Annotated in this window: 57 protein-coding genes (1 of these 57 running past the window's edge); 30 read left to right on the forward strand and 27 right to left on the reverse strand. The window is 68.2% G+C overall.

Translation table 11 applies throughout. The features are described from left to right. Together VNF92_07965 and VNF92_07970 are read left to right on the forward strand one after the other, a co-directional pair. A partial coding sequence (locus tag VNF92_07965) for an ATP-binding protein (GenBank protein ID HVA57810.1) occupies positions 1-1,158 on the forward strand: 1,158 nt, incomplete at its 5' end. A gap of 35 nt (positions 1,159-1,193) precedes the next feature. Continuing rightward, positions 1,194-1,808, forward strand: coding sequence for a plasmid pRiA4b ORF-3 family protein (locus VNF92_07970; GenBank protein HVA57811.1), 615 nt, complete (start codon positions 1,194-1,196; stop codon positions 1,806-1,808). Between the two features lie 119 nt (positions 1,809-1,927). On the opposite strand, the gene VNF92_07975 is transcribed toward VNF92_07970, so the two are convergent. The 7 genes from VNF92_07975 to VNF92_08005 form a co-directional block, all read right to left on the reverse strand. Next, entirely contained in the window at positions 1,928-2,134 is a 207-nt protein-coding gene (locus VNF92_07975; GenBank protein ID HVA57812.1) for a hypothetical protein, read from the reverse strand. 201 nt (positions 2,135-2,335) lie between these two features. After that, entirely contained in the window at positions 2,336-4,768 is a 2,433-nt protein-coding gene (locus tag VNF92_07980; GenBank protein HVA57813.1) for an ABC transporter permease, read from the reverse strand. A 310-nt stretch (positions 4,769-5,078) separates the two neighbouring features. Further along, positions 5,079-7,718, reverse strand: a complete 2,640-nt coding sequence (locus VNF92_07985) for an ABC transporter permease (GenBank protein HVA57814.1) — start codon at positions 7,716-7,718, stop codon at positions 5,079-5,081. Beyond that, positions 7,715-8,059: a PadR family transcriptional regulator gene (locus tag VNF92_07990; protein HVA57815.1), complete on the reverse strand. Its 345-nt coding sequence runs from the start codon at positions 8,057-8,059 to the stop codon at positions 7,715-7,717. The genes VNF92_07985 and VNF92_07990 overlap by 4 nt, the downstream gene beginning before the upstream one ends. Positions 8,060-8,134: 75 nt before the next feature. Next, positions 8,135-9,076 carry a tRNA epoxyqueuosine(34) reductase QueG gene (gene queG / locus VNF92_07995; protein ID HVA57816.1) on the reverse strand — a complete coding sequence of 314 codons (942 nt, stop codon included), beginning with the start codon at positions 9,074-9,076 and terminating at the stop codon, positions 8,135-8,137. Next, positions 9,073-9,321 (reverse strand): hypothetical protein, encoded by a 249-nt coding sequence (locus VNF92_08000; protein ID HVA57817.1) that lies wholly within the window; start codon positions 9,319-9,321, stop codon positions 9,073-9,075. The genes queG and VNF92_08000 overlap by 4 nt, the downstream gene beginning before the upstream one ends. Positions 9,322-9,331: 10 nt before the next feature. After that, positions 9,332-10,738, reverse strand: a complete 1,407-nt coding sequence (locus tag VNF92_08005) for an alkaline phosphatase family protein (GenBank protein HVA57818.1) — start codon at positions 10,736-10,738, stop codon at positions 9,332-9,334. 156 nt (positions 10,739-10,894) lie between these two features. Here VNF92_08005 and VNF92_08010 point away from each other — a divergent pair, with 156 nt between their 5' ends. Next, positions 10,895-11,857, forward strand: coding sequence for a TIGR00730 family Rossman fold protein (locus tag VNF92_08010; GenBank protein ID HVA57819.1), 963 nt, complete (start codon positions 10,895-10,897; stop codon positions 11,855-11,857). Positions 11,858-11,862: 5 nt separating this feature from the next. Beyond that, on the forward strand, positions 11,863-13,128 hold the full coding sequence (gene speY / locus VNF92_08015; GenBank protein ID HVA57820.1) for a deoxyhypusine synthase: 1,266 nt from the start codon (positions 11,863-11,865) through the stop codon (positions 13,126-13,128). Here the strand turns inward: speY and rmuC are convergent. Both rmuC and VNF92_08025 read right to left on the reverse strand, forming a co-directional pair. Next, positions 13,125-14,156: a DNA recombination protein RmuC gene (rmuC, locus tag VNF92_08020; GenBank protein ID HVA57821.1), complete on the reverse strand. Its 1,032-nt coding sequence runs from the start codon at positions 14,154-14,156 to the stop codon at positions 13,125-13,127. The genes speY and rmuC overlap by 4 nt on opposite strands. Positions 14,157-14,158: 2 nt before the next feature. Next, a complete protein-coding gene (locus tag VNF92_08025) occupies positions 14,159-14,971 on the reverse strand; it encodes an MBL fold metallo-hydrolase (protein ID HVA57822.1) in 813 nt (270 codons plus the stop codon). A 221-nt stretch (positions 14,972-15,192) separates the two neighbouring features. Between VNF92_08025 and VNF92_08030 the strand changes: the two genes are divergently transcribed. After that, entirely contained in the window at positions 15,193-15,675 is a 483-nt protein-coding gene (locus tag VNF92_08030) for a GreA/GreB family elongation factor (GenBank protein ID HVA57823.1), read from the forward strand. 28 nt (positions 15,676-15,703) lie between these two features. Here VNF92_08030 and VNF92_08035 read toward each other — a convergent pair whose 3' ends face one another. After that, entirely contained in the window at positions 15,704-17,230 is a 1,527-nt protein-coding gene (locus VNF92_08035; GenBank protein ID HVA57824.1) for a glycerol-3-phosphate dehydrogenase/oxidase, read from the reverse strand. Between the two features lie 87 nt (positions 17,231-17,317). On the opposite strand from VNF92_08035, the gene fadI reads away from it, so the two are divergent. The 9 genes from fadI (at position 17,318) to rsgA (ending at position 26,762) form a co-directional block, all read left to right on the forward strand. Next, a complete protein-coding gene (gene fadI / locus VNF92_08040) occupies positions 17,318-18,613 on the forward strand; it encodes an acetyl-CoA C-acyltransferase FadI (GenBank protein HVA57825.1) in 1,296 nt (431 codons plus the stop codon). Positions 18,614-18,630: 17 nt separating this feature from the next. Continuing rightward, positions 18,631-20,778: a fatty acid oxidation complex subunit alpha FadJ gene (fadJ, locus tag VNF92_08045; protein HVA57826.1), complete on the forward strand. Its 2,148-nt coding sequence runs from the start codon at positions 18,631-18,633 to the stop codon at positions 20,776-20,778. Positions 20,779-20,834: 56 nt separating this feature from the next. Further along, positions 20,835-21,380, forward strand: coding sequence for an RNA polymerase sigma factor (locus VNF92_08050; GenBank protein ID HVA57827.1), 546 nt, complete (start codon positions 20,835-20,837; stop codon positions 21,378-21,380). A gap of 1 nt (position 21,381) precedes the next feature. Then, on the forward strand, positions 21,382-21,882 hold the full coding sequence (locus tag VNF92_08055) for a hypothetical protein (protein ID HVA57828.1): 501 nt from the start codon (positions 21,382-21,384) through the stop codon (positions 21,880-21,882). Positions 21,883-21,899: 17 nt separating this feature from the next. After that, on the forward strand, positions 21,900-22,505 hold the full coding sequence (locus VNF92_08060; protein HVA57829.1) for a hypothetical protein: 606 nt from the start codon (positions 21,900-21,902) through the stop codon (positions 22,503-22,505). A gap of 81 nt (positions 22,506-22,586) precedes the next feature. Continuing rightward, on the forward strand, positions 22,587-24,356 hold the full coding sequence (locus tag VNF92_08065; GenBank protein ID HVA57830.1) for a M14 family metallopeptidase: 1,770 nt from the start codon (positions 22,587-22,589) through the stop codon (positions 24,354-24,356). Between the two features lie 74 nt (positions 24,357-24,430). Further along, positions 24,431-25,366, forward strand: a complete 936-nt coding sequence (locus VNF92_08070; protein ID HVA57831.1) for a proline dehydrogenase family protein — start codon at positions 24,431-24,433, stop codon at positions 25,364-25,366. 2 nt (positions 25,367-25,368) lie between these two features. Further along, positions 25,369-25,773 (forward strand): hypothetical protein, encoded by a 405-nt coding sequence (locus VNF92_08075; GenBank protein ID HVA57832.1) that lies wholly within the window; start codon positions 25,369-25,371, stop codon positions 25,771-25,773. After that, positions 25,770-26,762 (forward strand): ribosome small subunit-dependent GTPase A, encoded by a 993-nt coding sequence (rsgA, locus tag VNF92_08080; protein ID HVA57833.1) that lies wholly within the window; start codon positions 25,770-25,772, stop codon positions 26,760-26,762. Before VNF92_08075 ends, rsgA begins: the two co-directional genes overlap by 4 nt. A 99-nt stretch (positions 26,763-26,861) precedes the next feature. On the opposite strand, the gene VNF92_08085 is transcribed toward rsgA, so the two are convergent. After that, the gene (locus VNF92_08085; protein ID HVA57834.1) at positions 26,862-27,770 is read right to left on the reverse strand and encodes a hypothetical protein; all 909 of its coding nucleotides are present in this window, start codon (positions 27,768-27,770) and stop codon (positions 26,862-26,864) included. A gap of 31 nt (positions 27,771-27,801) precedes the next feature. After that, entirely contained in the window at positions 27,802-28,548 is a 747-nt protein-coding gene (locus VNF92_08090; protein HVA57835.1) for a GntR family transcriptional regulator, read from the reverse strand. Between the two features lie 293 nt (positions 28,549-28,841). Here VNF92_08090 and VNF92_08095 point away from each other — a divergent pair, with 293 nt between their 5' ends. From VNF92_08095 to VNF92_08105, 3 genes are read left to right on the forward strand one after another with little or no spacing between them, the layout of a single operon-like run. Beyond that, positions 28,842-29,192: a hypothetical protein gene (locus tag VNF92_08095; GenBank protein HVA57836.1), complete on the forward strand. Its 351-nt coding sequence runs from the start codon at positions 28,842-28,844 to the stop codon at positions 29,190-29,192. Continuing rightward, positions 29,189-29,860, forward strand: coding sequence for a hypothetical protein (locus VNF92_08100; GenBank protein HVA57837.1), 672 nt, complete (start codon positions 29,189-29,191; stop codon positions 29,858-29,860). Before VNF92_08095 ends, VNF92_08100 begins: the two co-directional genes overlap by 4 nt. Then, positions 29,857-31,074 carry a DNA polymerase IV gene (locus VNF92_08105; GenBank protein ID HVA57838.1) on the forward strand — a complete coding sequence of 406 codons (1,218 nt, stop codon included), beginning with the start codon at positions 29,857-29,859 and terminating at the stop codon, positions 31,072-31,074. Before VNF92_08100 ends, VNF92_08105 begins: the two co-directional genes overlap by 4 nt. Positions 31,075-31,095: 21 nt before the next feature. Here the strand turns inward: VNF92_08105 and VNF92_08110 are convergent, their stop codons facing one another. From VNF92_08110 to VNF92_08120, 3 genes are all read right to left on the reverse strand, one after another. Next, positions 31,096-31,371 carry a twin-arginine translocase TatA/TatE family subunit gene (locus tag VNF92_08110; protein ID HVA57839.1) on the reverse strand — a complete coding sequence of 92 codons (276 nt, stop codon included), beginning with the start codon at positions 31,369-31,371 and terminating at the stop codon, positions 31,096-31,098. Between the two features lie 238 nt (positions 31,372-31,609). After that, entirely contained in the window at positions 31,610-32,428 is an 819-nt protein-coding gene (locus VNF92_08115) for a M23 family metallopeptidase (GenBank protein HVA57840.1), read from the reverse strand. Positions 32,429-32,438: 10 nt separating this feature from the next. After that, entirely contained in the window at positions 32,439-32,885 is a 447-nt protein-coding gene (locus VNF92_08120; GenBank protein HVA57841.1) for a polymer-forming cytoskeletal protein, read from the reverse strand. 149 nt (positions 32,886-33,034) lie between these two features. On the opposite strand from VNF92_08120, the gene VNF92_08125 reads away from it, so the two are divergent. The 3 genes from VNF92_08125 to VNF92_08135 all read left to right on the forward strand — a co-directional run bounded on the left by VNF92_08125 (position 33,035) and on the right by VNF92_08135 (position 36,417). Continuing rightward, positions 33,035-33,898: a sensor domain-containing diguanylate cyclase gene (locus VNF92_08125; protein HVA57842.1), complete on the forward strand. Its 864-nt coding sequence runs from the start codon at positions 33,035-33,037 to the stop codon at positions 33,896-33,898. Positions 33,899-33,961: 63 nt separating this feature from the next. Further along, positions 33,962-35,566 carry a hypothetical protein gene (locus VNF92_08130; GenBank protein ID HVA57843.1) on the forward strand — a complete coding sequence of 535 codons (1,605 nt, stop codon included), beginning with the start codon at positions 33,962-33,964 and terminating at the stop codon, positions 35,564-35,566. 11 nt (positions 35,567-35,577) lie between these two features. Next, positions 35,578-36,417, forward strand: a complete 840-nt coding sequence (locus VNF92_08135; protein ID HVA57844.1) for a sugar phosphate isomerase/epimerase — start codon at positions 35,578-35,580, stop codon at positions 36,415-36,417. Positions 36,418-36,434: 17 nt separating this feature from the next. On the opposite strand, the gene VNF92_08140 is transcribed toward VNF92_08135, so the two are convergent. Then, a complete protein-coding gene (locus VNF92_08140) occupies positions 36,435-37,256 on the reverse strand; it encodes a copper homeostasis protein CutC (GenBank protein ID HVA57845.1) in 822 nt (273 codons plus the stop codon). A gap of 146 nt (positions 37,257-37,402) precedes the next feature. Here VNF92_08140 and VNF92_08145 point away from each other — a divergent pair, with 146 nt between their 5' ends. Next, positions 37,403-38,656, forward strand: a complete 1,254-nt coding sequence (locus VNF92_08145) for a nucleoside permease (protein HVA57846.1) — start codon at positions 37,403-37,405, stop codon at positions 38,654-38,656. Between the two features lie 52 nt (positions 38,657-38,708). Continuing rightward, positions 38,709-39,689, forward strand: a complete 981-nt coding sequence (locus VNF92_08150) for an amidohydrolase family protein (protein HVA57847.1) — start codon at positions 38,709-38,711, stop codon at positions 39,687-39,689. Here the strand turns inward: VNF92_08150 and VNF92_08155 are convergent. From VNF92_08155 to VNF92_08180, 6 genes are all read right to left on the reverse strand, one after another. Beyond that, entirely contained in the window at positions 39,686-40,933 is a 1,248-nt protein-coding gene (locus VNF92_08155) for a Gfo/Idh/MocA family oxidoreductase (protein ID HVA57848.1), read from the reverse strand. The two genes, VNF92_08150 and VNF92_08155, sit on opposite strands and share 4 nt — an antisense overlap. A 163-nt stretch (positions 40,934-41,096) precedes the next feature. Next, on the reverse strand, positions 41,097-41,798 hold the full coding sequence (locus VNF92_08160) for a gluconate 2-dehydrogenase subunit 3 family protein (protein ID HVA57849.1): 702 nt from the start codon (positions 41,796-41,798) through the stop codon (positions 41,097-41,099). After that, positions 41,795-43,489: a GMC family oxidoreductase gene (locus VNF92_08165; protein ID HVA57850.1), complete on the reverse strand. Its 1,695-nt coding sequence runs from the start codon at positions 43,487-43,489 to the stop codon at positions 41,795-41,797. Before VNF92_08165 ends, VNF92_08160 begins: the two co-directional genes overlap by 4 nt. Beyond that, positions 43,489-44,160 (reverse strand): DUF1080 domain-containing protein, encoded by a 672-nt coding sequence (locus VNF92_08170; protein ID HVA57851.1) that lies wholly within the window; start codon positions 44,158-44,160, stop codon positions 43,489-43,491. Before VNF92_08170 ends, VNF92_08165 begins: the two co-directional genes overlap by 1 nt. A 214-nt stretch (positions 44,161-44,374) precedes the next feature. Further along, positions 44,375-45,331, reverse strand: coding sequence for an EamA family transporter (locus VNF92_08175; GenBank protein HVA57852.1), 957 nt, complete (start codon positions 45,329-45,331; stop codon positions 44,375-44,377). Positions 45,332-45,446: 115 nt separating this feature from the next. Continuing rightward, positions 45,447-47,558 carry a TonB-dependent receptor gene (locus tag VNF92_08180; protein ID HVA57853.1) on the reverse strand — a complete coding sequence of 704 codons (2,112 nt, stop codon included), beginning with the start codon at positions 47,556-47,558 and terminating at the stop codon, positions 45,447-45,449. A 131-nt stretch (positions 47,559-47,689) separates the two neighbouring features. Between VNF92_08180 and VNF92_08185 the strand changes: the two genes are divergently transcribed. After that, on the forward strand, positions 47,690-48,295 hold the full coding sequence (locus tag VNF92_08185; protein ID HVA57854.1) for a sigma-70 family RNA polymerase sigma factor: 606 nt from the start codon (positions 47,690-47,692) through the stop codon (positions 48,293-48,295). Next, positions 48,292-48,558 carry a zf-HC2 domain-containing protein gene (locus VNF92_08190; protein HVA57855.1) on the forward strand — a complete coding sequence of 89 codons (267 nt, stop codon included), beginning with the start codon at positions 48,292-48,294 and terminating at the stop codon, positions 48,556-48,558. The genes VNF92_08185 and VNF92_08190 overlap by 4 nt, the downstream gene beginning before the upstream one ends. Positions 48,559-48,581: 23 nt before the next feature. Here VNF92_08190 and VNF92_08195 read toward each other — a convergent pair whose 3' ends face one another. Beyond that, positions 48,582-49,040 carry an OsmC family protein gene (locus tag VNF92_08195; GenBank protein HVA57856.1) on the reverse strand — a complete coding sequence of 153 codons (459 nt, stop codon included), beginning with the start codon at positions 49,038-49,040 and terminating at the stop codon, positions 48,582-48,584. 8 nt (positions 49,041-49,048) lie between these two features. Next, positions 49,049-49,381 carry a tRNA-binding protein gene (locus VNF92_08200; GenBank protein HVA57857.1) on the reverse strand — a complete coding sequence of 111 codons (333 nt, stop codon included), beginning with the start codon at positions 49,379-49,381 and terminating at the stop codon, positions 49,049-49,051. Between the two features lie 74 nt (positions 49,382-49,455). On the opposite strand from VNF92_08200, the gene VNF92_08205 reads away from it, so the two are divergent. From VNF92_08205 to VNF92_08215, 3 genes are all read left to right on the forward strand, one after another. Then, on the forward strand, positions 49,456-49,803 hold the full coding sequence (locus VNF92_08205; protein ID HVA57858.1) for a (2Fe-2S) ferredoxin domain-containing protein: 348 nt from the start codon (positions 49,456-49,458) through the stop codon (positions 49,801-49,803). A 68-nt stretch (positions 49,804-49,871) separates the two neighbouring features. Next, a complete protein-coding gene (locus tag VNF92_08210) occupies positions 49,872-50,141 on the forward strand; it encodes a hypothetical protein (GenBank protein ID HVA57859.1) in 270 nt (89 codons plus the stop codon). A gap of 66 nt (positions 50,142-50,207) precedes the next feature. Then, positions 50,208-50,531 carry a hypothetical protein gene (locus tag VNF92_08215; GenBank protein ID HVA57860.1) on the forward strand — a complete coding sequence of 108 codons (324 nt, stop codon included), beginning with the start codon at positions 50,208-50,210 and terminating at the stop codon, positions 50,529-50,531. Positions 50,532-50,541: 10 nt separating this feature from the next. On the opposite strand, the gene VNF92_08220 is transcribed toward VNF92_08215, so the two are convergent. Further along, positions 50,542-51,477, reverse strand: a complete 936-nt coding sequence (locus VNF92_08220; GenBank protein HVA57861.1) for a TerC family protein — start codon at positions 51,475-51,477, stop codon at positions 50,542-50,544. A gap of 75 nt (positions 51,478-51,552) precedes the next feature. On the opposite strand from VNF92_08220, the gene VNF92_08225 reads away from it, so the two are divergent. Beyond that, positions 51,553-51,786, forward strand: coding sequence for a hypothetical protein (locus VNF92_08225; GenBank protein HVA57862.1), 234 nt, complete (start codon positions 51,553-51,555; stop codon positions 51,784-51,786). Between the two features lie 87 nt (positions 51,787-51,873). Here VNF92_08225 and VNF92_08230 read toward each other — a convergent pair whose 3' ends face one another. Continuing rightward, positions 51,874-53,985: a dehydrogenase E1 component subunit alpha/beta gene (locus VNF92_08230; GenBank protein HVA57863.1), complete on the reverse strand. Its 2,112-nt coding sequence runs from the start codon at positions 53,983-53,985 to the stop codon at positions 51,874-51,876. Positions 53,986-54,369: 384 nt separating this feature from the next. On the opposite strand from VNF92_08230, the gene VNF92_08235 reads away from it, so the two are divergent. Further along, positions 54,370-54,774, forward strand: coding sequence for an HNH endonuclease (locus VNF92_08235; protein ID HVA57864.1), 405 nt, complete (start codon positions 54,370-54,372; stop codon positions 54,772-54,774). A gap of 91 nt (positions 54,775-54,865) precedes the next feature. Here VNF92_08235 and VNF92_08240 read toward each other — a convergent pair whose 3' ends face one another. Beyond that, positions 54,866-56,692 (reverse strand): NAD+ synthase, encoded by a 1,827-nt coding sequence (locus VNF92_08240; protein ID HVA57865.1) that lies wholly within the window; start codon positions 56,690-56,692, stop codon positions 54,866-54,868. A 101-nt stretch (positions 56,693-56,793) separates the two neighbouring features. Between VNF92_08240 and VNF92_08245 the strand changes: the two genes are divergently transcribed. Next, a protein-coding gene (locus VNF92_08245) for a PBP1A family penicillin-binding protein (protein HVA57866.1) crosses the window boundary here: on the forward strand, positions 56,794-56,819 show its 5' portion. It continues 2,023 nt past the right edge of the window; only the first 26 of its 2,049 coding nucleotides appear in the window; its start codon is at positions 56,794-56,796; its stop codon lies beyond the right edge, outside the window.

Raw genomic sequence — 56,819 nt, forward strand, 5'->3', positions numbered from 1 at the left:
CGCCGCCTTCTCGGCCCGCTCTCCGCCGCCCTCGATGAATCTCCGGCCGCCGCCCTGCTGGGGCCGCGGCAGGTTGGGAAGACCACCCTCGCGCTCGAAGTGGCCGGCACGCGGCCGGCGGTCTACCTCGACCTGGAGTCCGAGGCCGACCGGGCCAAACTCACGGAGCCGGAACTCTACCTGGCACAGCACGAGAACACGCTCGTCATCCTCGACGAGATCCAGCGCACGCCACACCTCTTCCGCAGCCTGCGCGGGCTCATCGACGCCGGTCGGAGGCGCGGGCACGGCCAGGGGCGTTTCTTGGTCCTGGGGTCGGCGTCGATGGACCTGCTCAAACAATCCAGCGAGTCGCTCGCAGGTCGCATCCGCTATCTGGAACTCGCCCCGCTCGACGCCGGCGAGGTGGGGCGCGAGCGCGTCGACACCCTCTGGTTGCGCGGCGGATTTCCGGAGAGTCTGCTCGCCGCTTCCGACGCCGCGAGCCTGCGCTGGCGCACCGATTTCATCCGCACCTACCTCGAGCGCGACATCCCGCAACTCGGGCCGCGCATCCCGGCCGAAACGCTCCGCCGCCTCTGGACGATGCTCGCGCATCAGCAGGGCGGGCTGCTCAACGCCGCGGCGCTGGCTCGCGCCCTCGCCGTGGACGGCAAGACGGTCGCGGCCTACCTCGACCTGCTCGTGGACCTGTTCCTCATTCGCCGCCTTGCGCCGTGGCATGGCAACGTGCGCAAGCGCCTGGTCAAGTCGCCCAAGGTTTACGTTCGCGACAGTGGGCTGGTGCACGCGCTGCTCGGCGTTGGCGACCGCGAGGGCTTGCTGGCGCACCCGGTGGCCGGCGGGAGTTGGGAGGGACTGGCCATCGAGTCGCTGATCGCGGCGGCGCCCAGCGGCACCGAGGCGCACTTCTTCCGCACGGCGGCGGGCGCCGAGATCGACCTCTTGCTCAAGCTCCCCGGTCATCGCAAGCCGTGGGCTGTCGAGATCAAGCGCGGGCTCGCACCCAAGGTCGAGCGTGGGTTCCAGCTCGCGTGCGAGACGGTGCGGCCGGAGCGCCGGCTCGTGGTCTACGGTGGAGCCGAGCGATTCCCGCTGGCGAACGACGTGGAAGCCGTCTCGCTCGTCGAGTTGTGTGACGAGGTCGCCGCGGCCTGAGCGAGTTCGCCACCTGACACGAAGGAAGCGCCGCCATGGACACCACGCGCAGTACGCTCCAGTTCAAGGTCACTCTGCGGCACATCAAGCCGCGCATCTGGCGCCGAATCGAGGTGCCGGCCAGCTACTCGTTCTGGGATCTGCACGTAGCGATCCAGGACGCCATGGGCTGGCTGGACTACCATCTGCATGTGTTCCGCGTGCGGAACCCTGAAACGCGCCAGGCCGAAGAAATCGGCATTCCCGACGACGACCCGTTCGAGGGCGATCCGGTGTCCCTGCCTGGGTGGACCGTGCCCATCAGCAAGTACTTCTACGTCGGGGGCACGCGGGCCCAGTACGAATACGACTTCGGCGACGGGTGGGAGCACGACGTTGAGCTGGAAGCCGTCGGGCGCCGCCAGCCGGGCACCAAGTACCCCCGCTGTCTAGGCGGGGAGCGGGCGTGCCCGCCTGAGGACTGCGGTGGCCCGCCCGGCTACGAGCGCCTGCTCGAGATCTTGAGCAACCCAGCCGACGAGGAATACGACGAAACGTTGGAGTGGGTGGGCGGACTGTTCGACGCGAACACGTTCGCACCCGAGCGCGTCCGATTCCACAACCCGAAGGTGCGCTGGCGCAAGGCATTCGGTGGGCGGCGGAGCCGGTGACGTTCCACGTGTGACGGACAGGAGGTGCAAGGGCCGGGGTGGGGGAGCGATTCGACGACATCGCTCGGAGCGGCCTTCGGCCGGCTTGGACGCTGCCATAGCGCCGAGGCCTCAGCGACTCAGTCGTGATTGTCGGCGAGAACGACCTCGGCGTTTCGCCGGAGCCCGGCCGCCTTCGCCCGCTTCATCGCCGAGCCCTTGAACGCCGCGCGGAATTCGTCTTCGCTCATGGCGAGGATCTCACGCGCCAGCGTCCGCGCATCTTTCCCGGCAATCGCCGCCCGCGGCTCGAAGCTTGGCTCCTTCACCTCCCGCGCGAACTTCACGTTCCACGGGCACACGTCCTGGGAGATGTGCCGACAAAACTGTATTGCGGTTCCGTTGAAGACGGGTCGACGTACCCTCGCCAAGAGAGGGAGTTAGCGTCCCGGCAAATCATGGGCCCGGCCTGCGGCATGGAGATGCCGCGGTCAGTCCTCCGTCGCGAAGTGCGGCTAACTGGACACCTCCTCGGGGTCCCAGGCCCTTCATTCCTCGCGCATCGCGATCTGGGGATCCACCCGCGCCGCGCGGAGCGCGGGCACCAGCGCCGCCACCGCTCCGCTCGCCACCATGCACGCCACCGCCAGCCCCCACGCCCGTGGGTCGTCTCGGCTCACGCCGTACAGCAGCCCGCGCAACAGTCCGGTCGCGGCGGCGCCGCCCAGGGCGCCCGCCAGCACGCCGAGCAGCACCAGCCACGCTCCCTGCCGCGCCACCAGGCCCACGATGCGGCCCGTCGGGCTCCCCAGCGCGCTCCGAATCCCGATCTCGCGCGTGCGCTGCGCCACCGAATAGCTCATCACGCCGTATAGGCCGGTCACCGAGAGCAAGAGCGCCACGGCCGCGAACACCTCGAGCAGCGTGAGGTAGAACCGCGGCTGCCCCACGCTGCGCGCGATCACGTCCTGCATCGGCATCATGCGCGTAATCGCGGCGCCCGAATCCACGCCGTGCACGGCGGCCCGCACCGCCGATTCCACCGCCGCCGGATCGCCCGACTTCACGCGCACCATGATCGATGCCAAGGTCGTGCCGGGCTCGGCCACTTGGAAGGGATAGTACACCTCGGGGAACGCCGGGCTGAACGGCCCCACGTTCCGGATGTCGCTCACCACGCCGACGATGGTCGCGAACGTGGTGTCGCCGATGTAGAAGCGCTGGCCGATGGGATCGCGCCCCTTGAAGTCGCGCTTCACCAGCGCTTCGTTGGCCACCACGACCACGGGACTGTTGGGCGCGGCATAGTCGCCGGCCCCGAACAGGCGCCCGGCCAGCACCCGCTGGCCGGTGGCCGCGAAGAATCCCGGCGTGGCCTCGCGATACTCGGCCAGAGGCAGCCGGTTCATATTGTCGGCCGCCTGCCCCTCGTACCGAATGTTGAAGTTTTCGCCCCATACGGAATAAGGCATCGCGTCAATGGCCCCCGCCGCGGCCACGCCCGGCACGGCCCGAATCGCCGCCAGCGCCGGCGTGATGAATTGCCGCACCTCGGCGTCCTTGGCGTACGACGTGGGAGTGACTCTCACGTCGAGCGCGAGTATCCGGGAGGTGTCGAACCCGGGATCGGCGTGCAGGACGCTCGCGAATCCGCGCAGTACCAGCGACGCCCCAACCAGCAGCACCAGCGACAGCCCCACTTCGGCCACCACGAGCCCCGCCAGCACGCGATGGTGCGCGCGTCCCGTGCCGCCACCGCGCCCGGCGCGCAGTGCGTCCTGCGGGTCCACGGCCGCGCCGCGCCACGCGGGCCCCAGGCCGCACACCACGGCGGCCACGATCGCCAGCGCGACCGCGAACGCCACCACCCGCATGTCCATGCGCAGCCCGGCGAGCTGCGGGATCTGCTGCGCCGCCATCGCGCCGATGGTGCGCACGGCGCCCCACGCGAACGCCAATCCCAGGCCCAGTCCGAGCGCGGTGAGCAGCAGGCTCTCGGCGAGCACCGGGCGCACCACCGCCCAGCGGCTGCCGCCCAACGCGCTGCGCACGGCGATCTCGCGGCGGCGGTACACCCCGCGGGCCAGCAGCAGGCTGGCCACGTTCGACACCGCAATGAGCAGCACCATGCACACGGCGCCGAACACGAGCAGCATCGGCGTCCGCACGGCGCGCACCGCCTCGGCTTCGAGCGGCACCGCACGCATGGACTCGTCCTTGAGCGACGGGTACGTGCGGATCAGCCCGTCGAACAGCGACACCAGCTCGTGGCTCGCGCTCTCGACGGTGGCGCCCGGGGCCAGCCGGCCGAGCATCATCAGGTAGTTGGTGCCGCGCCTGGCGCGCTCGCCGGCGCTGAAGCGCATCGGTAGCCAGACGTCCTCGTCCACATTCTGCATGCCCTGCACGTACCGGAAGCCGCGCGGTAGGATGCCGATCACGGTATACGGCACCCCCTTGTATTGCACCGTTTGCCCCACGATGGACTGATCACCGCCCAGGTGTTGCCGCCAGAACGGCTCGCTCAGCACCAGCACGTCGGGCGCCCCAGTGCTGTCGTCGGCGGGGGTGATGAGGTGTCCGTGCAGGGCGGTGGCGCCCACCAGCGAGAAGAAATTCCCGGTCACGCGCAGGGCGCGAGGCTGGAGAGACTGACCGCCCACGAGGAGAATGGCGCTCGCGTCCGCTGATGTGGCGGCGGCGAGTCCCGAGAGCTGGCGGGTCTCGCGGGCCAGGTCGAGGTAGTTCGGCGCCGACTGCGGCCAGTTGGTGGCCTGGGGGGCCGTGCGATACACGGTTACGAGGCTCCCGGGATCGCGGTACGGCGGCGGCTGGAGCAGGGCGCGGTCGATCGCGCTCGACACGGCGGCCGTGACGCCGAGCCCCATGGCAAGGCAGAGCACGGCGGCGACGGTCACGGTGGGAGTACGGGCGAGGCCGCGGGCGGCGTCGCGAAAGTCGGAGCGGGCGAAGATGGCCATGGCGGGAGCGGTGAGATCGTCGGTTGGACATACGTGGGGGCCGCGAGGTTTGATTCGTTAGTCGAGCCGCTCGAAATCAGGGCGGGTCCCCCCGATCTTGGGACAGACTGAGCTATCGGAAGCTGGTGAGGGGCGGGCGATCTCTGTCGGCCAGTTGTCGTGACGACTCCAGGTGTGTCGCCACACCTCCTGGGAGATGTGCCGACAAAACTATATCGAAATCGAATTGACCACCGGACGCCGAACGACCTCCGTAACACCAACTTAGGCGACCAATTTACCGTGACACGGCAACGTTCCTGACCGCGCGTTACCCCGCGTCCCCCTGGATGGACCGTACCACGTCCTGGCGCAGCATGCGGCGGATCGGGAGCGCCATGCCGAGCGCCATCACGACCAGCAGCGTGACCGCGACCACCGCCACAGGCGCGAGTTGCATGGTCAGGGCCGGCTTGCCGGCAAGCGGGTTCCGCAGGTACGTGTCGGCGATGTACACAGCGCGCGAGCCGAGGAGCAGCCCACCCAGCGTCGCTAACAAGGCGACCGTGCCGAGGTCGGCGACCAGCGCGCGGACCAGGCGGCGCGGCGTGGCGCCGAGGGCGACGCGAATTCCGAACTCCCGCGCCCGGAGCGCTACCGAGTACGAGGTGAGCCCATACACGCCGGCCACGGCGAGCACGAACGAAAGCGCTGCCATGAACGCGAAGAAGTAAGTGCGGGCCCGCGCTTGAGCGCTCCACTGGTCCACGACGGCGGCGACGGGGTCCAGGTCGCTGACGACGATGCGGGGGTCGATGCGCCCCACGGCCTCTTTGACGGCGCGGAGCCCGGTTGCCGCGTCCCCGACCGTTCGAATGCGGACCTCCGTCGTCGTGTGGCCAAGCGGCAGACGCTGCACGGTGTAGATCGGCGGCGTCAGGGGGTCGAAGTTCGGCATGTCGCGCACGTCGGGTACGACACCGATCACGCTGAACCAGGTGAGGTGGGTGGAGCCGTCGAGCGCGAGTCCGACTCGCCGGCCGACAGGCGGCCGATCGCCAAAGGTCCAGCGAGCTGTGGACTTCGACAGCACGACCACCGGGGCGTGTGCTTCGGCCTCCGCCGCCGTTGGAAGCCGGCCCAGGATCGGCGTGAGGCCCAGCGTCCTGAAGTAGCTCAGCGAGACGTCCTTCCAGGCTTGGGCGGCGTACAGGTGTGGGCGCCAGTCCGGGTAGAACAGAGCGGCGCCGAGGATGGGCGTGCGCACAACTGCCGCTGACTGCACGCCGGGGACACCCTCAATCGCCTGGACGAGGGATGCGCCGATCTCCTGCGATGCGGCGGTGTCGGGGACGTTCAGCCGGGCCGTGAGGACGTGTGAATAGTCGTAGCCAGGTCCGGCGCCCTGGGCGTCCCGGTTGGCGACCACGAGGGCGGCCAGCATGGCCATGCACGCCAAGGACAGTCCGAGCTGCAGCGCGACGAGGCCGCGTCGATTGTGGACCTCTCGCGAACCGCCGGTGGATGACGAAGCACCGGACAGGACCGAACGGAGGTCGGCCCGTGCGAGATCGATGGCCGGCGCGAGGCCAAACAGCAGCCCGACGAGGACGGTTCCCGCCACGCCGAACGCGACGGTTGCCCAATTCATGCTCGGCGCCACCAGCATGAAATCCATGCCGAACCAGAGACGGCGCGCGTCGAGGAGCCACTTCGCCAGGACGACGGCAACGGCACCGCCGATTGCGGCCATGAGCGTCGCCTCGACCGTGAGCATTCCTGCAATGCGCCGCCGGGAGGCGCCGAGCGCGATCCGCACCGCGATCTCCTCTCGACGCCGCATGCCGCGCGCGAGCAGCAGCGTCGCGAAGTTCACGGCACCGAGCAGGATGATCACCAACGCCGCGGCGATCCAGAGGCGAATCAGGTTGCGGTAGGGCGACGTGACGTCCTGGGCGAGCGGAAGGAGGTCCCCCACCGGGGTCTTGGCCAACCCGGCGGCCATGCCCGCCTGATGGAATGCTACCGACACGTCGGCCTGGGCGCGGGCCATGGTGACGCCTGGCCGGAGCCGGGCGATCACCACGTTGTTCTGCCATTTCCGGTTGGCGGGTGGCATCGCCAGCCGCTGGAGGCTGTCGTGACCGAACGGCAGCCAAATGTCGGTGCCGAGCGGAAGGCTAAAGCCCGGCGGCATGACCCCGACGATCATCGCGAGCCGTCCGTCGACCGGCACCGTGCTGCCGATCACGTCCGATGATCCACCAAACTCGGAATGCCAGACGCTGTACGAGAGAATAACTGGCGGCACGGTTTCATGCGCATCGTCTTCCGTGAACATGCGCCCAAGGAGCGGGCGCACACCAAGAACGTCGAAGTAGTTCGACGTCACCGGTACCGACGATACGCGGATGGCGTGGCCGCTGGGGCCGAGGTCCGAGCCGGGACCGGACTCCTGCGCGACCGCGACGCCGGAGAAGGAGCGCACCTGCTGCGCGGCGAGGGCGTCACGCGCGGGAAGCACGGAGAAGAGCGAGTTCATCTGCGGGTCGCGCTCGCGGACGATGACCAGCTCTGCCTGGTTGGGGAAGGGAAGCGGACGCAGAAAGAGCGCGACCACCATGCTGAACACCGCGGTGGCGAGCGCCATGCCGAGCGCGAGCGAAAGCGATGCACCACCCACCGCTCCCGGGTGTCGCCGCAGGCGCTTCGTCGCGCTCGCCACCTCGGTAAGCGACCGCTCGACCCACGGGAGACCGTGCTGGTCGCGGTAGGCGTCGCGTGCTGCCTCGAGGCCTCCAGCGTGTACCATCGCGAGACGGCGGGCTTCGGATGGAGGCATTCCGCGGCGCACAAGCTCGTCGGTCTCCAAAGCGAGGTGCGCGGCGAACTCTTCGTTCATATCGCCGTCGCGATGCGCCCGGCGGAAGAAGCCGCCGATCCGGACCATGACTTCCCGAACTCCGTTCACGGGGCGGCCGTCCGCGGGGCGAGGAACCAGGCAAGGATCTCAGTCGTGGCGTGCCACTGGCGGGCCTCGCGTGCGAGGTGTCGCCGCCCGGCGCCCGTGAGCGTATAAAATTTGGCGCGGCGATTGTTTTCCGACTGGCCCCAGGAGGACGTGACGAATCCCTGCTGTTCCAGCTTGAGGAGGGCGGGATAGAGCGTGCCGTAGTTGAGCGAAAGCCGGCCACGGCTCGTCTCCTCGATGCGGCGGGCGATGCCGTAGCCGTGAAGCGGTCCGAGTACGTCGAGCGTACGCAGGACCATGAGGGCGAGCGTTCCTTGCCAGACGTCGAGTTGGGCGGGCATGAAGGGTCCTATTGGAAAGCAATAGGAATGTGCAGATCGACCCCGCGGCTGGCAAGGGCAGGGTCGCTGGCGCGGCTACCAGCCGGCGGCTTGTCTCACGACAGCCGCGTTCCGCTTCAGCCCGGCCGACTTCGCCCGCTTCATCGGCGAGCCCTGGAACGCGGCGCGGAAGTCGTCTTCGCTCATCGCGAGGATTGCCGTCGCCAGCGCCTTGGCATCCTTCCCCGCGATCACCGCCCGCGCCTCGAACGCCGGCTCCTTCACCTCCCGCGCGAACTTCACATTCCACGGGCACACCTCCTGACACACGTCGCACCCGTACACATGCCCGCCCTCGGCGATCGCTTCTCGGAACCCAGCCGGGATCTCCCCCTTCAGCTCGATGGTCAGATAGGAGATGCACTGCGTCGCATCGAGTACGCCCGGCTCCGCGAACGCCTGTGTGGGACACGCGTCCAGGCACGCCCGGCAACTCCCGCAATGCTCGGCGTCGAAGGGCGCGTCGGGGGCCAGCTCCAAATCAACGAACAGTTCCCCGAGGAAGAAGAACGAGCCGAGCTTCGGGTTTATCAGATTCGTATTCTTTCCGAACCAGCCGAGCCCCGCCTTCCGCGCCAAGTCGCGCTCGAGAATGGGTCCCGTATCCACGTACGCCTTGCCGGACACCGGCACGCCGACCTCGCGCTCCACCAGCCGATGCAACGCGTTCAGCCGGTCGAGCATGACGTCGTGGTAGTCGTCGCCGCGCGCATAGCGGGCCACCGGACCCGGCGGCGCGCGTCCTCCGTAGTCGAGCCCAACGACGATGGCGCTCTTCGCTCCGGCAACCGGCAACCGGGTGTCGGCGCGCTTGCCGGCGCCGCGCGCCAGATACGCCATGTCGCCGGCGTACCCGGCGGCGAGCCAGCGCTCGTAGGCCGGCGCGGTGTCGGCCGGCCCCAGCGTCGCGATGCCCGCCAGATCGAAGCCGAGCGCGTAGGCGTGGGCCTTCACGCGCTCCTCGATCGGGCGCGTCACGGCTCGCGCACGGCCCACCGCGCGTAGCGCACCACGTCGGTCGGCGGCGGTACGAAATCGTAGCTGCCATACGCGGTGTGCATGCGCCAGCGCACGTACTCGCGCGACGGCAGCGGTACAAACGGGAACCGCCGGTACCAGCCGCGTTCGCGAAATCGCCACGCCACGCGCATGAGCGCGATGCCGGTGGCAGGCCTAATCAGGGACCGCACCGCGAGCGAGAGGGAGAGGCGCGTCCAGCCCATGCGTTCCAATCTACAGGAACGAGGTCCCGTCGAGCGATCCGGGCACCGGCAACCCCAGCGCGACGAGGGTGCTGGGCATGACGTCGGTTGTGCGCCGTGGCACACCTGCCAGCGGCCGGTTGACGAGCAGCGGGACGGTCATGTGCTCGCGGTGCAGCGCGCCATGCGAACTGACGTGCGGGATGGGCTCGTAGCGCGCCCGGAAGTCCCAATCGCGCGCCGCCGACAGGATGATGTCGCCCGCCCGGGGAGACGCGGCGAGGTGCGCGATCTGGACGATGGAATCGGGGTAGTCGGTGTGCGCGGTGGCGTCGTACGCCTCGTCGGCCGTCACTCCCTGCAGCGCCCGCCCCACCCCCAGCGGGTCGCCGATGGCGGGGAAATACGAGTAGAAGCCGGCCGCGCGCGACACGATCCCCACCTCACCCCGCCGAGACCGAACCTCGCACCGCTCGGTATCGAGCGGGAGCAGGAGCAGGTCCACCGACGGCCGGGCGAGCAGCAAGTCCACCAACGTGCCCCAGCGCGGGGCCAGCGCGGGCCACCACGGGCGCCGGCGCCGGCGGACCTCCAGGAAGACGTGTGCCATGGCGTTCCCGCTCACCATCACGGCCGTCTCGGGAAACGGCGTGATCACCCAAGGGTGCGCAACCACGCGGTGCCCCTGCAGGGTGAACAGGCCGGCGAGATCCTCGTGCCGCCGTACGGGCGAATGCCCGTGGTCGCTCACGATCCACAGGTGCGTGTGCTGCCAGCGGCCTTCACGTTCGGCATCGGCCCGGATGCGCGCCGCCGCGTCGTCCACGATGCGCAGGGCCTCGATCACCATGGGGTGGCCGTGGCCGCGCGCGTGGGAAACCTTATCGACGCCAGTGAACGCGGCGTAGGTGTACGCCGGCCGTTCCTGAGCCACGCGCCGCACGACCTCGTCGGCAATCTCGCGGTCGATCCGCAGCCAGCCGGCCACGTTGCCGCTGAAGTGGGTGCGCGCGGCACGCAGCGCGGAGCGGAGCGTGAGCGCGCCAATGCGGTTGGGGGCCGGCAGCCCGCGGGTGATGACGCTCAGCGCCGCGATACTCGACGGCGCGAGCTCGAAAATCGTGGGGGCGTCGGCGTCGAGGTCGCGATCGAGGGAGCGCATCTGGTAGCCCACGTAGCTGCGCGTGTAGTCGGGCAGGGAGCAGGCTGTGCGTTCGCGGTCGAACCAGCGCAACCCAGGGAGCCCCACGGGTCCCGGAAACCGCCCCATCAGGAACGGCGCATAGGCCGGCCCGGTGACCGACGGAAAGACCGTGCTCACCGCGTGCAGGCCGCCCTCGTCGCGCAGGCGGGCGAGCGCTGGCAACGCGCCGGCGTCGATCGCTCCGGCGAGGGTGTCGGGCCGCACGCCGTCGGCAAGCAGGACGACTACGGCCATCGAGGGTGCCTGAGCACGGGGGGCATGACGGGAGAAACAAGCGCCGGAGCCCCCCACGGGCAACCCGTGCGCTGGCGTCGCATCGGGGACATGGCGTAAACTCCGTGAGCGCGCGCCGCGGGCGCGCGCGTTTCCTTCTTCGCCAGGTACTCGCGCATGTCCGCATTCAAGCGGAGCGGCCCGCCCGCTCACAAGCGTCGCCCCCGCCCGCCCCGTCCCGCCAGAACGGCGTCGGGCAAGACCGCCGATCTCGAGCTGCTCCACTCCGCGGCCCGCGATTCGCGCCAGGGGCTGCGCGAGCGCACCGAAGCCGGGCACATCGCCGCCGGGCGCACGCCGCCATCGCAGAGCCGCCAGTTCCACGGCAGCGGCGCGACGCGCCGGATCGACGATGCCATTCGCGACGTGCAGATCGTGACCGAGGACCAGAAGCTGCTGCAGCGCGCGTCGGACGCGTCCGATTTCACGCGCACCGACCCGTGGCGCGTGATGCGCATCATGGGCGAGTTCATCGAGGGGTTCGACGCCCTGGCGCACGTGACCAAGGGGGTCACGATCTTCGGGTCGGCGCGCACGCACCCCGACGAACCGCAGTACGAGGCCGCCAAGGAAACGGCGCGTCTGCTCGCCCAGGCGGGGTTCGCGGTGATCACGGGTGGGGGCCCGGGTATCATGGAAGCGGCCAACCACGGTGCGAAACTGGGCGGCGGCCTTTCCATCGGGTGCAACATCGAGCTGCCCTTCGAACAGGGAGCCAACCCCTACATCGACACGCTCATCAACTTCCGCTACTTCTTCGTGCGGAAGACGATGTTCATCAAGTACTCGGACGCCTTCATTATCTTCCCTGGCGGTTTCGGCACTCTCGATGAGGCGTTCGAGGCGCTCACGCTCATTCAGACGGGGAAGATCTACCAGTTCCCGGTGGTCTTCTTCGGCCGCCACTACTGGGCCGGATTCATCCGCTGGCTGCAGACGCGCGTGCTCACCGAGGGGAAGATCTCGCCGGGTGACATGGATCTCATGATCGTCACCGACGACCCCGCCGAAGCGGCCAACGTGGTGATCCAGGCACAGCAGAGCCTGACCCCTAACGGTTCTGACCTGCGACGAGGCTGAACGGAATGGCGAAGAAGAAGGCGAGCGGGAAACCAGGGAGCGGCGCGCCGGCGCGCGCGCGCGGCGGATTCAAATCGTCGCGCCACGGCACCGGCAAACGGGCGTCGCCAGCCGGCCCCAAGGCGGCCCAGAAGCAGGCCGCCGAGCAACGCGAAGCGGCGGGCGCGGCCCATACGACCGCCGAGCAGAGCCGCTTCCTGCGCGGCGGCAAGATCGACCCCCGCCGCATCGACGGCCGCGAGACGGTGGTGGACCTGGTGGAGGGCACTTTCCTCGCCTACAACGCCGCGCGGCTGCGCGAAGCGTGCCAGTTGTTCACGCACAAGATGCTCGAGGCCGACGTCACCGTGGGCCTCACGCTCACTGGCGCGTTGACGCCGGCCGGGCTCGGCATGGCGGCGATCATTCCGCTCATCGAGTCGGGCTTCGTGGACTGGGTCGTCTCCACAGGCGCCAATCTGTACCACGACACGCATTTCGGCCTCGGACTGGCCATGCACCGCGGCAATGCGCAGGAATCGGACATCGTGTTGCGCGAGGAAGGCGTGGTGCGCATCTACGACATCTTCTTCGACTACGACGTGCTGCTCTCCACCGACGCATTCTTCCGCAAGATCATCCAGGGCAGGGAATTCCAACGCAGCATGTCGAGCGCCGAGTTCCATTATCTGTGCGGCAAGTACGTGCGCGAGCGCGAGAAGGCCTTGGGCATCGGGCAGAAGTCGCTGCTCTCGGCGGCCTACGCGGCCGGAGTGCCCATCTATACGTCGTCGCCCGGCGATTCGTCCATCGGCATGAACATCGCGGCGCTGGCGCTGGACGGGAACCGGTGCGTGATCGATCCCAATCTCGACGTGAACGAAACGGCGTCGATCGTGCTCGAGGCCAAACGCGGCGGCGGGAAGTCGGGGGTCTTCATCTGCGGCGGCGGCAGCCCCAAGAACTTCATCCTGCAGACCGAGCCGCAGATCCAGGAAGTGCTGGGCATCGACGAGAAGGGCCACGACTATTTTTTACAGATTACTGATGCCAGGCCCGATACGGGCGGACTGTCCGGCGCCACGCCGGCCGAGGCGGTGAGCTGGGGCAAGATCGACCCCGACCGGCTGCCCGATGCGGTGGTGTGCTACCTCGATTCGACCGTCGCCCTGCCGCTGCTCACCTCGTACGCCCACGCCAAGCACGCCAAGCGGCCGCTCAAGCGGCTGTACGACAAACGGGGGGCGATGATGGCCCGGCTGCGGCGCGAGTACGCCAAGGGCGCCGGCTAGGACGTGAGGCGGGGCGGCTCCGAGCCGTCACCCGCCGGCAGCTGCTCGACGTCGCGCAACTTGCGCTCCATGGCGCGCGCCCGCACGGCGACCTGCTCCACGGCTTCGGACGCCAGACCGAGCTTCTTCTGCGCGCCGGACACCGCGTCGGCGAACTTCGCGAACTCCGTGCGCACGCCGGCCAGCAGATGCCACACCTCCTCCGACCGCTCGGCGAGCGCCATCGACCGAAATCCCATCTGCAGGCAGTTGAGCAGCGTGGCAAAGGTCGTGGGGCCGGCCACCATCACGCGGCATTCGGCGCTCAACATCTCGACCATGCCGGGCAGCCGCACGACTTCGGCGAACAAACCCTCGGACGGCAAGAAGAGGATCGCATAGTCGGTGGTGTGGGGCGGATCGATGTACTTGGCGCGGATGTCGTCGGCCGAGCGGCGGACCGCCACCGAGAGCGCCTTCTGGGCCGCGGCCACTCCGGCGGCGTCGGCCCGCTCCTGCGCGTCGAACAGCCGCGCGTAGTCCTCAGCGGGATACTTGCTGTCCACCGGCAGCCACATGCCGCCGGCGTCGGATCCCGGGGCCGGAATGCGGATCGCGAACTCGACAATGGTGTCGCGCAGCGGACTCGGTTTGACATTGCGCGCGAACTGGCCGGGGGCGAGCAACTGCTCGAGCAGCGCCTGGAGCTGCCACTCGCCCAGCACGCCGCGGGTCTTGACGTTGGTGAGCACGCGTTTGAGATCGCCCACGCCCTCGGCAAGCGATTGCATCTCGCCCAGTCCGCGCTGCACCAACGCCAGCCGTTCGTCGAGCGTGCGGGCCACGCGATCCATCGCTGCCGCCGTTTCGTCGCGATTGCGACCCATCTCGTCGCGCACGAGCTGGTCGGCACGGTCCAGCCCTCGCTGGAGTTCCGCGAATCGCCGTTCCATCGCCGCCGCGTCGCCCGGCCGTGTTCGCCGCAGGAGGACGGCCAGCAGCACAACGGCGGCGACGAGCAGCCCGGCGATGGCGACCAGCAGAGGCATGGTCACGCGGCCGCCACCGGCCCGCGAGCCCGGGGCGAGCCCGCGCGCACGTTGCGCACCAGGTTGACGCGGGCATACTCGCCGCGCGAGATCCACCCCGCCCATTCCTCGCCGCCCAGCACGCCGCGCACGATGGCGCGGTCGCTCCACCCCTCGCCGATCCGGCGCTCGATGGCGCCGATCGTCTGCTCCATCCACTCGGCCTTGGCGAGCAGTGCGTTGACGGGATCCGCCACCGGGCCGCGGTGCGCGTCGAACATCCGGGCGGGCCGCAATGCCGCCGCGGCGCGCAGGTCGCGCACCAGCTGCCGGGGGTCCTCGTCGTGGTGCGTCACCTTCACGTGCACTCCCAGCCAGAGATCGGCGGAGAACAGCGTTTCGCGCTCGGGGTCCCAGAACACGCGGTGGTCGCGCGCGTGGCCCGGTGCGGCAATGGCCTCCAGCGATTGCGTCACGAATGGAACGAACGATTCGGTGAACGGTCGCGGCTGGCCCCAGGTATACCGGCGGTAGGCACGGATGCGACGGCCGGCGCGGAGCTCGGCGAGCGAATCGGCAGCGATATCGAGCGGAATCTGACGCCGGGCGAGCAGGGCGACGTTGCCGGCATGATCTTCGTGGGCGTGGGTGATGACGGCGCCTGCGGGGCGCAACTCGTCGAGGGTCGCGACCAGTTCGTCGGCGGCGTCGGGAAACCCGCAATCCAGCAGCACGCCGCGCGTGTAGAACGCGCTCACTTCGTAGCCGAGGGATCGGCTGCGCCAGGTGGACATGCGGAGGCGCGTGACGTCGCCGTGCCGCTCGACGCGGATCATGCCGGGAAGTCTAGCCGGATTGCGCGACGGGCACACCACGGCTGGACGAATGCGCCCAGTGGCTATACTATCCACGTATGCACCATGCGTCCCGAGCGGTGAACTGTTTTCGCACCTCCAGCCCACAGCGGCTATAGGCGGGTGTTCGGGAATTGTCGTAGCATCGGCGCCCGGCCACTCAGCCGGGCGCTTCGATTTCTGTACCTCCTTCGTGCGGTCCCATGATTGAAGCCCTCAAGGAAAAGCTGAGCGAGGAAGTCGCGCGGCTGCAGTACGAACTCAACGTCACGCTTCCCAACGAGATCCGCAAAGCGGTGGAGCTGGGCGACCTGCGCGAGAACAGCGAGTACAAGGCTGCGCTCGAGCGCCAGCAGTTCGTGCAGGCGCGGTTGGGGCATCTGCATCAGCGCCTGAGCAAGCTATCGTCCATCGACCCGTCGCAGATCCCGCCCGACAAGGTGGGGCTGGGCTCGCGCGTCGTCGTGGAGGACAAGAAGTCCAAGGTGCGCGAGACGTACCACCTCGTATTCGGCGACGCGATCGAGTTCGAGGATGGGCACGTGACCATGGCGTCGCCCATCGGGCGCGCGTTGCTCGGCAAGGCGGTGGGCGAGGACGTCATGTTGCGGCTGCCCACGGTCACGCGGCAGCTGCTGGTGGTGGAACTCTATACCATCCACGACGAAGTGTCGGGCAAGCAGTGAGCGGGGCGGGTTGCGCGCGCCCGGTCGTTCAGGCGCCCGCGCCCGGATCGACCCCGAAGATCCGCGCTACCTCGGCGGCGTAATGGTCCACAGCGGCGGACGTCTGCGCCGCGTTCCAGCCGAGGAGCGGCGCCACGTACGCGGCCACCGCGGGCGCGACGCCCACCCCGTGGTCGCTGGTTTCGAATGCCAGCCTGGTGCGACGAACGAGCAGGTCCGCCAGCGTCCGGGCGTGGGCCCGTTCCACTCCCCACCGCAGCTCGCCGAAGCGCCATGATAGTCCTGGTATAATCCTGGCGGCCGACGCGGCATCGGCGGCACAGGCCGCGTCGCGTGCCGGCCCGTCGTCGGCGAGCGGCACGTGCGCCGTGGTACAGGGGCGGCCGCCCCCGATGCGGCGTGCCGCCACGTCCACGACCTGGGCCGCCATGATGCGGTACGTGGTGAGCTTGCCGCCGGTGATCGTCACGACGCCGGCCGGCGTGACCTGGATGGCATGCTCGCGCGACGCGGCATTGGGCGAGTCGGCGGTGGTGGCCACGAGCGGCCGGATGCCGGCCCAGGCGCTCACCACGTCGCTGCGGCCGAGATGGGCGGCGGGGAAGAAGGTATTCGCGGCCCGTAGGAGATACGCCACGTCGTCCTCCGAGGCACGCACCTCGTCGGGCCGCGCCGAGGTGAACGTGTCGGTGGTGCCGAACACCGTGAACGCGCCGGCCGGGAGGGCGAACATCACCCGTCCGTCGGTGGGTGAGAGAAGCGTGAGCGCGGCCGTGTTGCCCACGCGGTCCCGCGGCACCAGGATGTGCGTGCCCTTGCTGCCGCGCACGCGTGGGCGATCGGCGGCGCCCTCGAGCTTGCGCACGTCGTCGCTCCACGGGCCGGTAGCGTTCACCGTGGCACGGGCCAGCACGTCCACGGCGTCGCCCGTCAGGCGGTCCACGAGGTGCGCTCCCACGGCCCGGCCGCGCGCCAGCGCGAACGCATCCACCGCGACGTGATTGAGCACCACCGCGCCGGCGCGCTCGGCGTCGAGCACGTTGGCCAGCGTGAGGCGCGCGTCGTCGGTGGCCGCATCGTAGTACGACACGCCGCCCTCGAGCCCGTCGGAGGCCAACCGCGGCTCCTCATCCTGCACCGCCGCCACCGACAGCCGTTGATGGCGGTGCACGTTGTGGAACATGGCCAGGGCGTCGTACAGCGTGACGCCGGCAAGCACCTTCCAGTACGGCACCCGGGCTCCGACGTACACCGGCCACACGAAGCGCAGCGGGTGCACGAGATGCGGGGCCAGCCTGAGCAGGCGCCGTCGTTCGCTGCTGGCTTCGAACACCAGCTTGAGCTGCCCGTGCTCGAGGTAGCGCAGCCCGCCGTGGATGAGGCGCGAACTCCGGCTGGAAGTGCCGCTGGCGAAGTCGTTCCTGTCGACGAGCAGCACCTGGAACCCGCGCAGCGCGGCATCGCGGGCAATGCCGGCCCCGGTGATGCCGCCGCCGACCACCAGCAGGTCGAACGATGCGCCGGGCGCGGGAAGGCGGGGGGCGGAGGTCGGCATTGGCATCCAAGAACCTGCCACGTCGCGCGGCGGGGAACAAGCGACGCACTGTCTGGCGACGGATCGCGGACCGTCTAAGTTCAGGACATGCCGACTTTCGGGAACGGGCGCCGGGTGGCGATCGTGGCGGGCGTGCGTACGCCGTTCGCGCGCGCCGGCACCGTGCTCCGCTCGTTCAGTGCCATCGAGTTGGGGAGACTGGCGGTATCGGAACTGATGCAGCGCACCGAACTGGACGGCGCGCTGGTCGAAGCCATCGTCTACGGCACCGTCGTGCATTCGGTTCTCGCCCCCAACATCGCGCGCGAGATCGGGCTCATGCCGGCGCTCCCCAAGGGGGTGGACGCATACACCGTGAGCCGCGCTTGCGCATCGTCGAACCAGGCGATCACCGATGCGGCGGACCAGATTGCGCTCGGCCACCGCGATGTCGTGATCGCGGGGGGGGCCGAATCCCTCTCCAACGTTCCGATCCTGCATTCCCGCGGCATGTCCGACGCGCTCGTCGCCGCATCGCGGGCCAAGTCGCTGGGCGGCCGGTTGAGCGCCTTGGCGCGCATCCGTCCGCGCGATCTGGTGCCGATCACGCCGGCGATCGCCGAGCCCTCCACGGGCGAGACGATGGGGCAGAGCGCCGAGAAGATGGCCAAGATCAACCGTATCCCGCGCGAGGACCAGGACCAGTTCGCGCTGCGGTCGCACCGCCTGGCCGCGGTGGGTACGCAGGACGGCCGCCTCACCGCGGAAATCAGTACGGTGTGGGTGCCGCCCAGGTACGACCTCGCGGTATCGAGCGACAATGGGATCCGCACGGAAACCAGCATCGAGCAGCTGCGGCTGCTCAAGCCGGTGTTCGATCGGCGCTACGGTTCGGTGACGGCGGGCAACTCATCGCCCCTCACCGACGGCGCGAGCGCGGTGCTGCTGATGAGCGAGGAGCGCGCCCGCACACTGGGCTACGCGCCGCTGGCGTTCATCCGCTCTTACTCGTACGCCGCGCTCGACCCCGGCGAGCAGCTGCTCATGGCGCCGGTGCTGGCTGCCCCGGTCGCGCTGCACCGCGCCGGGCTCTCGCTCTCGGACATGGACCTGGTGGAGATGCACGAGGCGTTTGCAGCGCAGGTGCTGTGTAATCTGCGTGGCTTCGAATCGCGGGAGTGGGCCGCCCGGGCCGGATTCTCCGAACCGGTGGGTGAAGTGGACCGCTCGCGGCTCAACGTGTTGGGGGGCTCGCTCGCCATCGGGCATCCCTTCGGCGCTACGGGTGGACGCATCCTCACGACGCTGGCCAACGAGCTGGCGCGGCGGGGCGGACAATTCGGCCTGATGACGGTGTGCGCCGCAGGTGGACTGGGGCACGCGATGGTCATCGAGCGCGCATAGAGAGCCACGGGGACGCCATGATCAGCCTCGACCGCGAGAACGACGTTCTCATCGTCACCCTGGACCTGCCGGGCGAGCCGGTAAACAAGCTGACGCCGGAACTGGGCGAGGCGCTCGCACGCGTGATCGCCGAGACCGAGGGCGACTCGACGGTGCGGGCGTGGGTCGTGACGAGCGGCAAGAAGGACTCGTTCATCGCCGGCGCCGACATCGGGCAGTTCCTGGAATTCCGTCGGGAAATGGACGCGGCGCAGACCAGCCAGCAGGGCCAGGCACTGCTCGGCGCACTGGCCGCACTTCGCGTGCCGGTGGTGGCGGCGATCCACGGCGCGTGCCTGGGCGGGGGGCTCGAGCTGGCGCTGGCCTGCCGCTACCGGATCTGCACCGATCACCCCAAGACGCTCCTCGCGGTTCCCGAAGTGCAGCTCGGGCTGATTCCCGGGCTCGGGGGCACGCAGCGGCTGCCCCGGCTGATCGGGCTGCAGGCGGCGTTGGACATGATCCTCACCGGAAAGAACGTGCGCGCCAAGAAGGCGCTGCAGCTCGGCCTGGTGGACGAGATGGTGCACCCGGCCCTGCTGCACGACGTGGCCGTGGCGCGGGCATTAGAGTTGGCGAATGGCACGCGGCGCCCGGTGCGGCGGGGCCGCGGCGCGGGGCCGTCGGGGTTCGTACTCGATACCAACTTCGCCGGCCGGAGCGTGGTGTTCCGCAAGGCGCGCGAGAGCGTGCTGTCCAAGACGCATGGCCACTTCCCGGCACCGCTGGCCGCCCTGGACGTCGTCCACACCGGCTTCGAGCGCGGGATGGCGGAAGGCCTGCGCGAGGAATCCCGCCGGTTCGGCGAGTTGGCGATGAGCGGGGTGTCGCGGGAGCTCATCTTCCTCTTCTTCGCCACGACCGCGCTCAAGAAGGATCCGGGCGTCGAGCCGCCGGCGCCGCCGCCGTGCGACGTGCACACGCTTGGCGTGCTCGGGGCCGGATTCATGGGAGCCGGAATTGCCGGCGTGGCCGCGCAGCGCGGCACCGTGGTGCGTCTCAAGGACACCGATACCGCGCGGGTCGGGAAGGGACTCGCCGCCGTGTACGAGGTGCTCCACGAGCCACTCGCCAAGCACCGCATCACCCGCCAGGAGTTCGCCGACCAACTCAGTCTGGTGAGTGGCACCACGGCGTACTCCGGTTTCGGCAACGCCGAGTTGGTCATCGAAGCGGTGTTCGAGGACCTCGACCTCAAGCACCGCGTGCTCCGCGAGGTGGAGCCGGCCATGGCCTCCGACGCGGTGTACGCCTCGAACACGAGCACCATTCCCATCGCCCGCATCGCCGAGGCGGCGTCCCGCCCCGAGCGCGTGCTGGGCATGCACTTCTTCTCCCCCGTGCACCGCATGCCACTGCTCGAGGTCATCGTAACGCCGCGCACCGACAAGGCGGCGGTCGTGACCGCGGTGAATTACGGTCGCGCGCTCGGCAAGACCGTCATCGTCGTGCACGACGGGCCCGGGTTCTACACGACGCGAACGCTCTCGGCGTACATCAACGAAGCCGGGATCCTGCTCGACGAAGGCGCGGCCATCGAGTCCATCGACCGGGCGCTGGTCGAGTTCGGATTCCCCGTGGGCCCGATCACGCTGCTCGACGAAGTGGGCATCGACGTCGGCGGCAAGGTCGGGCTCGTGCTCTCCGAGGCGTTTGGCCGCCGGATGGCGGCGTCGCAGGCGCTGACCCGCGTGGTCGAGTCGGGGCGGACAGGACGCAAGGGCGGTTCGGGGTTCTACCGGTACGATAAAGGGGGCACGAAGGGCGCGGTGGACCCCATGGTGTACACCTTGTTCGGGGCCGGCGACGCACGGAATCCCATACCGAGTGGGGAGATCTCCGAGCGCTGCGCGCTCGCCATGGTCAACGAAGCCGCCCACTGTCTGCAGGAGGGCATCCTCCGCTCGCCCCGTGACGGCGACATTGGCGCCGTGTTCGGCATCGGCTTCCCGCCCTTCCGGGGCGGCCCGTTCCGCTACATTGATAGCCTGGGCGCCGATGAAGTCGTGCGCCGCCTCGAGGACCTGCACGGCCGCTTTCCGGCCCGGTTCGCACCGGCCGAGTTGCTTGTCGACATGGCCCGGGCGCGGCGCCGGTTCTACCCGGCCGAAGGCAAACCGGTATGACGCCTCATTCCGTCGAGGTGCTGTGACTCCACCCCTGGTGGTAAGGTCTGAGCCATATGGATGGAAGCGCTGACGCGCTGATCGTCGAGCGGGTGCTCGCCGGTGACGTGGAAGCGTTCGCGACGCTCGTCGAGCGGTATCGCGACCGCTGCATACGCTACGCGATGCACATGCTCGGCAACCGCGAGGACGCGGACGAAGTGACGCAGGACACGTTCGTGCGGGCGTACCGGTCGCTCGGCAGGTGCGAGGATCCGGAACGGTTCGGGGCTTGGCTGTTTCGCATTCTGGTCAACCGCTGCCGGACGGCGGGAGCGCGGCGGGCGCGACGCGCCCGCACGTTCCTCGACGATGAGGCGGCCCTGCTCACGGCGGCGGAAGAGCACCCGGCCGAGCAGTGGGCATGGCGGGAGGAGATCGAGCGGGCGCTGGACGAATTGCGGCCGGAACAACGCGAAGCGTTCCTGCTCAAGTATGTCGAAGGATTGGGCTACGACGAGATGGCGGAGTTGACGGGCGTCGGCGTATCGGCGCTCAAGATGCGGGTGATGCGCGCGTGTGATCGGCTGCGCGTGCTGTTGAAGGAGGCTCGTAGTGCGTGAGATGAACCGGTCCCGGCTGGACGACATGGTGACGCACCTGCGCCGCCCCGTGCCCTGCGCCCCGTCGTTCGATGCGCGCGTGATGCGCGCCATTCGTGCGGTAGCGCGCCAGCCGTTGCGCATCATCACGCCCTTCGTGCCGCGCTGGCGGGTCTGGTCGGCGTTCGCTGCCGTCGCCGCTGGCATGCTCGCCGTCGCCGTCCTGCCGTCCGTACGCCGGGTCCAGGGCCACCCGGTGCAGTTCGTTCTCGTGGCGCCCGACGCCAAGACCGTCCAAGTGGTGGGCGACTTCAATGGCTGGGACGCCCGCCATGCCGCATACGCCGCCGAGAATCGCGGTGGCGGCGTGTGGTCCGTGACCGCGCCCATCCCCCCAGGGCACCATCGCTACGCCTTCGTGGTAGACGACTCCCTGTGGGTTCCCGATCCCGCCGCGCCCCGAGTGGCCGACGAAGACTTCGGACTGCCCAACTCGGCCTTGGTCGTCGAAAACACGCCTTGATGCGGTGGCGGTGGTGCGTGCCGGCGATGTTGTTCCTCGCCACGGCGGCTTCGGCACAACGCAGTCAATTGGCGCGCCTCGACTCGGCGCTCGATCCGGCGACGCGTGTGGCCGTCCTTGCCGTCGTCGACTCGGCACGCGTCGCCAGACTCCCCGCCGACGCGCTCATCAATAAGGCGCTCGAAGGCGCGGGCAAACGCGCCGACGGCCCACGCATCGTGGCCGCCGTGCGCGCACTGGCCGGTGAAATGCGCGTGGCCCGGGGTGCGCTGGGCACGGGCTCCCGACCCGATGAGATCACGGCCGGTGCACACGCGCTGCATGCCGGCGTTGCCCCGGCCCAGCTCACCCGGGTGCGCCGGTCCGGGGTGGGCCGCGAACTCTCGACGCCGCTGATGGTGCTCACCGACCTCGTCGCCCGTGGGGTGCCCCCGGCCACGGCGTCGTCGGTGGTCATCATGCTGGAGCGGGCCGGCTTGCGCGACGCGGATTTCACGGCCTATCAGCGCAGCGTGCGTCAGGATATCGAGAGCGGCGCCGCGCCAGCGGTGGCCGCGACCACGCGGGCGCGCGGCGCGAGCCTCCGCGGCCGCGGCTCGTCCGCGCCCCGACCCGAGTCCTGAGCGCTCCCTAGACCGTAACGGCGCGAACAGGGTACAATTCCCCTGTCCCTGCGCCCGTTTCTCCATTCCGTGAGACGCACCATGGCCCGTTCGTACCCTCGCGTTCTGGCGCCGCTTGCTGCGGCCGTCCTTGCCGCCTGCGGCGGCGCTGGCGCGCCTCCCGCCGGAGGCCCCACCCCCCGCGGGGGGCCGCGCACCGAGCGCATCGGCCGCGGCGCCGAGGCGGTCGCCGCGGTGAACGTGCATGCCATCTATCCCACGAACTTCACCAACCGGCGGCCGCTCACGCGCGCCGAGCGAACGTCCTTCACCGAGACGTCGCACTACGATGACGTGATCGCGTTCATCGATTCGCTCAAGACGCTGGACAGCAGCCAGATCGCGACGGGCGACATCGGCAAGACGAGCGAAGGTCGCGAGATCCCCTACGTTGTTGCCTCCCGCCCGCGCGTCGCCACCGCCGCCGAGGCCAAACGCCTCAACCGGCCGATCGTCTACGTGCAAGCGGACATCCATGGCGGCGAGGTGGCGGGGAAGGAAGCCATGCTCGCCATGTTGCGCGAGCTGACGGCGGACAAGAACCCCAACGTGCTCGACTCGCTCGTGCTGATGGTCGTGCCGATCTACAATGCCGACGGCAACGACAGGTTCGGCCCGCAGGCCGTCAACCGGCCGTCGCAGGACGGCCCGGAAATGATCGGCCAGCGCGCCAATGGACAGGGTCTGGACCTCAACCGCGACTACATCAAGGCCGAAGCCCCGGAAACGCGGGCCTCGCTTCGCATGTTCGACAGCTGGGACCCCGACGTCTTTGTCGACCTCCACACCACCGATGGCACGTACCACGGGTACGCGTTGACCTACGCGGGATCGCTGAGTCCGGCCGCCAAGTTCACCGGGCCGTTCACCATGGACACGCTGTTGCCGGCGGTGCGGCGCAACCTGCTGGCCCGCGAGCGCATCCAGACGTTCGACTATGGTAACGTGGAGACGCCCAAGGGGCTCCCGCGCGGCTGGTACACCTACGATTCGCGGCCACGCTACGGCACCAACTACTACGGCCTTCGCGGCCGCATTGCGGTGCTCGGCGAGGTCTATTCGCACGATCCGTTCCGCACCCGCATCAGTTCCACCTACGCGTTCGTCGGCGAGTTGTTGTCGCTGCTCGCCGCCAATAAGGACGAGATCGTGGGGGTGGCGCACGAGGCCGACCGCATGACCATCGCCGCCGGCACCACCCCGGCCGACGCGCCGTACATCTCGCTCCGTTCCGAATACACGCAGCACCCGAGCTACGCCGACATCATTCTGGAGGACCTCGGCAAGCTGCCCGACAGCACGGAAAAGCTCCCGGGCGTGACCCGCGGCTACAAGCGCATTGGCAAGTTCCACACCGAACGAATGCCGGTGTACGACCGCTTCGAATCCACGCTCGAACGGCGCATGCCGGTTGCCTACGCCTTCGGACCCGAGCAGCAGGCCCTGGTTGAACGGCTCCAGCTGCACGGCGTGTTCGTGGAGCAGTTGGTGGACTCGCTGAACGTGGCGGCCGAGCGGTTCGGCATCGACTCGGTGGTGCGGAACGCCACCGAGTTCCAGGGGCACCACGAAGAGCGCTTGGCGGGGCTCTGGTCGTCACTGGCCGTGACCCTTCCGCCCGGCACCTACGTCGTGCGCGAGGCCCAGCCCCTTGCCATCCTCGCCATGTACCTGCTCGAGCCGGAGAGCGACGACGGGTTCACGACGTGGAACGTGATGGACCCGTGGATCGGCCCGGGTCGGAACTATCCCGTGCTGCGGATCGTCGAGCCGTTCGGGGTGAACGCGCCGCTGCGGCCGGTGAAACCCTGACGACAACGGCCCGCGCCGGCGCGCGGGCCGTCTATTTTTCGGGTAGTCCCGTGCCTTCGACTTACTGAGGTCGCATGTTCCGCTCCACCCTCCTGTACCTGTCCAATCAGCCGCGCGTGTTCCGGTTCGTCCGCAAGAATCGGCTGGCCAAATCGTTCGCGCGCCGGTTCGTGGCAGGCGAGCGACTCGACGACGCGATCGAGGCGGTGCGCGCCCTCAATGCGAAGGGCATCTCGGCTTCGCTCGATCTTCTCGGCGAGAGCGTGTCGAACGAGCGCGAGGCGCGCGCCGCCCGCGACGAGTACCTCACGATCCTCGACCGCATCAATGAGAGCGGGCTCGATGCCAACGTATCGCTCAAGCCCACCGCCATGGGACTCGACATCTCCGAGGAGTTGTGCGTATCGATCCTGTGGGACGTGCTGGAACGGGCCCAGCGGTACGGCACGTTCGTGCGCCTCGACATGGAGTCGAGCGTGTACACCGAGCGCACGCTGCGCCTGTTCGAGGAGCGGCTCTACCCGAGCTTCAAGCAGCATGTGGGTATCGTGCTGCAGAGCTACCTCTACCGCACGCTGGCCGACGTCGAGCGCGCCCTGGAGATCAAGTGCCGCGTCCGCCTGTGCAAGGGCGCGTACAAGGAACCGCCGGCCGTGGCGTACCCCGACAAGAAGGACGTGGACGCCAACTACGTGAAGTGCCTTGACGCGTTGCTCGAGCGCGGCACGTATCCGGCCGTCGCCACGCACGACCCGGCCATGGTGGCCGAGGCCAAACGCTTTGCAACGGAACGGGGCATCGCCACCGACCGGTTCGAGTTCCAGATGCTCTACGGCGTCCGTCGCGATCTGCAGGACCAACTCGTGCGCGAGGGGTACCGCCTGCGGGTGTACGTGCCGTTTGGCACGCAGTGGTATCCGTACCTCATGCGGAGGCTGGCCGAGCGTCCGGCGAACGTCGCCTTCATCACCGGCAACGTCCTGCGCGAAATGGTTGGCGTCCGACGTTGATCATGGCCGGACAATTCCTTCCCGCCGATCACGCCAAGGGCGACGCCAATACGCTCGGCGGGTACATGGCCGTGCACGACCGGCCCGCCGCGTTCGAAGGGTCGGACGGCTTCTCGTACAGTGTCGAGATCGCCACCGATGAAACGAGTGACCCGGAGCGCCCGTTCGGCGCCTACCTGCTGTTCGTACAGTGGGCGCGCATCGGCGCGGCATCGCCGCTGGGCCACCTCGAGACCGACTTCCTGGCGCGCGCCGAATCGGAGCGCACGGCGCGGGACGCAGCGGGCGCGATAGCGCTGGCCGAGGTGAAGCGAACGCTCGACGCGCTGATCGCCGGGCGCGCGGCTGGCGCCCCGGCCCGCCGGTGGTGGGACGCGACTCGCGCCGACGACGCCGGATCGCCGTGATCGACACGGACGCGTTGACTGGTACGGTCACGCAGGGGACCGGCGGGGTGTGGCGCGTGCTCACACCGGACGGATTGATGCATGAGGTGTCGCTGCGCGGCCGGCTGAAGAAGGCCGACGTGGGGCGGCGCGCCGGCGGGACGATCCGGCGCGACACCGAGGCGGCGGCACAGGAGACCGTCAAGCTCGCCGTGGGCGACCGTGTACGGTTGGAGCGCGACGAGCGCGGGCAAACGCTGGCCATCGCCGAGATCCGGCCGCGCACCTCGCGCCTGGCCCGGCGCGCCCCCGGGGGGGCGCGCGGCGAACGCGTGATCGCCGCGAACGTGGACCAGGTGGTGGTCGTGTTCGCCGCGGCCCGCCCGGACCCGCACCCGCGCATGATCGACCGGTTCCTCGTCATCGCCGAGGCCAATGGGCTCTCGGCACGCATCGTGGTGAACAAGGTGGATCTGGTGGGGCTCGACGAGGCGCGCGCGCGGTTTGCCGCGTATCCCCGGGCCGGGTATCCCATGCATTTCACGAGTGCGAAGCGGGGCGACGGGTTGGAGGAGCTGCGGGACGCTCTGGGCGGGCGCACGTCGGTGCTCACGGGTCCGAGCGGGACCGGAAAATCGTCGCTGCTCAACGCCCTCTTTCCGGGACTCGACTTGCGCGTGGGCGAGATCAGCGCCTCGGTCAACAAGGGACGCCACACCACGGTGGGGGCGCTGCTCCATCCGCTGCCCGCGTCGGTGGGAGGGTTCGTGGTCGACACGCCAGGGCTGCGCGAGGTCGGCATGTGGGAACTGCCCGCGGAGCGGCTGGATCAGTGTTTTCCCGAGATCCGGGCACGCCGCACGCAATGCCGGTTCGCCGATTGCCGGCACGGTGTGGAGCCCGACTGCGAGGTGCGCGCCGCCGTGGAACGGGGCGACGTGAGCGTCGAGCGGTATGAAAGTTATCTAAAGCTCTCGGAGGAGCTGGCCGAGGAGAAGGGGGAGTGGTAGGGGGAACTGCCCGAACGAGCGTCGAGAGATCAGCGAACGCGCGCCAACACAACGGCCCCCGAGCCAGAGACTCGGGGGCCGTTGTCCTACCATTGCCGTCTAGTGCTTCATCAGGATCAGGAACTTGGACGTGGCCCAGAACTTCTCCGGTTGGGTGATGTGGAGCCCGCCGACGATCTTGTTGTCCCGCGTCTCGAACGCCTTGGCGTATTGCGGGTCCTGGTGTGTGAAGATCAGATATTCACCGTCTGGCAGCGTGAGACTCGTGTCCTTGGTGATGTCGATGCGAGTGAATGCCGTGGGGTCGAGCGACAGCACCGGCACCACCGGGCGGTTGCCCACCAGCCAGAACGACCTGCGGCCTTGCTCCATGAGCACGCCCATCTTCACCAGGTCGTCGCGCGTCCCCGCCACGTAGTAGGCGGTGTTCTTCTGACGCGTGAGATCGGTGACCGTGTCGGTGAGCGCCGCCTTGACCGAGGTCAGCGTGTCCACGCTGCCCTTGAGTGACGCGATCTGCACGTTCTGCGAATCGACGATCGCCTGGAATTCCTTCTTCTGCTGATCCACCGTCTGCCGGAAGTCGGCGATCGTCTGCTCGTACTGTGCGATCTGCTGCGTCAGGGTGGAGTCGTGTTTGGACAGCGAGACCGCCTGCACCCGCAGTTGGCGGAGCCGAGCGTCGGTGGCATCGAGCCGCTCCACGAGGGTGTGGATCTTGGTGATCACCTCCTCGCGGTCCTCCTTGATCTTGGTGGCCTCAGCCGGTGTCGCGAGCGCCGTGGCCGTCTTCGCCTTTGGCATGCTGCGAGCCTTGGCGATCTCGGCGTTGATGTCGTTCACGAACTGCGTCGAAACCAGCATGTCGTTCAGCAGCTGGTTCTTCACGTTGAGGAGCGAGTCCTGGCGCAAGGAATCCGCCTTGGCCAGCTCGACGAGCTGTTGCTTGGCTTTGGTATCACAAGCGAACAGCGCTGGGATGAGTAATACGAGTGCGAGTCTCTTCACGGGTACGGCCCCCCTTGGGGGTGGTTTGGGGTTACCAGCTGCCACGTTCACCGACCATCTGAATGACATTCGCCAACCGGTCGGCGGCGTGCCGCCAATTGGTTTCCACCGCGCGTTGCGCGGTGTCCGGCCGACCGTCGTCGATAGCGGCGATGATCGCGTCGTGCTCCTCGACCGAGGATCGAATGTCCCCGGTCAGCATGCTGATGTACATCCGGATGTATCGCTCCGCCTGCGGTTTGGCCGCGTCGTGCAAGGCGATAAGCCGAGGGCCTTCCCCTGCTTCTACCACGCAGCGGTGAAAACGTTCATCAGCGTCGTATAAACGGCTGTGGTCCACCGGGGCGGCCCTGCCGGCTTTGAGGAACTCGGCGTTCAGCGCGCGCAGGTCCCGGACGAGCGGTTTCCGCGCCTCGGAGGCCAGTTCGGCGGCGCGCCGGGCCCCCAGGCCCTCGAGCGCCCCCACCAGATCGAGCAGTTCGTGCACATCGTCGCGGGTAAGGGGGGCCACGGTGAGGCGCGACTGCTGCGCCCCCGGCGCGCCCATCACGTAGCCCTCCTGCTGGAGCCGCTGCAGCGCCTCGCGCACGGGCGTACGGCTCACCCCGAGACGGCTGGCGATCTCCGTCTCGACAATGCGGCTGCCCGGGGCGACGAGTCCCTGGACGATCAGGTCGCGCAGCCGGGTGTAAACCTGCTCGGGCCGGGAGCCATGGGCCACCGATCCGCGCGCGGTCTGGGCGCGTGAACTACGGGAAGAGGGCTTTCGCGAGGGCATGGACTGGCGTGAGGCTGGGGAACCCTCGCCAATATACGCGATCCAGGCCGCTCCGCGGACCCCTTGCTGCCGAAATCGGGAGCCAAGTATTCGGCAGATATGCATGCCAATATGCATACACTGAACGAGACCCGCCGCCGTCCCATGCGGTAGCATCCCGCCGCACGGGGGCCCATTTTGAGACGATGCGATACCGCCGCCGTGCCGCGTCCGCCTTTGTGCTCCTTGGCCTCGCCATCGCCGCTTGCCGCCGTCAACCGCCCAAGCCGCCGCTGTCCCCCTCGCCCCCCCCGGTGGAATTCGGCGTCCACGTGGCCAGCGCCGCCAACGCCATGGCTAGCCTCCGGTTCAAGGTGACCGTGACGGGATCGCTCGAACTCGGTATCCGTGCGCCGTTCTTCGCCATGCAGCGCGACAAGTCCCTGATCCTGTCCACGCCCGCCGACCTTCTCGTGAACAAGGGCACCGGATCGGCCGTGATCGCGGCCGCCGACTCGAGCGCGATCCTCACCGTCATGCCGCTCGACTCCAGCGACGTGGGCGTCGCCAGCGCCCGCGGCCACGCGGTGCGCATCGAACGGGTGGGCGACACCCGGCATCTCACCGCGGCTCCTGTCTCCCCTTTGCCCAAGGTCAAGCGATGACCCCGACGTCTCCCCACCTTCCCCGCCGCGGATTCCTGGCCCGGGTCGCCACCGGCGCGGCCGTCCTTGCCGCCGGCCTGCCGTCGGTGGTGCGCGCCGAGCGTGTGCTGCGCCCGGCCGGACCGGATCCCGACTACTGGCTCGATGCGCTCACTGGCAAACACCGGCAGATCTTCGACGTGCTCAGCGCCGGCAAGGCCGGCGAGGCCACGGCGTTCGCTCGCAACTTCCTCAACGCGAACAACGACGGTTACGGCCTCACCGACGCCGAGGTCAACGCCGTGGTCTCGTTCCGGCACATGGCGTTCGCCATGGGCCTCAATGACGCGATGTGGAACAAGTACCGGCTCGGGGAATTGATCGGCTACGACGATCCGGGCACCAAGGCGCCAGCGCTGCGCAACACGGCGGCCGGCGCGCCCGACGACACGCGCCCGAACAGCAGCGCTCTGGCCGCGCTGCACGCGCGCGGCGTGGTATTCCCGGTATGCGGCATGGCGATGGCCTTCTATTCCGGAACGGCCGCGCGCAAGGCCGGAACTGACGCCGCCACTGTGCTCGCCGACTTCCGCGCCAACCTGGTACCCGGCGCCGTCGAGGTGGTGGCGGGCGTGATCGCAGTGAACCGCGCTCAGGAGCGTGGCCTGAGCTATGTGTACGTGGGGTGAACGCACCGCCGCGCCGCATCCTGCTCGCCGACGCCGACGCGTTCTTCGTGGCGGTTGCCCGCATGGAGGACCCAGACGGTGTGGGCCGCGCGCCCCTGCTCATCGTGGGCGGCACGCGTGCAAGCCGGGGCGTCGTGTGCTCGGCATCCTACGAGACGCGGGCCTACGGCGTTCGCTCGGCCATGCCGATCGCCCGGGCCCTTCGCCTGTGTCCCGACGCGGTGTGCGTGCCCGTGCCGCGCAAGGCGTGCGCACAGAAGAGCGGTGAGATCCGGCAGGTGCTCGAACGTTTCGCGCCTGTGGTCGAGGCGGCGAGCATCGACGAGTGGTATCTCGATCTGGCCGGCACCGAAGCGCTCTACCGCCAGGAGCCGCTGGCCACGACGGCGCACCGGATGCGCGACGCGATCCGCCGCGACACGGGGCTTCACGTATCCTTCGGTGGCGGCACCTCGAAGCTCGTGGCCAAACTTGCCGTCGAGCGCGCCAAGCCCAAGGCCGGTCACGATGCCGACGGAGTGTATGTGGTTCCTGCGGGGGGTGAGGCGACCTTCCTGCACGGCGTTCCGCTGGCCGACATCCCGATGATCGGCCCGCGCTTCCAGGAGAGGCTGGTCCGGTTCGGCATGCACACCGTGCCCGACGTGCTGGCGTACGATGAGGCCGCACTGGCCCACTGGCTCGGTGCGCGTGAGGCGCGGTGGCTGTACGAACGGGTGCGCGGCATCGACGACCGCGACGTCGCCCCGCGCCTCGACACGAAGAGCATCAGCCGCGATGAGACCTTCCCAGAGGATCTCACCGACGATGGAGCGCTCGGTCACGAACTGCTGGCACTCGTCACGCGAGCTGCGGCCGACCTGCGCGCCGAGGGGTTGCGGGCCCGAACGGTCACAGTGCGCATTCGCGATCACGATTTTCGCACACGCTCGGCGAGCCGCACGGTCGAGCAGGGCGTGATCAGCGACCGCGTGATCCTCGCATTGGCCCGATCGCTGCTGTCTCGGCTACGGGCGGGGCGTCGCGTGCCCGCGCGGCTGCTCAGCGTGGCCTTGTCATCGCTGGCCGAAGACGAAACGGCCGACCAACTCGCGCTGTTCGATGGCGACCGGGATCCGGTCGCCGAAACGGACCGCGACCGCGCGGTGGCCCGTGCCGTGGATCGGGTACGCGCGAAATTCGGTCCGCGGGGTATCGGGCCGGGCGGCGTCTAGCGCCACCCGACCTGCGGGCGCTCAGGTATCGAGCAGCCGCTTGGGCGCGCCGCGTCCGTCGTCATACGCCACCGGAGCTGTGGTCGAGATGGCGCCTGCGGGCAGCGAGGACGCCGGCCGCACACGCTCGAGTTCCGGTTCGTTGATCGATTCTCCGACATCCTTGATGCCCCGCTTGAATTCGCGAATGCCTTTGCCCAGCGACGACCCGATTTCCGGGATGCGCTTGCCGCCGAACAGCACCAGCACGATGAGCAGGACCATCATCAGTTTTTCTGGCCCAAAACCGTCGAACATCCGTCCTCCATGGCGCACGCGTGCGCGACCGTAATGTGGGACAGTACGGACCCGGAGTTCGTTAAGGCTCCGGACGACTGTCACCGTCAGAAATATCGAGCCCTCCGGGCGCTCAGCGGGAGCGCGCGCGGCGGGCTTAATGGATTCTTAGTCGGTCGCAGCCAGAACGGACAGAGGGGGTGGGGCGAAACCGGCAGCGGGAGCACCGAGCCGCCCGATGCCGGCGGCATTGCTCCCGCTACTCGTGATCGGCCGCCGCGAACGCGGCCGCTGGGGCGGCGCCGGGATCGCGGGGGGTCAGCAGATACTCCAGCGGGTCGACGTGACGGCCATTCACGATCACCTCGAAGTGCACGTGCGGAGCCGTGGATAGTCCGGTGGACCCCACCTTTGCGATCACCGCGCCGGCTGCCACGTAGTCGCCGTCCTGCACGAGGATACGCTCGCAGTGGGCATACAGCGTCTTGACGCCGCCACCGTGGTCCAACTCCACCACCAGACCGTACCCGAGGCGGGGTCCGACGAACATCACGCGCCCGTCGGCTGGCGCCCGGATGCTCGTGCCGAGCGGCGCCGCGATATCCACGCCTTCGTGCGGGCGGAACAGATTGAGAATGGGCTCCCATCGCGACCGGGAAAACCGGCTGGTGATGGTGCCCGACACGGGGAGCACGACCCCGGCCGCGGCGGCACCGGCCCCCTCGGACTCGGAGCGCTCCGCGACCCGCGCGATGAGCGTCAGACCGTGCGCCACACGGGCCGTGATGGCGGCTAGGCGCAGGGCCGAATCGGCGCGCTGGTTCGCGGACTGCAGGCTGTCGTTGAGCGTGAGGACGAGCCGATGCACGTCGGCCAGCTGGACGGCGCTGGCATTCACCTGCAGCGCCTGAGTCATAGACCAACCCGTATAGGCGACGAACGCCAGCGCCGCCCCCCAGGCCACCCCGCGCACGTGCCGGCCGTGCAGGCGCACCGTGTGGGTCTTGGTCGTCGGTTCGGGTGGGACGATGAGGATCGTCCAGATGCGGCGGGGCCGCGGCGCTTGGGCGTTGGGCATGGAGAGCAGGTCAGCCGGCGTTGCCACCCAAGGCGGCCCGGAGATGCGGCGCGGCCGACGTGGCGGCACGCTCGGTTCCGCTCACGGTCATGGACGTCGGATGAATCGTCATCCGACCCTCCACGCTGCCCCCTTCCTGGATCATGATCGCCGATGCCTCGATGTCGCCGGTCACGACGGCCGACTCCTGCAATTCGATTCGCTGGGTCGCCGTGACGTTGCCGGTGATCGCACCGCCCACGATGATTTCGCGCGCTGCGACGTCCCCGATCACCGCCGCGCCCGCCGCGACCACCACGACGCCGGCCGATCGGACACTGCCGCGGAGGCGACCATCGATGCGCAACGAGGCGTCGGTTTCGACGTCGCCGTCAACGCTCATCTGGGTGTCGAACACGGAATAGCCCACCGGCTGCGGGTCGCGCGCCGCGACGGGGTGTTTGGGAAATAGGGCCATGGCGAAGATGGTGGACGGAAAGAGGGAGGGTGAACTTCACGACAAGATGGGTGTTGCGCCAGAGCAACAGCCGTGACGCACTGCACGGCATCGATCCCGAACAAAATCCGAAATAGCGTCCCAACGGCGTATTGGGGAAGTTGTTCACGATGCGCTACCGCTCGCTCTCCGATCCGGACACCCTGCTGCAATTCGCCCGCAACCTCGGGGAAGGGTTGTACATCACCTCGACGGATGGACGGATCCTCGACGCGAACCCGGCGTTCCTGACCATGTTCGGCGTCCAGTCGGTGGCCGAGTTGGCGCCCTATGCGGCCACGGATCTGCTGGTTGATCCGCAACAGCGGGATCTGCAGCGTGAGCTGTTGGCGCGCGACGGCTTGGTGCGGGATTTCGAACTGGAACTGCGCCGCCCCGACGGTCAGGTGCGCACGGTGCTCGACACGAGCTACGTGGTGGTTGATCCGGAGACGGGTGAGGCGTTCTACCATGGGGTCCTGGTGGACATCACGCCGCGCAAGCAGCTCGAAGCGGAGTTGGTGGAACTGTCCACCCACGATGCGCTCACGGGCGCGCTCAACCGGCGCTACCTCGACCAACTCGACGACCAGTTCAGGCAAGATCCGGGTGGGCAGTGGGGATGCCTGTTCGTCGACATCGATCACTTCAAGCAGTACAACGACGAATTCGGCCACCAGGCGGGCGACCGGATCCTCGTGCGCATGGTGCGCTTCCTGATGCGCTACGTGCGCGCCGAGGAAGCGGTGGTGCGGGTAGGCGGTGATGAGTTCGTGGTGATTCTCGTGGATGCCGATGCGGCCCAGACCGATGCGATCGCACAGCGCTTGCGCCAGTCGGGCGAACATTCAGCCCCGGTGCCCTTCTCACTCGGCTGGGCTGCGCGCCGGCCGAACGAGCCGTTGATGCGCATGATCGACCGTGCCGACCATGGACTGCTCGCCGTGCGCGTGGAGCAGCGCCGCTCCGACCCCCGCGGTCGACCGCCCCTCTGAGGCCGATTGACCGACGCGGAGCGGAGCGGCATGCTTGGGTGGCGCTCATCCCGAGGAACTACCTTGCGCTCGCATCGCTTCATCCGCGCGGCGGCCGGCGTGGCCGGTGCGCTCTCGATTCTCGCGTCGGCCCGGACGGCCGCGGCCCAACGGGCCGGCGCGTACGCGATCGCCTATCAGATCGCGATGCCGGATCCGGCGTCGCACTTGTATGCGTTGCAGATCGACATCCACCGGTTGGCCGACGACACATTGATCCTGCAGATGCCGGTGTGGTCGCCGGGGCGGTACGCCCCGATGTTCTTCGCCAAGAACGTGCAGGACTTCAGCGTCATGACCCCGGCGGGCCAGCCGGTGAAGTGGGACCGCACCAACGGCTCGCGCTGGCGGCTATACGTCAAGGGCCTTGCCGCGGTGCGCGTGCGCTACCGGTCGTATGCCGACGCGCCAATGTCTGGCACGTTCAGCGTACTCGATACCATTCATGCCACGTGGAACGGGCCGTCGCTGTTCATGTACGTGGAGCACCACAAACCGGATCCGGTGTCGCTCCATGTGGTGCCGCCGCCGGGGTGGCACATCATCAACGGCGACGCCGTGACGCCCGATCAAGTGGACTACCGATTCGAGAACTACGATCGGTTGGTCGATACGCCCACCGAGGTGGCGCCGGCATTCATAGTGGACAGCTTCGCGGTGGACGGCGTGCTCTACCGGACGATGGTGCACCACAATGGTCCGACCACGCCCGCCGAGCGCGCCCGGTTCGTGGGCGACGTGAAGAGGATCGTGACCTACGAGAATTCGGTGTTCGGTCCGCCGCCGATCAAGATGTACACCTTCCTGTTTCACCTCGGATTTCCTGGCGGCGACGGGATGGAGCATCTGTTCTCCACGCAGATTGCCGACCGCAACCGGTGGGTAGACACGGCGACCGTACTGGCCGGCGTGGCCACGGCGGCGCACGAATACTTCCATGTGTGGAACGTGAAGCGCGTGCGGCCGATGCTGCTGGGCCCGTTCGACTACACGAGCGAACGCTATGAGCCGAGCTTGTGGGTGGCCGAAGGGTGGACGCAGTACTACGGGATGATGGCGTTGCACCGCGCAGGAATCACCGGCCAGGCCCAGATGCTCGCGGCGGCAGCGTCCATCGTGCAATCGAATCTCACGGCGCCCGGTCGCAAGGAAACGTCGCCTCGGATGGCGTCGTTCGAAGCGCCGTTCTGGGACCAGGCGTCCGAGGCGCAACCGGTGAACCGGAACGACATCTTCTTCAGCTACTACACGCAGGGTGCGGGGCGCGCCCTCTATCTGGATCTGCTCATCCGCGAGCGCACGCACAACACACGGTCGCTGGGCGACGCGTTCGCCAATCTGCGCCAGCGGTCGTGGTATCAGCCAAACGCGTCGTACTATCTGCAGGGGCGGGGCTACACCGAGGACGACGTGGAGGCGGCGGTGAGCGAGGCCGCCGGCACGGACCTGCACGCCTGGTTCGTGCATTGCGTGGGTGGCACGGACGACGTGGACTTCGACACCGTGCTGGCGGGGGCCGGCCTGCGGCTCAACCGCGCCGGCCAACGCTGGACGATCGATCTGGTGCCCGACCCGACGCCGGACCAACTCCGCGTTCGGCGGGGATGGCTCACCGGAACCAACGGCTGAGGAGGCCACGCATGGAACGCCGAGATTTTCTCCGTACCACATTGAGCGCCGTCGCCGGCGGTGTGCTCATGCCGCACCTTGCGTCCGCCGCGTGGCGCCGGCCCGCCGGCAGCTTGGGACCCATCGGCCTGCAACTGTACACGGTGCGCCGCGAGATGGGCGTGGACGTGGAGCGCACGCTTGCCACGGTGGCCGAGATCGGGTACCGCGAGGTGGAATTCGCGGGGCTGTTCGGCCATCCGGCCAAGGACGTGCGCGCGATGCTCGACCGGCACGGACTCGTGGCGCCGTCGTCGCACGTGGGGCTGCCGGACGATATGGGCGCATGGCCCCAGATGCTCGACGATGCGGTGACGCTCGGCCAGGCGTACATCATCTGTCCGTCGTTCAGTGATCGCGATCTGACGCCGGACGGGATCAAGGGCGTGGCGGCGCGGTTCAACGTGGCGGGCGCTGCGGCGAAGCGGGCCGGGCTGCAGTTCGGCTTCCACAACCACGCCGCCGAATTCAAACCGGTGGACGGCATCGTGCCGTACGACCGACTGCTCGCAGAGTGCGATGCCGAGTTGGTGAAGATGGAGATCGACATCTATTGGATGGTGACGGGCGGCCGGGATCCCCTGGCCTACATCGCCGAGTATCCCGGCCGGTTCCCGATGGTGCATGCCAAGGACCGAGCGGCGAACGGCGCGATGGCCGACGTGGGTTCGGGGGATATCGATTTTCCCAGGATTCTCGAGGCATTCGAACGGGCCGGGCTCGCGCACTGCTTTGTGGAGCGGGACGACGCGAGCGACCCGTACGCGTCGGCGCGGGCGAGCTTCACCTATCTGAATCACCTGACGTGGTGAGGGTCGGGCCCGCCGCCTCAGTCGGCAGCCGGCTCGCTGGCTGCCGCCGGCGACGCGATGGCGTCGGTCGAGGCGGCGACGACCAGCCGTACGAGGTCGGCGCTGGTGACCACGCGGGCGTACTCGTCGGGTACGTAGGGCTTGCCGAGCGTCACGCTCTCGCGCCGGAAGCGCATGTCGCTGTCGCGGCGTTTGCTGGCCCGCACGTGCACTTCGTGGACGCCGGCGTCCGCGATGATGCGGCCCACGTTGTGCTCCGTAATGCCACCCGCGGCGATGATCGTGCAGCGACCTTCGGACCGCCAGGCGAGGGCGGCCAGCGTTTCCAGTCCTTCCAGGGCCGTGGCCGCGCCGCCCGAGGTGAGTACGCGGTCGACGCCGAGCGCTATCAAGGTGTCGAGCGCCTCGAAGGGATCGCGCACCAGATCGAAGGCGCGGTGGAAGGCCGTGGAGAGCGGACGCGCCGCCTCGACCAGTATACGAGTGCTCCGATCGTCCACGGCGCCATCGGGAAACAGCGCGCCGAGCACGATACCGTCGACGCCCACCGCCTTGGCGAAGGCGATGTCGCCGAGCATCACGCGCACGTCGTCGTCGTCGTAGATGAAGTCGCCGCCGCGGGGGCGCACGAGCACGTGGACGGGAATCTTCACCCGTTCCCGGACGAATGCGATGAGGCCTGGGCTGGGGGTCGTACCCCCCTCGTACAGGTTTTCGCTGAGTTCGATGCGGCCCGCGCCTCCGGCCTCCGCAGCGCGAGCGGACTCCGCGGAGTCGACGCAGGCTTCCACGAGCACGCCGGTCGCGATGGTCGGGTTCGAGATGGGGGTTGCGGGCACGACGTTAAGACTTTCCCTTCGTATGGATTCGCGCAAGGTACAAGTGGCGAAACTCTAACCGCGCTTTAATTTAGCGCGACTGCCGTTTCGATCCCTCGGTTCGGGATCGGCCCGCCACCCCGTTCCACCCGGATGGGAGACACCCCGTGCACGCTGCCCGAACGAAGCTCTCGGTAATGATGTTCCTCCAGTATTTCATCTGGGGGGTCTGGTTCGTCACGATGGGGACGTACCTCGGTACGACGCTCAAGTTCACCGATTCGCAAATCGGTCTGGCCTACGGGGCCACGGCCATCGCGGCCATCGTCAGCCCGTTCTTCGTGGGCATGGTGGCCGACCGTTTCTTCGCCACCGAAAAGCTCCTGGCGCTGCTGCATTTCGTGGGCGCGGGGCTGATGTGGATGGTGTCTCGACAGACCACGTTCGGCACGTTCTATCCGCTGCTCATCGCATACGCGCTGTGCTTCATGCCGACGCTCTCCCTGACCAATTCGATCTCCTTTCACCACGTGAAGGATCCGGCGCACGACTTTCCGCTGATCCGGGTGCTGGGGACGGTGGGGTGGATCGTGGCCGGGTGGTTGATCGGACGTGAACTGCGCGCGGACGCGCTGGCACTTCCGATGGAGATCGCGGCGGGGGCATCGGTGGTGATGGCGGTGTTCTCGCTGTCGCTCCCCCACACGCCGCCCAAGGCCGCGGGCGCGCCATTCAGCGTACGGGATGCGTTGGGCCTCGACGCGTTGCAACTGCTCAAGGATCCGGATTTCCTCATCTTCGTCCTCGGTTCGTTCCTGCTGTGCATCCCGCTCCAGTTCTATTATACCTTTGCTAATCCATTCCTCAACGCGATCGGGGCGCCGGAACCGGCGTTCATCCAGACGTTCGGGCAGGACTTCGAGGTGCTGTTCCTCCTGATGCTCCCCTACCTCCTGCGCCGGTTCGGCATCAAGGCGATCATGGTAGGCGGGATGTTCGCGTGGGCCCTGCGGTACTTCGCGTTCGCCAACGGCAACGCCGGATCGGGGATGTGGCTCATCTACCTCGGCATCGTAATCCACGGCGTCTGCTACGACTTCTTCTTCGTGGCCGGCCAGATCTACACGGACGAGAAGGCGGGGCCGAAGATCCGCGCGGCCGCGCAGGGACTCATCAATTTCGTCACCAATGGGGTCGGCTATTTCATCGGCGCGTTCGTGTCCGGCTCCGTTGCCGGCCACTTCGCGACCACGAACCCGGCCTGTACGGCCGCCGCGGCGGCGGCACAGCAGTGTGCGCCGATCGTCCACGACTGGCACAGCATCTGGCTCGTGCCGTCCGTTGGCGCGCTGGCGATCGGCGTCATCTTCGCCGTCATATTCCGGCCGCGGATAGTTCCACAGTCGCCGGCGGCGGCCTGACCGGCCGCCACTCCGCACCCGTTTCCTCCGACCGGATAGGATCTCCGCGCCCATGATCATCGACTTTCACAACCATTTCTACCCGCCCGAGTACCTCGACGTGCTGCGCACCGGCGATAGCGCCGTGCGCGTGACCGACGATGCCGAGGGCAATCCCTGCATTCACTATCCTGGTGATTACAACGTCGCGGTGCGGGGGCACCGTGACATCGCGTATCGGCAGCAGGTACTCGACGCGGAGGGTGTGGACCGGCAGGTGATCACGCTCACCACGCCGGGCACACACGTGGAGACGCCCGCGATGGCCGTGAAGCTCGCGCGGCTGGTCAACGACGCATTTGCGCGTGTGATCACGGAACGGCGGACGCACTTCACCGCCCTCGCCACGCTGCCGCTCAACGATCCCGAGGCGGCGGCGGCGGAGCTACGCCGGGCGATGGACGAGCTGCACCTGCCAGGGGCGATGCTGTTCAGCAACGTGAACGGCACCGCGCTTTCGGATCCGCGGTTCTGGCCGCTCTATGAGGAAGCGAACCGGCGGCACGCGGTGCTGTACATCCATCCCACCGATCCGGTGGGGGTGGAGGCGATGACCGACTACTGGCTGATGCCGCTCATCGGATTCCCGTTCGATACCACGCTGGCGGCGGCGAAGCTGGTGTTCAGCGGTGCGGTCGAGCGGTTTCCGAATATCCGCTGGGTGTTGACGCACATGGGCGGCGCGATCCCGTATCTCGCCGAACGCCTCGACCGCGGTTTCTTTGCGTTCAGCGACTGCCGAGTGAACATCGACCGGCCGCCCAGTGAGCATCTGCGGCAGTTCTACTACGATACGGTCAACTTCGACCCCGACGCGATGAAACTGGCGCTCGCGTTCGCCGGCCCGGACCACCTGCTCGCCGGCAGCGACTATCCGCACCAGATCGGGAGCATTCCCAAGATGTTGGACAGTCTGCGCGCTCTGCCGGTGACCGCGGCCGAGCGCGCGGCGATCATGGGAGGGAATGCGGCGAAGCTGCTGCGGTTGAGCTAGGCCGACCCCTTCCAGGTTCCCTTCGCGACCTTGGGCACGAAGGTGTCGAGGCCGCGCGCGGGGAAGGGCAGGGTACGTCCCAGTTCGGCGCTCTGGTACGCCGTCATGAGCATCTTCACCGTTTCGACGCCGTCGGTGAAGGTGAGCGAAGGCCGCGTGCCGCGCCGGAAACACTGGACCATGTGGCGGTCTTCGGCCTCGTACCCGTAGGTCGCGGCTTCGTTGGCCACCACCGGCATGAGCCCGATCTCGGCGTTCTGCTTCTCCACGAGATCCTCGCCGACCGTTCCTCTGACCTCGCGGCTGAAGAACAGCTTGAGCCCGCTGTCGAGCGTGTTCCACGACATCGAGTATTCGGGGCCCAGTAGTTCGGCGGAGAGCCGGAGTCCCGCGCCGACGTAGCTCCAGGACGTGGTGGCCTCGCCGATCACGGTGAGGCCTTCCCTGGTGCGGAATTCGACGATGACGCTGGCGAAGTCTTCGGCTGGGTGGCGACCGTAGTCCACTGCCTTGCCCATCATCTTCTTGAGCCGGCGGACGTATTCGGGGCGCGACCACTTGAGACTGGCGATGTGGCCGGTGACCCGCACGGCGCGCAGCGAATTCCGCGGCTCGCCGGGGCGGGTGAGGAGGTGCCGCACGACTTCCACCGAGTGGCACATCATGTCGTTGAGCACGCCGCCGCCCTGCAAACGCCCCTGCCAGAACCAGGGCATGTGGGGGCCGCTGTGCTCCTCGGCGGCGCGGGCGACGTAGGGGCGCCCGGTGAGGGCCGCGCCGCGCGCCCAGATGAGGTTGCGCCCATGTTCGATCTGCGGGGCGAACAACTGGTTCTCGAGATAGCCGTTGTTGAGTCGCACGCGCTTGACGAGCGCCAGGACCTGCTTGGCCTCGGCGACGTTGCGGGCCAGCGGCTTCTCGCAGGCGAGCCCGCGCAATTCTCCCTTGCCGCGTTCGATGGCGTGGACGATCTCCTCGACGTTCTGGATGCGCGCCTGATTGGGTCCGCAGAGCCAGATGGCATCAATGCGGGGGTCGGCGACCATGGAGGCGATCGACCGGTAGGGCCGGGCCTCGCCGAGGTCGAGCGAGGATGCGTAGTCGGCGGCGGCAGCGGCACGTCGGGCATCGGGGCTCCACACCCCGCGAATTTCCGCGTCGCGCACGGCGGTGAAGGCCTGCATGTGGAAGCGGGCGTTGAATCCACTGCCGATGAAGCCAATGCCCAAGGGAGGGGAAGTCATGTTCGGGTGAGAGGGTAGGACGGTAGGAGAGTAGGAGAGTGGAACGGCGGGATGGTTCCACCCGGAGTGCTCGGGCGCCTCGCAGCGCGCCCCTCCGAATTTGCCGCAGTACCGGTTCTGTGCCGTAATCGCCGGCGCCGTACGTGGTTGCGCTGTTCGTCAGTCAGTACACGTCTTTATAGCTCACTCCGAGCTTGGCCAACGCCGCATCGGGACACCCGTCCCATCCGGGCCTCATCTGATTCCCCATATATTGCACGTCGGCGATCCCCATCTTGCTGGAGTAGAATCCCGACGCCGTCATGTCGCGGAATCGGTTGAAGAACGCGACCCCTGCCCGTACGGCCTGGGTGGCCTTGGCCGGGTAGGCGATCGCGTCGAGGATCTCGGTACGTTGTGCCGGCTTGCTGGCCACGAACGTCGTACCGTAGCGCTGCCCGCACTCGAGATCGAGCCAGGCCAGGCCGCCGCGCATCCAGACCTGATTATTGGGCTTGTCGCCCATGATGAAGTCCATGAATTCCGGCACGCCGGCGTCGGTGGCGCTGCCCGACCTGTCGTCGCGCGGAACGACGTAATCCACGAGCATGCGTACCGTGCGCCACTCGTGGGCCGTGAAGAACTTGGGCACGGCGGCTCCGGCGTCGCCCGCTTCACGCGCGGTGCGGGCCTCGTCGGCGGCGCGGAGGGCGCGTTGGAGCACCGGCGGCGTGAGCTCGATGGCGCCAACCAGCGGCAGCGCCGCCATGAGGCCCAGTGCCTCACGGCGCGACAGTCCAGTCGGCGCGTCGTGACGGAGGGCGTCGTCCGGGGCGCCCGCCTCGGCGGTATCGGGCACGGCCTGGCTGCGGTCGTCCTGGTTCATAGGGCCCCCTGCTTGCGCTGCTCGGCGATGTAGGCGCTGGTTCTCATGGAGAGCGCGAGAATCGTCCACGTGGGGTTCTTGTCGGCCTGTGAAATGAACGGCCCGCCGTCAGCGACGAACAGATTCTTCACTTCGTGCGCCTGGCAGTTGGCGTTGAGCACCGAGGTGTTCGGGTCGTTGCCCATGCGTGCGCCGCCGAGTTCGTGAATGATCGTGCCCCCGGTGGCCAGGCCGAAGCCCTGCTCGCGCGTCGGCATCGGCGATTGCACCTCGCCGCCCATTTCCTCGATCAGCGCGCGGAAGGTCTGTTGCATGTGCCGGGACTGGTTGTACTCGTGGTCCGACCACTTCCAGTGGAAGCGCAGCACCGGAATGCCCCACTGGTCGACCACCGTGGGGTCGATCTCGCAGTATGTGTCATCATTCGGGATCATCTCGCCGCGACCCGAGAATCCGACCGTGGCGCCGTAATACTTTCGGTAGTCGGCCTTGAGCGACTTGCCGTAGCCGCCGCCCGGCGGATAGTCCTGGATGCCCCCCATGAAGCCGTACGACGGCATGAACAGCCCGCCCCATACCTCGATGTGGTAGCCGCGCGGGAAGTCGAGCGTCTTGTTGTCCAGCCACCAGGGCATGTAGATGTGGGCGCCGCCCACGCCGTCGTGGTTGTGCGGCACCTGATCGGTCATCCGCGGAATGAATCCGCCGACGTCGGTGCCTGTGGTGTCGGAGATGTACTTCCCCACCGCTCCACTGCCGTTGGCCAGTCCGTTGGGGAACCGCGACGACTTCGAGTTGAGCAGGAGCCGCGCCGATTCGAGCGCGCTGGCGGCCAGCACGACGACGCGCGCCTTGACGTGCTGGTCGGTGCGCGTGCGCTTGTCGATGTACGACACGCCGGTGGCGAGTCCGTTGGCGTCCACCGTCACTTCGCGTGCCATCGCGTAGGGGATCACGGTCAGCTTGCCGGTGGCCATCGCGGGCGGGAACAGCACGTTGCTCGACGAGAAATTGGACGCCGTGGAACAGCCGCGGTTGCACTGCCCGCAGTAGTGGCAAGGCGGCCGGTCGTTGAGTGGTTTGGTGATGATCGACAGGCGCGAAGGAATGCAGGTGATCTTGAGCCGGTCGGCGGCCTGCTTCACGAGCACCTCGTTGCATCGCATCCGGGGGGGTGGCATGAAGACACCGTCGGGGGCGTTGCGCAGTCCCTCGTTGCTGCCGAACACACCAATCAACCGGTCCACCTCGTCGTAGTACGGCTTGATGTCATCGTACGAGATGGGCCAGTCGTCGCCCAGGCCGTCGATGGACTTCCCGCGGAAGTCGTCGGGCCCGAAGCGGAGCGAAATGCGCCCCCAGTGGTTGGTGCGGCCGCCGAGCATGCGGGCCCGCCACCAGGAAAATTCGGTGCCGGGCGCCCGCGTATAGGGCTCGCCGTCGAGTTCCCAACCGCCAATGCAGCCGTCGAATTCACCGAACGGCCGCTCCTTGGTCGAGGCGCCGCGGCGCGGCGAGTCATAGGGCCATTTGAGCATCGCGCCGTCGGTGGCCGGCGTCCACATCTGCCCGGCTTCCAACACGACGACCTTGGCGCCGGCCTTGGTGAGCATGTAGGCGGCCATCCCGCCGCCGGCGCCCGACCCTACGATGCAGACGTCGTATAGTGCCCGCTGCTTCGTCCCCTGCATTATCGATGCTCCTCGGAAAGTTCCCGGATCCATACGTTGCGAAAGCGAACGAGATCGCCGTGGTCCTGCAGCGCGAGGGGCAGGCGATCGGGCGTCTTCGTGTACGGCGGCCGCACGCCGTTTGCCGTCGGGCCGCTCAGCGCCACATTGTCCTGCACCAGCACGCCGTTCATGAACACCGTGTATCGCGCCGGCGCCGTGACCTTGCCGTTCGCGTCGAAGTGGGGCCGGTGGAAGACGATGTCGTACACGTTCCACTCCCCAGGGGGCCGCGCCGGATTCACGAGAGGCGGGAACTGCCCGTAGATCGCGCCGGCCTGGCCGTCGGGGTAGGTCTTGTTCTGGTACGAGTCGAGCACCTGCACCTCGTACAGGCCCTGCAGGTACACGCCGCTGTTGCCGCGTTCCTGTCCCTCGCCCTTGGGCGGAGTGGGCGCGCTCCACTCGATGTGCAATTGCACGTCGCCGAACCCCTGCGCCGTGTGCATGGTACCGGTGCCCGGCGCCACCTCGAAGTAGCCGTCCTTCACGGTCCACTTGGCCGCGCCGTCCTTGTCATCGCGCCACCGGGCGAGGTCGTGCCCGTCAAAGAGCACGATCGCATCGGCGGGGCGCGCATCGTCGCGTATGTACGGGCCCGGATCGACTACCGGCGGCTGCGGGCGGTCCATGGAATGCTGCGGCCAACGGGTAGCGACCTGTGCACCTGCGCGAGGCGCCGAGACGGCGAGTGCGGCGCAGGCGCCCGCGGCGGCAAGCCACAGGGTGCGGCGAGTCACGGCATTGCGACACGTGCCCAAGAGACGCTCCTGAAAGGCGGGAAACTCCCCGGGCAATATGCACGCTGAGCGCGCGGTGCGGAATGCGCGCCGGGTCCCGTCGCACTCAGTCGCCGATCGCCTCTTCCGCCACCGGTGGCGGAGCCGAGCTGGCGCGCGCGATCGTAATGATCGCCACGCCGGCGACGATCACTGCGGCTGCCAGCAGCGTGCGTGCCGTTACCGCTTCGTTTGCGAACGCCCAGCCCAGCAACACGGCGATCACGGGGTTCACGTATGCGTACGTCGAAACTCTGGCCGCCGTGGTCGTTTGCAGGAGGTACACGTAGGCCGTGAACCCCACCACGGAGCCAAAGATCACCAGATACCCCCAGCCCAGCGCCGATTTGGCGGACACGTGCGCCAACGAGAAATGGGCCGGCTCGCCCGCAATCGCCGAAACGAGGAGCAAGGCGACGCCGCCCGTTACCAACTGCATCGCGGTGGCCAGAATCGGGACGATGGGCCTCGGTGACTGTGCCGCCACGATCGATCCGGCGGCCCAACTCACGGACCCCAGCACGAGAACCAGGGAACCGACCGCATCGACCGTTCCGTGGCCCGTCAACTCACCCGGCCCCACGAGGAGCATGACGCCGACCAGTCCCAGCGCGAGCCCGATCAGGACGCCTTTTCCCGGGTGGATCCCCCGTGGACGCCCCCAGTCAATGAGCACCATCCACAGCGGGACGGTCGCGACGATCAGCGCGGCGGTTCCCGACGCGATGCGCTGCTCGGCCCACGCAACGCCTCCGTTGGCTCCCAGGAGCAGCACCCCGACCACCGCGGCCCCGAACCAGTCCGCACGGGTCGGCCGTCGTTCGGCGCGCCGCCAACTCCACGCCAGCAACAGCGTTCCGGCCACGAGGTGGCGCATCCCCGCCATCAGAAACGGAGGAATCGTCTCCACGGCGAAACGCATCGCCAGGAAGGTGGAGCCCCAGAGCACATACACGGCGGCGAAGGCCATCACGATCCGCAGCCGCACCGCGCGCGGATGGCCTCCGACCAGGTCACCAATCATCGATGGGTCTCAGCGTGTGAACGCACGGTGCGCAACCTCGGGCCCGGACCACGACGTCGCCATTCGAATTCCGCGCGGCGTCGAATCGCGCGAAATCTAGCGGGGCCGTGGTGCGCTAGGAGCCCAGGGTCAGCGACACGCCGAGATAGATGTTTCGCCCCGGCGCCGGCTCGTAATACCGGCCGTTCGCCGCGTTGATCACCACGGAGCTCACATACCGGCGGTCGAACACATTGTTCACGGCCACGAACGGGCGCACCCGCGAGCGGCCGGCCAGTCCGTCCCAGCCGGCGCGGACACCGACCGCGGTCCATGGCGCGGTGCGCGTGTCGAGGGTGTCGTCCACCAGGTAGCCCGACGTGTGCTGGAATTCGATGTCGGCCCAACCCCCGCGCGCGGCATCGGGAGCGGCGTGGAGCACCAGGTCGAGCCACTGCGGCGGAATGCCGGGCAGTTGCCGGCCCGCCAGGTTCCGGCCGTCAACCGTGTACTGCGTGTAGCGAAAGTCGGAGACGGTCCAGTTAGCGGAAACCGACCAGCCCGGTGCGAGTGCCAGCCGGCCGCCCATCTCGGCGCCGCGGTGACGAGACCTGCCGGCATTGCGGTAGAAGCTGCGCCCCGGCGACGTCGGCTCCTGGAATGCGATCAACTCCCCGCGCACCGCGGCCTGATACAGCGCAAACGAATAGGTCAAGCGATCGCCGGCCGCGCCGCGTAGGCCCACCTCGTACGTGGTGGCGGTCTGCGGGCCGAGCGCGGGGTTGAACCCGCCCGCCGTGTCGGGGCGGTTGGCCAGTTCGGTGGTAGTCGGCGTCTCGAACGACGAGCCGACATTGGCGTACACGGTGGTGGCGTCGCTCGCCCGCACGGTGAGTCCCGCCGATCCGCTCAGCGCGTGCATCAGCCGGTCGCCGGAGTCGTCGGGGTTGGTGGCCGTGACGAGGCGGTCGTGCACGTGGAATCCAATGTCGTCGTACCGCGCGCCCACCGTGAGGGTGGCGTATGGCGCGATCTCCAGCGCGCTCTGCACGAACGGTCCCACGGAGCTGACGTGTTCGAGTTGGTCGAGCGACCGAACGACGGTGGGTGAGCCGCCGACATTTCCGAAGTTGATGCGATCGTCGCGCTGCCACTGGGCGTCCAGTCCAGCGGTGAGCGTTTGCCGTAGCCTGCCGAACTGGACCGGGCGGCTCAGCGATCCGCGCAACCCATATGCCCGTCGGTGGAGATCGATGTACGCATACGTCAGCGGATTCTGCAGATCACGGGTGAGCGCATACACCGTGAACGACATCTGCCCACCGCCGTCGTCGAACCGATGCAGTGTGACGCCGCTCTGGAGTTGGGTGACCGACTTGCCGGCGGCGGTGGCGACGTAGGCCGGCGGCGCCGAATCGGGATTGGCCGCCAGCTCGGCGGCGGTGAGCGAACCCGGGTTGTCGGCGCGTGGATCATCGGCGGCGTCGATGAGCGCCGTGAGTGTCCACGCGCCGGATACCGGCAGTATCAACCGTCCGTTGAGAGTGCGCAGATCCGTCGTGCTGTGCTGGCGCTCACCCGTATAGCCGAGGCGCGATGCCGTGAGCTGGGCGACGCCATCGCCCACCCGCCACCGCGTCGTGCTGAGCCACTTGCTCCACGTGCGGTCGAGACCGGCGCCGCTCGCGCCGCCCGTGGTGCTGATCTGCTCGGTGGCGTGGGCCGGCGGCACGGGATCGCTCCAGATGCTGATCACCCCGCCGGCGGCGTTGCCGAACAGCGCGGACGACGATCCGCGCAGCACTTCGATGCGGTCGGCCTCTCCCAACTCGACGTTGGTGAGCTGCCCCTGGCCGTCGGGGAGCGTTTGGGGAATGCCATCGAGCAGCACGGTGATGCCGCGCACGGCGAACGCCGAGCGCGCTCCGAATCCGCGAATGGAGATGCGCTGATCCACCGAAAAGTTGTACCGGTTGGCCACGTACACGCCAGGCACGAGCGCGAGGGATTCGTCCAGCCCCAGGGTGGCGCGTCCGCGGTCGATCGCGGTCCGGCCCACGACGGCCGTGGCGTTGGGCACGCGGTCGCGGGGCACGCCCGAGCGCGTGGCGGAGACGGCCACCGGCGGCAGTTCGGCGGCGGTCGAGTCGCGGCGTGTCGAGTCGGCCCGCGTGGCCTGGGCGGCGAGCGGGGAGGCCAGGGGCGAGGCGAGCAGGAACCACAAGGCGCGGGTGGCGCTTAGTCGCACGGAGGGAGTCTAGGGTGATGACCTGTTGCGTACGTGGCGGAGTTATCTTGGGAGACGATGGCATCGCCGAACGATCGGCGGCACACCCTGGTCGTGCCGAAGATCGCGGCGTTACCTTGATGCGTCAAACCATGAATCGGCCCACCTCCGACGACGCACCCGACAGCGGCACCGACGCGGCCTTCGAACGCGAAGCGCTGCCCTGGCTCGACGACGTCCATCGCTTCGCGTTGTCGCTCACGCGCGACGCCAGCGATGCGGACGATGTGGTCCAGGAAACGTATCTGCGTGCCTACCGATCCTGGCACACCTACACCCCGGGCAGCGACTGCCGCCGGTGGCTGTTCACCATCTGCCGCAACGTGTTCCTGCGGTCGCTCGAACGGGAGCGGCCCATGGTGGACATCGAGGACGCGGAGCGCGACGTGATCGGCGCCGGGCAGGTGTATGCCGCGGCGCTGGAGGAAGGGTACACCGATCTGTTCGCGCGCCTCGATATCTTGCCTGCCATCGAGCGCGCCGTGCGCGAACTGCCGGAACCCTTTCGCTCCGCCATGGTGATCGTGGACATCGAGGACCAACCGTACGAGGCCGCGGCCGAGATCCTCGGCGTGCCCATCGGCACCATCCGGTCGCGACTGTTCCGCGGCCGGCGGCTGGTGCAGGAGCGGCTGTTGGCGTACGCGCGTGACATCGGGGTCGCGCGCGGAGTACGAAAGACCGAGGAGGCCGGATGAGCGGCGCACAGATTCCCCCACTGCCCCCGGAATGTCTCGAGGTGCTCAAGCACGTGTGGGACTATCTCGACGAGCAGCTCACGGACGAGACCACCGAGCGGTTGCGCGCCCATATCGCCGAATGCCGCGGGTGCTTCGAATACAAGGCGTTCCACGAGCACTTCTTCGATGCCGTCCACGCCCTGAACCGGCGGCAGGGCGCGTCGCCCGACCTGCGCGCCAAGGTGTTGCAGGGGCTGCGCGAGGAGGGATTCGCGCGCTGACGGGCGGCGGGCGGGCGCCGTCGTCAGCGCCCGATCTTCTGACGGACCACCTCGCCCCGCTCCCCGTTGAGCGTGACCACTGTCTGGATCACGACATCCGGGGCGAGCGAGGACGCCACCGAGCAGTAGCGTTCCAGTGAGAGCATCACAGCGCGTTCAGCGTGGCTCCGTTCGACCCCGGGGGCCGTGACGTGGAATGTGAGGTCGATGGCGAGAAACCGGCGAGGATGCGTGGCGCGCCGCTCGCCCACGACCTCGACCTCCAGTGCCGCCACCGGCGTGTGGCGCTTGGCGAGGATGTCCACCACGTCCACCGCGCTGCACGTGGCGAGGGCGCTGAGCAGGACGTCGGGCGGGGACTGGGCGGTGACGCCGTCGCCATCGATGCGAGCCGCCGGCTGGCCCACGCGGCCAGCATCGAAGCGCCGCTCGCCCTGCCACACGGCGCGGATCATGTTCACCGGTTTGACCGGGGGTGTCATGGGCCGTCCTAGCCGATACGCGTGCCGTTGGGCACCGGCTGGTCGAGGTTGAGCAGTACGATTTCCGTGGACGTGGGCAGCGCGCCGAGCACCAACACCTGGCTCTCGAACCCGGCAATACGGCGCGTGCCGAGGTTGACTGCGGCCACCACTTGCCGACCGACGAGCGTTTCAGGCGTGTAATGCACCGTGAGTTGCGCACTCGAGCGGCGGATCCCGACCTCGGGACCGAAGTCGACGGTGAGCTTGATCGCCGGCTTCCGTGCCTCGGGAAATGGATGGGCGGCGAGCACCGTGCCCACACGCAAATCGATGGCGGCGAACTCGTCGGGGTTGGCCATGTGTCCAACTTAGCGACGCCAGCGGACGGCGACACCCGTCGTGGCGCGGGCGGCTAAATTGTGGGCATCTCCCCATGCCTCTGACGCCGCAGCAGCTCGCCCCCCTCATGGAGCCATATGCCCGCCACGTATTGGTGTGCGTGGGCGGATACTGCGCGCCAGATCGGGAAGGACGGGAGTTGTACCGCCTGCTCCCCGAGCTGCTGCAGCGCGAGGGGCTGCTGTACGGGCCGCGGCGGGTAAAACGGGGCGAGACCCCTTGCCTGGGGGTGTGTGGCGGAGGGCCGATCGTCGTGGTGTACCCCGAGGGGGTCTGGTATGCGGGAGTCACCCCCGTGCTGCTCGAGCGGATCGTCGTGGAGCACCTGCGGGACGGGCGGGTGGTGGAGGAGGCGGTGTTCCACCGGCTGGAACGGCGCTGACTGGGGTCGCTTGCGGTGGGCGTCTGTCGGCCGCACCTTGTCCCGCCCCGTCCTTCCATCGTCAGCCGATGTCCGACGACATTCTCTACCAGCGATTCCTGGCTTCTGGCCCCGCCGTACGCATCAGGCGCACGAGCGACGCCGGAGTGTTTCCCGTGACCGCCGTGTTGGAAGTCGATCGGCGGGGCGGTGTCCCGCGCGAAAACGAGGCGGGCGCCCCACCGCCACTCATGCATTGCGAAGGGGCCACGGCGGCCGAGGTCCTGGCTCTCCTGGAACCGGCGGCGCGGGACGACCGGATCATCGTGCAGTTGATGCGAGACAGGCAGCTTCGCTGACCGGCCGATTGCTCCGCCGTCGCCGGGCGGCTATGTTGCCCCGCACACTGCTCCTGGGCCGCATCGATGGCTGACGAACCCCTACAATCCCGCCGCATGATGGTGAGCGCCGCCAAGCGGTTGCTCGCAACGGGGGGTAAGGACCGCCAGCACGATCCGGCCGATGACGTCCCTCGATTGACCCTCAGCGCCCTCGAGAAGATCCGTATGTCCCGCTCCCGCGATCGTATTCTGAGCAACCTGGACGACATGTACCGCGAGGCCTTCGACCGCGCGAAAGCCGCCGACGATCCCTCGCAAATGACGACGCTCGACTTCGCGTACCGGCGAGAGCAGCTCTACCTGGAAATCCTGCTCGACATCCGCGACGCGATGGAGCGCCGGGGCTGACGGCCAGCGGTCAGCGGTCGGGCGCGTGTCTCGGCCACGCCAGGGACGCTGCCACCGAGACGACCAGCACGAAGAGGATCACGGCCAGCGACGCCCCGATCGGCACCTTCACCCAGGGATCGACCAGCATCTTCACGCCAATGAAGGTGAGAATCGCCGACAGGCCGTACTTGAGTAGGTAGAAACGATCGATCACGCTCACCAGCAGGAAGAACAGGGAGCGGAGCCCCAGCACGGCGAAGATGTTCGACGTGAACACGAGAAACGGGTCTCGGGTCACTCCGAAGATCGCGGGAATCGAATCGATCGCGAATGCGAGGTCGGTGACCTCGACCATCACCAGCACGAGGAGCAGCGGCGTCGCCAGCCGGCGCACGCCGTCCCGGGTGAAAAATCGCGCGTCGTCGTAGTGCGGGGTCATGGGCACGAACCGACGCGTGAGGCGGACGGCCAGATTCTTCTCGCCGTCGAAATCGGCCGAGTCGTCGTGGAACGCCATGCGCAAGCCGGTGAACACGAGCAACGCGCCGAACACGTAGAGCACCCACTCGAACCGGGCCAACAGCAGCGCCCCGACCGCGATGAACACCCCGCGCAGCACGAGCGCGCCGAGGATACCGTAAAAGAGCACGCGGTGGTGGGCGCGCTTCGGTACGCCGAAGTACGTGAAGATCAGCGCGATGACGAAGATGTTGTCGGCGCTCAGCGATTCCTCGAGGAGGTAGCCGGTGAGGAAGGTGAGCGCGGTGCCGCGGGGCTCGAAGATGCGCAACACGAGCGCGAACAACAGGGCCAGGGTCACCCACAGCACCGTCCACATCGCCGCCTCGCGCGGCCGTACCTCGTGCGCCTCCCGATGGAAGACACCCAGGTCCAGCGCCAGCATCGTGAGCACGAAGGCGAGGAAGCCAACCCAGAACCAGATGTTGGTGGCGATGCTGTGCATGGGGGAGCAACTGGTGGCGAAGGTCTCTGAAAGTTAACGTGGAGCGGTCAGTTCCCCGCGCTTCCACGTTCCGTGATGCCCGACCCCGATTCCACTCTCCGCGCCGTGATCACGCACGTGATCGTGAACGCTCGCATCGCCACCGGCCAGCCGCGCCGTCCGTGGGTCGATGCTGCGGCACTGGCCGGCGACCGGGTAGCGCGCGTGGGATCGAGTGCCGAGATTCGCAAGTTCGCGCCGGAAGGCGCGCGGGTCGTCGACGCGCAGGGCGCGGAGCTCACGCTCGACGACCTGTCGCGCTATGGCTGAGGGCGCGCACCAAACGCGCGCCGTGAGCAAGCGGCCCGCGTCCGGAACGAACGATGTCCGTGCGGCCGGGGGCGGGTGCGTGCCGTCCTAGAACGCGGCGATGTCGCGGAATGCGGCCTTGAACGTCTCCACCTGAGGCAGAATGGCGTCTTCGAGTTGCGGCGCGTATCCGACGAACGTGTCGGCGCTCGCCACGCGCTTCACCGGGGCGTCCAGCCATGGGAAACATTCGTCGGCGATGGCGGCGGCGATCTCCGCGCCGTAGCCCCACGACAGCGAATCCTCGTAGGCAACGATCACGCGCGACGTCTTCTTCACACTCGCATACACCGAGTCGCGATCCCACGGCGAGAGCGTCCGCAGGTCGATCACCTCGACGCTCAACCCCGTCTCTTCGGCCGACTGGTTGGCCGCCATGAAGGCGCGATGAACCGTGGCGCCGTAGGTCACGACGGTTATGTCGGTGCCTTCGCGCACGACCTTGGCCTTGCCGAACGGGATCATGAAGTTCGGTCCGGGATACGCCGCCTTGTTGTAGGTCTGGCGATACAGGTGCTTGTGCTCGAGAAAGAGCACCGGGTCTTCGCAGCGAATGGCGGTGCGGAGCAGACCGTTGGCGTCGAGCGCCGTGGCCGGGCACACGACGCGCAGCCCTGGCGTGTGGGTGAACAGGGAAGCACCGGTCTGGGAGTGGTAGATGGCGCCGCGGATGTAGCCGCCGTAGGTGGTGCGCACCACCACGGGCGAGGTGAACTGCCCGTTGGACCGCCACCGCATGGTGGCTAGCTCGTTGCGGAGTTGCATGTAGGCCGGCCAGATGTAATCGAAGAACTGGATCTCGACTACGGGCTTGAACCCACGCAGCGCGAGACCGATCGCGCGACCGACGATATTGGCCTCGGCCAGCGGCGAGTTGAAGACGCGGTCGCTGCCGAACTCCTTCTGCAGCCCCCACGTGACTTTGAACACGCCGCCCTTGCCCTTGACCTTGTCCAGATACTCGTCGCGCGATACGTCGGCCACGTCCTCGCCGAACACCAGCATCTTGGCGTTGCGGCGCATCTCGTCCTTCATGCACGCGTTGAGCAGGTCCACCATCGTCGTCTCATTGCCCGAGAATTGGGGGTCGTCCTCGGTGTCGAACTGTTCCGAGGTGGGATCGACGTCCTCGGAATAGACATGCTGGTAGACGGTCTCGGCCCCCGGCTGCGGCTGGGCCAGCGCGTCGTCGGTGGCGGCCAATACCTCCGCGTCCACCTCTTCCTGGATCCTGGCAAGATCCTTCTCGGTCGCCAGGCCTTCTGCCACGAGCCATTTGGGGAACTGGGTGACCGGGTCGCGCGCGGCATCGGCGTCGCGCTCCTTGGGCGGCCGGTACATGACCTCGTCGTCGGACAGGGAGTGTGAGTACGGACGAATCACATGTGCGTGAACCAGCGCCGGCCCCTTGCGCTTGCGGGCATGGTCCACGGCCTTCTGCATGGCGGCGTACGATGCGAGCAGGTCGCATCCATCCACCTCCTGCACGAACAGGCCGGGAAACCCGCCCACGATCTTGGAAATGCTGCCGCCAGCCGTGTTCACCTCGACCGGCACCGAGATCGCGTACCCGTTGTCCTCCACCAGATAGACGATGGGGAGTTTCAGGTTGGTCGCTGTGTTGAGCGACTCCCAGAACTCGCCCTCACTGGTCGTGCCGTCGCCGGTGGTGACGAGCACGACCTCGTCTTTCTCGAACCCTTCGGTGATGCCGAGCAGTCTGGCGCGGAGGGTGGCCTCGGCGGTGCCCACGGCCTGCAAGAACTGCGTGCCGGTGGGCGAGGAGACCGAGACGACGTTCAGTTCCTTCATGCCCCAGTGGCTCGGCATCTGGCGGCCACCCGAGTTCGGATCGGCGGCGGCGCCCACGGCGGAGTAGAGCATCTGGGCCGCCGTCTCGCCCAGCTCAAGGCACAGCGCCCGGTCGCGGTAGTACAGGAAGAACCAGTCGTGGGCGGGCTTCAACACCATACCGGCGGCGGTGAGCACCGCCTCGTGCCCCGCGCCCGAGATCTGGAAGAAGATCTTGTTCTGGCGTTTGAGCTGGATCTCCTTGTCGTCGAGCCGGCGCGACAGGAGCATCGTCTTATACGCGGCGAGAAGCTGGCTGCGCGACAGGACCTGCGCGCCGCGGCGCTCCGCTTTGGTCGAAGTAGCCATAGTTGGATCCGTTCGAGTGCAGACGGCGCGCGGCCGGGGCCGCGCGGGTCGAGACGGTACAGCGTTGTAAAGCTAGTCGCGACGTTCGGAGTCGGACAGTCGGACGGTCCCCGAGGCCAGGCCCGTGGCGCACGTGGGGGAAAATGACTCTTGCGCGTGGCCGCGCAGTATCACATTTATGGGCCGGCGGGCACAGGGTCCGTTTCACGCCAACCGGAGGCGCATGAGCACGCGGGTCCGACAGCGATCATTCGACTGTCCCGTGCGGGCGCGCGAGCGCCGCATCTGCTCTGCCATCCGAAGCCGGCCGCTCCAGGCCGTTGCGACACCCCGCGAAGGGACTTCCGTCCCGTCGCGGGGTGTCTTCTCTTTCAGCGAGGTGAAATGTCCGGCCGTCGGCACTATCACCACGTCTCCCTCCCCCGTGTCCCGCGCGCGCCGCGCCGCGCCCGCCGGACGCATCCTGCCCAACAGAAGCGCGCGCTCAAGCGTGCGGCCATGCGCGACTGCGGCCGCCGCTGCGTGTACTGCGGGACGTGCCTCGACTTCGAGTACGCCACGCTGGACCACGTGTACCCGCTCGCGAAGGGGGGCACCCACTATCCGGGCAACCTCGTCCTGGCCTGCTGTCGCTGTAATCGACTGAAGAGCGACATGCTTCCGCACGAATTCTTCGCCCGGTTTCCGTGGGCGGGGATGAACTTCATTCGCTACGCGAGAACGGTGCATCGGGCACTCAAGCGGTGCGCCCGCCGGGCGGTGAGTCTCGCGTATGCCGAAGCGGCGTAAACGGCGAAAACACGATCACTGAAACCTGCAGGCCGCGAGCGCCGTGCGCTGACGACTCTCGGCTCCCAGCTTGCCGGGGCAGTTGCCGGGCTCAGTAGTCCACGGGCCGAAGGTAACTCTCGCCGATCGCAGTCGGACTGAGCATGGCGACCGTCGGCAGCTTGCGCTTCCAGTGCGTGCGCGCCACGCGTTTCTGCACGAGCGCCACCTCGGCCGGGTCAAGTCCTCGGGCCACGAGGTCAGCCTCGGAGTAGCCGCACAGGAACCAGTTGAGGATCTCGTCGGCCCGGGCATAGCTGATCCCGAAATCCGCCTCGTCGGTCTGCCCGGCCACGAGGTCGGCGGTCGGGGGCTTGTCGACGATGACGTCGGGCACACCCAGATGCCGGGCCAGCGTCCACACCTGCGTCTTGAAGAGATCGCCGAGCGGATTGACCGGCGGGGCATCGTCGGCGTGCCAGGTGAAGTAGCCGAACATGCGCTCGGTCTTGTTCCCGGTACCAAGGGGAATGGCCGTATCGCGAGCCGAGAGGTCGAACAGCACGATCATCCGCATGCGCGCCATGACGTTGCCGCGTCGCTGCGGATCGGCGTCGGGCGTCGTCTGCAGGTAGCCGTCCACGCCGGCGGTGATGTCCACCGTGCGGCCTTCGATGCCGAGGCGGTCGATCACGAGTTGGCCATGGGCGCTGCTCTCGGCGCTCGATGTGCGGTAGGGCATGCGAACGCCGATCACGTTCTCCGGTCCAAGAGCGCGCGCAGCGAGGAACGCCGTGACCGCCGAGTCGACGCCGCCCGACACGCCGACCAGCGCCTTGGCGTAACCGCGTTGCCGCACCTCGTCACGCAGGAACTCAACCAGCCAACGCTCGGTGAGCGCCGGATCGATCTCCAACGGCACCGGTGGCCGCTGCACGGCGTTGCCGTCGACCACCAAGACCGGCGTTGCCGGAGCCGGCGCGGTGCCGCGCGCGGGTACGTTCCTTAGGACGGCGGGGTCGTACGAGATCGTGGCCGGCACGCGGCGCTCCACGCGCTCCATCGACGCGCGCAGATGTGGGGCCATCACCTCGAGGTCGGCAAGCAGCGGCTGGTCGGCGCGCGCCCGCGCCACGTCGGCGAAGTCGAGAGCGTAGGTCACCAGCGCTTCCGTCCACAGAGGCCCGCGCACCAGCACCTCCCCCTTGGGGCCGGCGATCATCGACGCGCCGGGAAACATGCGTCCGCCCTCGCTTCCGGCGAGATTGGCCAAAATCACGAACGCGCCGTGCTCGTCCGCCATGTCGCGGGCCAGCCGCTCCCAACGGCTCACGCTCGCCGGGACGCCCGAGCCGTCGCTCTCGAGCCATGGCCCGCGCGCTGGCGGGGCGGTGGGCACGAACAGCACCTGGGCGCCGTCCAGGGCGGCCACCGTGGCCGTCATGCTGTGCCATGCGTCCTCGCAGATGAGTATCGCCGCGCGTCCCCACGGAGCGTCGAAGGCGCGAATTTCCCGCCCGCGCTCTACGAAGCGCTCTTCGTCGAACAGCCCGTACGTCGGCAGGAACATCTTCCGATGCACATGGCGAATCACCGGCTCGGTGTTCCCCACCGTCACATACGCACCGCTGTTGTAGAGCTTTCCGTTCCACGATTCGTAGAATCCGATGACCACGTCCAGCGTGCTGTCCCCCGGCACCGCAGCGCGATAGGTGCGCTGCAGGTCGGCGGCCAACGTCCCTGCAGTCACCGCGTGCTCCCGGACGCCGCCCTCCAGGAAATACCCGGTGAGCGCCGACTCGGGCAGGCAGAGCACCTGCGGGCGGGGCTGCTCGGCGTCGACCTGGGCGAACAGCCCGCGTAGCCGTGCCAGGTTGCCGTCGTAGTCGCCCTTGCGCGGTCGGAACTGTGCGAGGGCTAGGTGGAGGAGTGCGGTCATATGCCGTATAAGCATCGCGGGAGGTGACGCGCCGGGCAACCATGGGACCCCGCGCGGGTATCTTATCAGGAAGAATGCCCAATCCGACGACACTTGCCGGCATGAGGACCGGCCGACGATTGGCGCT

The sequence above is a fragment of the Gemmatimonadaceae bacterium genome, assembly GCA_035533015.1.
In the GTDB taxonomy this organism is placed as follows: Bacteria; Gemmatimonadota; Gemmatimonadetes; order Gemmatimonadales; family Gemmatimonadaceae; genus JAGWRI01.

Bases quoted from the DNA above. Each gene is read 5' to 3' on its own strand.
- VNF92_08100 (HVA57837.1), top strand. From the start codon at position 29,189: ATGACCCCGACGTCTCCCCACCTTCCCCGCCGCGGATTCCTGGCCCGG.
- VNF92_07970 (HVA57811.1), top strand. From the start codon at position 1,194: ATGGACACCACGCGCAGTACGCTCCAGTTCAAGGTCACTCTGCGGCAC.
- fadJ (HVA57826.1), top strand. From the start codon at position 18,631: ATGATCAGCCTCGACCGCGAGAACGACGTTCTCATCGTCACCCTGGAC.
- VNF92_08160 (HVA57849.1), bottom strand. From the start codon at position 41,798: ATGAACCAGGACGACCGCAGCCAGGCCGTGCCCGATACCGCCGAGGCG.
- VNF92_08215 (HVA57860.1), top strand. From the start codon at position 50,208: ATGGCTGACGAACCCCTACAATCCCGCCGCATGATGGTGAGCGCCGCC.
- VNF92_08110 (HVA57839.1), bottom strand. From the start codon at position 31,371: ATGTTCGACGGTTTTGGGCCAGAAAAACTGATGATGGTCCTGCTCATC.
- VNF92_08000 (HVA57817.1), bottom strand. From the start codon at position 9,321: ATGGGCTGGACGCGCCTCTCCCTCTCGCTCGCGGTGCGGTCCCTGATT.
- VNF92_08005 (HVA57818.1), bottom strand. From the start codon at position 10,738: ATGGCCGTAGTCGTCCTGCTTGCCGACGGCGTGCGGCCCGACACCCTC.
- VNF92_08170 (HVA57851.1), bottom strand. From the start codon at position 44,160: ATGGACCGCCCGCAGCCGCCGGTAGTCGATCCGGGCCCGTACATACGC.
- VNF92_08125 (HVA57842.1), top strand. From the start codon at position 33,035: ATGCGCTACCGCTCGCTCTCCGATCCGGACACCCTGCTGCAATTCGCC.
- VNF92_08090 (HVA57835.1), bottom strand. From the start codon at position 28,548: ATGCCCTCGCGAAAGCCCTCTTCCCGTAGTTCACGCGCCCAGACCGCG.
- VNF92_08175 (HVA57852.1), bottom strand. From the start codon at position 45,331: ATGATTGGTGACCTGGTCGGAGGCCATCCGCGCGCGGTGCGGCTGCGG.
- VNF92_08065 (HVA57830.1), top strand. From the start codon at position 22,587: ATGGCCCGTTCGTACCCTCGCGTTCTGGCGCCGCTTGCTGCGGCCGTC.
- VNF92_08025 (HVA57822.1), bottom strand. From the start codon at position 14,971: ATGATCCGCGTCGAGCGGCACGGCGACGTCACGCGCCTCCGCATGTCC.
- VNF92_08185 (HVA57854.1), top strand. From the start codon at position 47,690: ATGAATCGGCCCACCTCCGACGACGCACCCGACAGCGGCACCGACGCG.
- VNF92_08055 (HVA57828.1), top strand. From the start codon at position 21,382: ATGAACCGGTCCCGGCTGGACGACATGGTGACGCACCTGCGCCGCCCC.
- VNF92_08010 (HVA57819.1), top strand. From the start codon at position 10,895: ATGTCCGCATTCAAGCGGAGCGGCCCGCCCGCTCACAAGCGTCGCCCC.
- VNF92_08030 (HVA57823.1), top strand. From the start codon at position 15,193: ATGATTGAAGCCCTCAAGGAAAAGCTGAGCGAGGAAGTCGCGCGGCTG.
- rmuC (HVA57821.1), bottom strand. From the start codon at position 14,156: ATGCCTCTGCTGGTCGCCATCGCCGGGCTGCTCGTCGCCGCCGTTGTG.
- VNF92_08050 (HVA57827.1), top strand. From the start codon at position 20,835: ATGGATGGAAGCGCTGACGCGCTGATCGTCGAGCGGGTGCTCGCCGGT.
- VNF92_08195 (HVA57856.1), bottom strand. From the start codon at position 49,040: ATGACACCCCCGGTCAAACCGGTGAACATGATCCGCGCCGTGTGGCAG.
- VNF92_08135 (HVA57844.1), top strand. From the start codon at position 35,578: ATGGAACGCCGAGATTTTCTCCGTACCACATTGAGCGCCGTCGCCGGC.
- speY (HVA57820.1), top strand. From the start codon at position 11,863: ATGGCGAAGAAGAAGGCGAGCGGGAAACCAGGGAGCGGCGCGCCGGCG.
- VNF92_08205 (HVA57858.1), top strand. From the start codon at position 49,456: ATGCCTCTGACGCCGCAGCAGCTCGCCCCCCTCATGGAGCCATATGCC.
- VNF92_08190 (HVA57855.1), top strand. From the start codon at position 48,292: ATGAGCGGCGCACAGATTCCCCCACTGCCCCCGGAATGTCTCGAGGTG.
- VNF92_08075 (HVA57832.1), top strand. From the start codon at position 25,369: ATGGCCGGACAATTCCTTCCCGCCGATCACGCCAAGGGCGACGCCAAT.
- VNF92_08165 (HVA57850.1), bottom strand. From the start codon at position 43,489: ATGCAGGGGACGAAGCAGCGGGCACTATACGACGTCTGCATCGTAGGG.
- VNF92_08120 (HVA57841.1), bottom strand. From the start codon at position 32,885: ATGGCCCTATTTCCCAAACACCCCGTCGCGGCGCGCGACCCGCAGCCG.
- VNF92_08115 (HVA57840.1), bottom strand. From the start codon at position 32,428: ATGCCCAACGCCCAAGCGCCGCGGCCCCGCCGCATCTGGACGATCCTC.
- VNF92_08220 (HVA57861.1), bottom strand. From the start codon at position 51,477: ATGCACAGCATCGCCACCAACATCTGGTTCTGGGTTGGCTTCCTCGCC.
- VNF92_08230 (HVA57863.1), bottom strand. From the start codon at position 53,985: ATGGCTACTTCGACCAAAGCGGAGCGCCGCGGCGCGCAGGTCCTGTCG.
- VNF92_08150 (HVA57847.1), top strand. From the start codon at position 38,709: ATGATCATCGACTTTCACAACCATTTCTACCCGCCCGAGTACCTCGAC.
- VNF92_08155 (HVA57848.1), bottom strand. From the start codon at position 40,933: ATGACTTCCCCTCCCTTGGGCATTGGCTTCATCGGCAGTGGATTCAAC.
- VNF92_08235 (HVA57864.1), top strand. From the start codon at position 54,370: ATGTCCGGCCGTCGGCACTATCACCACGTCTCCCTCCCCCGTGTCCCG.
- VNF92_08240 (HVA57865.1), bottom strand. From the start codon at position 56,692: ATGACCGCACTCCTCCACCTAGCCCTCGCACAGTTCCGACCGCGCAAG.
- VNF92_08035 (HVA57824.1), bottom strand. From the start codon at position 17,230: ATGCCGACCTCCGCCCCCCGCCTTCCCGCGCCCGGCGCATCGTTCGAC.
- VNF92_07990 (HVA57815.1), bottom strand. From the start codon at position 8,059: ATGCCCGCCCAACTCGACGTCTGGCAAGGAACGCTCGCCCTCATGGTC.
- fadI (HVA57825.1), top strand. From the start codon at position 17,318: ATGCCGACTTTCGGGAACGGGCGCCGGGTGGCGATCGTGGCGGGCGTG.
- VNF92_08225 (HVA57862.1), top strand. From the start codon at position 51,553: ATGCCCGACCCCGATTCCACTCTCCGCGCCGTGATCACGCACGTGATC.
- VNF92_07980 (HVA57813.1), bottom strand. From the start codon at position 4,768: ATGGCCATCTTCGCCCGCTCCGACTTTCGCGACGCCGCCCGCGGCCTC.
- VNF92_08210 (HVA57859.1), top strand. From the start codon at position 49,872: ATGTCCGACGACATTCTCTACCAGCGATTCCTGGCTTCTGGCCCCGCC.
- VNF92_08070 (HVA57831.1), top strand. From the start codon at position 24,431: ATGTTCCGCTCCACCCTCCTGTACCTGTCCAATCAGCCGCGCGTGTTC.
- VNF92_08200 (HVA57857.1), bottom strand. From the start codon at position 49,381: ATGGCCAACCCCGACGAGTTCGCCGCCATCGATTTGCGTGTGGGCACG.